The 54,860-nt window shown below is 68.7% G+C and carries 54 protein-coding genes, 3 tRNA genes and 1 pseudogene (1 of these 58 cut by a window edge); 23 read left to right on the top strand and 35 right to left on the bottom strand.

Annotation, left to right across the window (positions count from 1 at the left end):
- The 3 genes in view from mmsB to AC1MED_RS02430 are tightly spaced (each overlapping or abutting the next) and all read right to left on the bottom strand, a layout consistent with a single transcriptional unit that may run on beyond the window.
- Positions 1-532, bottom strand: partial view of a 3-hydroxyisobutyrate dehydrogenase gene (mmsB, locus tag AC1MED_RS02440; protein ID WP_479785273.1) — the 5' portion only. The gene continues 455 nt to the left of window position 1, outside the view; the window shows 532 of its 987 coding nt (coding positions 1-532); the start codon lies at positions 530-532; its stop codon lies off the left edge, out of view.
- A complete protein-coding gene (locus tag AC1MED_RS02435; protein ID WP_479785272.1) occupies positions 525-1,592 on the bottom strand; it encodes an enoyl-CoA hydratase/isomerase family protein in 1,068 nt (355 codons plus the stop codon). The genes mmsB and AC1MED_RS02435 overlap by 8 nt, the downstream gene beginning before the upstream one ends.
- Positions 1,592-3,091, bottom strand: coding sequence for a CoA-acylating methylmalonate-semialdehyde dehydrogenase (locus AC1MED_RS02430; RefSeq protein WP_479785271.1), 1,500 nt, complete (start codon positions 3,089-3,091; stop codon positions 1,592-1,594). Before AC1MED_RS02430 ends, AC1MED_RS02435 begins: the two co-directional genes overlap by 1 nt.
- Positions 3,092-3,247: 156 nt before the next feature.
- Here AC1MED_RS02430 and AC1MED_RS02425 point away from each other — a divergent pair, with 156 nt between their 5' ends.
- Together AC1MED_RS02425 and AC1MED_RS02420 are read left to right on the top strand one after the other, a co-directional pair.
- Complete coding sequence (locus AC1MED_RS02425; RefSeq protein WP_479785270.1) at positions 3,248-4,054, top strand: exodeoxyribonuclease III; 807 nt, start codon at positions 3,248-3,250, stop codon at positions 4,052-4,054.
- Positions 4,055-4,085: 31 nt separating this feature from the next.
- Complete coding sequence (locus AC1MED_RS02420; protein ID WP_479785269.1) at positions 4,086-5,030, top strand: DUF8083 family protein; 945 nt, start codon at positions 4,086-4,088, stop codon at positions 5,028-5,030.
- A gap of 83 nt (positions 5,031-5,113) precedes the next feature.
- Here the strand turns inward: AC1MED_RS02420 and AC1MED_RS02415 are convergent, their stop codons facing one another.
- The 16 genes from AC1MED_RS02415 to AC1MED_RS02340 all read right to left on the bottom strand — a co-directional run bounded on the left by AC1MED_RS02415 (position 5,114) and on the right by AC1MED_RS02340 (position 17,891).
- Positions 5,114-6,193, bottom strand: a complete 1,080-nt coding sequence (locus AC1MED_RS02415) for a LacI family DNA-binding transcriptional regulator (RefSeq protein WP_346958535.1) — start codon at positions 6,191-6,193, stop codon at positions 5,114-5,116.
- Between the two features lie 93 nt (positions 6,194-6,286).
- On the bottom strand, positions 6,287-6,541 hold the full coding sequence (locus tag AC1MED_RS02410; protein ID WP_346958534.1) for a hypothetical protein: 255 nt from the start codon (positions 6,539-6,541) through the stop codon (positions 6,287-6,289).
- 24 nt (positions 6,542-6,565) lie between these two features.
- Positions 6,566-7,456 (bottom strand): carbohydrate ABC transporter permease, encoded by an 891-nt coding sequence (locus AC1MED_RS02405; RefSeq protein ID WP_346958533.1) that lies wholly within the window; start codon positions 7,454-7,456, stop codon positions 6,566-6,568.
- Complete coding sequence (locus AC1MED_RS02400) at positions 7,453-8,490, bottom strand: carbohydrate ABC transporter permease (protein WP_346958532.1); 1,038 nt, start codon at positions 8,488-8,490, stop codon at positions 7,453-7,455. The genes AC1MED_RS02405 and AC1MED_RS02400 overlap by 4 nt, the downstream gene beginning before the upstream one ends.
- Before the next feature lie 6 nt (positions 8,491-8,496).
- Positions 8,497-9,786, bottom strand: coding sequence for an ABC transporter substrate-binding protein (locus tag AC1MED_RS02395; protein WP_346958531.1), 1,290 nt, complete (start codon positions 9,784-9,786; stop codon positions 8,497-8,499).
- A 299-nt stretch (positions 9,787-10,085) separates the two neighbouring features.
- Positions 10,086-10,697 (bottom strand): hypothetical protein, encoded by a 612-nt coding sequence (locus tag AC1MED_RS02390; protein ID WP_479785268.1) that lies wholly within the window; start codon positions 10,695-10,697, stop codon positions 10,086-10,088.
- Complete coding sequence (locus AC1MED_RS02385) at positions 10,694-11,371, bottom strand: hypothetical protein (protein ID WP_479785267.1); 678 nt, start codon at positions 11,369-11,371, stop codon at positions 10,694-10,696. The genes AC1MED_RS02390 and AC1MED_RS02385 overlap by 4 nt, the downstream gene beginning before the upstream one ends.
- Entirely contained in the window at positions 11,368-11,736 is a 369-nt protein-coding gene (locus AC1MED_RS02380) for a hypothetical protein (protein ID WP_479785266.1), read from the bottom strand. The genes AC1MED_RS02385 and AC1MED_RS02380 overlap by 4 nt, the downstream gene beginning before the upstream one ends.
- Entirely contained in the window at positions 11,733-11,924 is a 192-nt protein-coding gene (locus AC1MED_RS02375) for a hypothetical protein (protein WP_346958528.1), read from the bottom strand. The genes AC1MED_RS02380 and AC1MED_RS02375 overlap by 4 nt, the downstream gene beginning before the upstream one ends.
- A complete protein-coding gene (locus AC1MED_RS02370) occupies positions 11,921-12,394 on the bottom strand; it encodes an Asp23/Gls24 family envelope stress response protein (protein WP_346958527.1) in 474 nt (157 codons plus the stop codon). The genes AC1MED_RS02375 and AC1MED_RS02370 overlap by 4 nt, the downstream gene beginning before the upstream one ends.
- Before the next feature lie 199 nt (positions 12,395-12,593).
- Positions 12,594-14,612 carry a glycoside hydrolase family 32 protein gene (locus AC1MED_RS02365; protein ID WP_479785265.1) on the bottom strand — a complete coding sequence of 673 codons (2,019 nt, stop codon included), beginning with the start codon at positions 14,610-14,612 and terminating at the stop codon, positions 12,594-12,596.
- A 118-nt stretch (positions 14,613-14,730) separates the two neighbouring features.
- Complete coding sequence (locus AC1MED_RS02360) at positions 14,731-16,326, bottom strand: glycoside hydrolase family 68 protein (protein ID WP_479785264.1); 1,596 nt, start codon at positions 16,324-16,326, stop codon at positions 14,731-14,733.
- A 450-nt stretch (positions 16,327-16,776) separates the two neighbouring features.
- The gene (locus AC1MED_RS02355; protein ID WP_479785263.1) at positions 16,777-17,244 is read right to left on the bottom strand and encodes a hypothetical protein; all 468 of its coding nucleotides are present in this window, start codon (positions 17,242-17,244) and stop codon (positions 16,777-16,779) included.
- Positions 17,245-17,506: 262 nt separating this feature from the next.
- Positions 17,507-17,582, bottom strand: a tRNA-Phe gene (locus tag AC1MED_RS02350).
- A gap of 48 nt (positions 17,583-17,630) precedes the next feature.
- Positions 17,631-17,704, bottom strand: a tRNA-Asp gene (locus AC1MED_RS02345).
- 114 nt (positions 17,705-17,818) lie between these two features.
- Positions 17,819-17,891 (bottom strand) — tRNA-Glu (locus tag AC1MED_RS02340).
- A 194-nt stretch (positions 17,892-18,085) separates the two neighbouring features.
- On the opposite strand from AC1MED_RS02340, the gene AC1MED_RS02335 reads away from it, so the two are divergent.
- Positions 18,086-19,132 (top strand): PHP domain-containing protein, encoded by a 1,047-nt coding sequence (locus AC1MED_RS02335; RefSeq protein WP_479785262.1) that lies wholly within the window; start codon positions 18,086-18,088, stop codon positions 19,130-19,132.
- A gap of 18 nt (positions 19,133-19,150) precedes the next feature.
- Here AC1MED_RS02335 and AC1MED_RS02330 read toward each other — a convergent pair whose 3' ends face one another.
- Positions 19,151-19,753: a LysE/ArgO family amino acid transporter gene (locus AC1MED_RS02330; RefSeq protein ID WP_346958522.1), complete on the bottom strand. Its 603-nt coding sequence runs from the start codon at positions 19,751-19,753 to the stop codon at positions 19,151-19,153.
- A gap of 68 nt (positions 19,754-19,821) precedes the next feature.
- Here AC1MED_RS02330 and AC1MED_RS02325 point away from each other — a divergent pair, with 68 nt between their 5' ends.
- The 8 genes from AC1MED_RS02325 (at position 19,822) to AC1MED_RS02290 (ending at position 27,965) form a co-directional block, all read left to right on the top strand.
- Complete coding sequence (locus AC1MED_RS02325; RefSeq protein WP_479785261.1) at positions 19,822-20,703, top strand: ArgP/LysG family DNA-binding transcriptional regulator; 882 nt, start codon at positions 19,822-19,824, stop codon at positions 20,701-20,703.
- A 120-nt stretch (positions 20,704-20,823) separates the two neighbouring features.
- Positions 20,824-21,846 carry a DMT family transporter gene (locus tag AC1MED_RS02320; protein ID WP_479785260.1) on the top strand — a complete coding sequence of 341 codons (1,023 nt, stop codon included), beginning with the start codon at positions 20,824-20,826 and terminating at the stop codon, positions 21,844-21,846.
- A gap of 10 nt (positions 21,847-21,856) precedes the next feature.
- A complete protein-coding gene (locus AC1MED_RS02315; protein WP_479785259.1) occupies positions 21,857-22,309 on the top strand; it encodes a metallopeptidase family protein in 453 nt (150 codons plus the stop codon).
- A 29-nt stretch (positions 22,310-22,338) separates the two neighbouring features.
- Complete coding sequence (locus AC1MED_RS02310; RefSeq protein WP_479785258.1) at positions 22,339-23,259, top strand: cation diffusion facilitator family transporter; 921 nt, start codon at positions 22,339-22,341, stop codon at positions 23,257-23,259.
- A gap of 252 nt (positions 23,260-23,511) precedes the next feature.
- Positions 23,512-24,984, top strand: coding sequence for a C40 family peptidase (locus AC1MED_RS02305; protein ID WP_479785257.1), 1,473 nt, complete (start codon positions 23,512-23,514; stop codon positions 24,982-24,984).
- A 141-nt stretch (positions 24,985-25,125) separates the two neighbouring features.
- Positions 25,126-25,506 (top strand): DUF7793 family protein, encoded by a 381-nt coding sequence (locus tag AC1MED_RS02300; RefSeq protein WP_479785256.1) that lies wholly within the window; start codon positions 25,126-25,128, stop codon positions 25,504-25,506.
- A gap of 77 nt (positions 25,507-25,583) precedes the next feature.
- Positions 25,584-27,122 (top strand): putative bifunctional diguanylate cyclase/phosphodiesterase, encoded by a 1,539-nt coding sequence (locus AC1MED_RS02295; protein WP_479785255.1) that lies wholly within the window; start codon positions 25,584-25,586, stop codon positions 27,120-27,122.
- 30 nt (positions 27,123-27,152) lie between these two features.
- A complete protein-coding gene (locus tag AC1MED_RS02290; protein WP_479785254.1) occupies positions 27,153-27,965 on the top strand; it encodes a class I SAM-dependent methyltransferase in 813 nt (270 codons plus the stop codon).
- A 50-nt stretch (positions 27,966-28,015) separates the two neighbouring features.
- Here the strand turns inward: AC1MED_RS02290 and AC1MED_RS02285 are convergent, their stop codons facing one another.
- From AC1MED_RS02285 to AC1MED_RS02265, 5 genes and pseudogenes are all read right to left on the bottom strand, one after another.
- A complete protein-coding gene (locus AC1MED_RS02285; protein ID WP_479786750.1) occupies positions 28,016-28,765 on the bottom strand; it encodes an ABC transporter permease subunit in 750 nt (249 codons plus the stop codon).
- Between the two features lie 193 nt (positions 28,766-28,958).
- Positions 28,959-29,969 carry an ABC transporter ATP-binding protein gene (locus AC1MED_RS02280; RefSeq protein ID WP_479785253.1) on the bottom strand — a complete coding sequence of 337 codons (1,011 nt, stop codon included), beginning with the start codon at positions 29,967-29,969 and terminating at the stop codon, positions 28,959-28,961.
- Positions 29,966-31,093 carry a LolA family protein gene (locus AC1MED_RS02275; protein WP_479785252.1) on the bottom strand — a complete coding sequence of 376 codons (1,128 nt, stop codon included), beginning with the start codon at positions 31,091-31,093 and terminating at the stop codon, positions 29,966-29,968. Before AC1MED_RS02275 ends, AC1MED_RS02280 begins: the two co-directional genes overlap by 4 nt.
- 57 nt (positions 31,094-31,150) lie before the next feature.
- A pseudogene (locus tag AC1MED_RS02270) lies at positions 31,151-33,972 on the bottom strand (PEP/pyruvate-binding domain-containing protein).
- 45 nt (positions 33,973-34,017) lie between these two features.
- The gene (locus AC1MED_RS02265; RefSeq protein ID WP_479785251.1) at positions 34,018-35,055 is read right to left on the bottom strand and encodes a universal stress protein; all 1,038 of its coding nucleotides are present in this window, start codon (positions 35,053-35,055) and stop codon (positions 34,018-34,020) included.
- A gap of 380 nt (positions 35,056-35,435) precedes the next feature.
- Here AC1MED_RS02265 and AC1MED_RS02260 point away from each other — a divergent pair, with 380 nt between their 5' ends.
- Positions 35,436-36,089, top strand: a complete 654-nt coding sequence (locus AC1MED_RS02260) for an FAD-binding protein (RefSeq protein ID WP_479786747.1) — start codon at positions 35,436-35,438, stop codon at positions 36,087-36,089.
- Here AC1MED_RS02260 and AC1MED_RS02255 read toward each other — a convergent pair.
- Complete coding sequence (locus AC1MED_RS02255) at positions 36,086-36,745, bottom strand: copper resistance CopC family protein (protein ID WP_479785250.1); 660 nt, start codon at positions 36,743-36,745, stop codon at positions 36,086-36,088. The two genes, AC1MED_RS02260 and AC1MED_RS02255, sit on opposite strands and share 4 nt — an antisense overlap.
- A gap of 112 nt (positions 36,746-36,857) precedes the next feature.
- Here AC1MED_RS02255 and AC1MED_RS02250 point away from each other — a divergent pair, with 112 nt between their 5' ends.
- Together AC1MED_RS02250 and hutG are read left to right on the top strand one after the other, a co-directional pair.
- The gene (locus AC1MED_RS02250) at positions 36,858-38,300 is read left to right on the top strand and encodes an NCS2 family permease (protein WP_346958509.1); all 1,443 of its coding nucleotides are present in this window, start codon (positions 36,858-36,860) and stop codon (positions 38,298-38,300) included.
- Positions 38,301-38,469: 169 nt separating this feature from the next.
- The gene (hutG, locus tag AC1MED_RS02245; RefSeq protein WP_479785249.1) at positions 38,470-39,441 is read left to right on the top strand and encodes a formimidoylglutamase; all 972 of its coding nucleotides are present in this window, start codon (positions 38,470-38,472) and stop codon (positions 39,439-39,441) included.
- 44 nt (positions 39,442-39,485) lie between these two features.
- On the opposite strand, the gene AC1MED_RS02240 is transcribed toward hutG, so the two are convergent.
- Complete coding sequence (locus AC1MED_RS02240; RefSeq protein WP_346958507.1) at positions 39,486-40,790, bottom strand: cation:proton antiporter; 1,305 nt, start codon at positions 40,788-40,790, stop codon at positions 39,486-39,488.
- A gap of 190 nt (positions 40,791-40,980) precedes the next feature.
- Here AC1MED_RS02240 and AC1MED_RS02235 point away from each other — a divergent pair, with 190 nt between their 5' ends.
- Positions 40,981-41,217 carry a hypothetical protein gene (locus AC1MED_RS02235; RefSeq protein WP_346958506.1) on the top strand — a complete coding sequence of 79 codons (237 nt, stop codon included), beginning with the start codon at positions 40,981-40,983 and terminating at the stop codon, positions 41,215-41,217.
- Between the two features lie 86 nt (positions 41,218-41,303).
- Here the strand turns inward: AC1MED_RS02235 and AC1MED_RS02230 are convergent, their stop codons facing one another.
- The 4 genes from AC1MED_RS02230 to AC1MED_RS02215 form a co-directional block, all read right to left on the bottom strand.
- Positions 41,304-41,540, bottom strand: a complete 237-nt coding sequence (locus AC1MED_RS02230) for a hypothetical protein (protein WP_479785248.1) — start codon at positions 41,538-41,540, stop codon at positions 41,304-41,306.
- Between the two features lie 151 nt (positions 41,541-41,691).
- Positions 41,692-43,284 (bottom strand): histidine ammonia-lyase, encoded by a 1,593-nt coding sequence (gene hutH, locus AC1MED_RS02225; RefSeq protein ID WP_346958504.1) that lies wholly within the window; start codon positions 43,282-43,284, stop codon positions 41,692-41,694.
- Positions 43,285-43,289: 5 nt separating this feature from the next.
- Positions 43,290-45,005 (bottom strand): urocanate hydratase, encoded by a 1,716-nt coding sequence (locus tag AC1MED_RS02220; RefSeq protein WP_479785247.1) that lies wholly within the window; start codon positions 45,003-45,005, stop codon positions 43,290-43,292.
- A 161-nt stretch (positions 45,006-45,166) separates the two neighbouring features.
- Positions 45,167-46,042, bottom strand: coding sequence for an IclR family transcriptional regulator (locus tag AC1MED_RS02215; RefSeq protein WP_479786746.1), 876 nt, complete (start codon positions 46,040-46,042; stop codon positions 45,167-45,169).
- A gap of 217 nt (positions 46,043-46,259) precedes the next feature.
- Between AC1MED_RS02215 and AC1MED_RS02210 the strand changes: the two genes are divergently transcribed.
- The 4 genes from AC1MED_RS02210 (at position 46,260) to AC1MED_RS02195 (ending at position 47,751) form a co-directional block, all read left to right on the top strand.
- On the top strand, positions 46,260-46,598 hold the full coding sequence (locus tag AC1MED_RS02210) for a hypothetical protein (protein ID WP_479785246.1): 339 nt from the start codon (positions 46,260-46,262) through the stop codon (positions 46,596-46,598).
- Positions 46,595-47,074 carry a hypothetical protein gene (locus AC1MED_RS02205; RefSeq protein ID WP_479785245.1) on the top strand — a complete coding sequence of 160 codons (480 nt, stop codon included), beginning with the start codon at positions 46,595-46,597 and terminating at the stop codon, positions 47,072-47,074. Before AC1MED_RS02210 ends, AC1MED_RS02205 begins: the two co-directional genes overlap by 4 nt.
- 102 nt (positions 47,075-47,176) lie before the next feature.
- A complete protein-coding gene (locus AC1MED_RS02200) occupies positions 47,177-47,458 on the top strand; it encodes a hypothetical protein (protein WP_479785244.1) in 282 nt (93 codons plus the stop codon).
- A 98-nt stretch (positions 47,459-47,556) separates the two neighbouring features.
- Positions 47,557-47,751, top strand: coding sequence for a helix-turn-helix domain-containing protein (locus AC1MED_RS02195; RefSeq protein WP_346958498.1), 195 nt, complete (start codon positions 47,557-47,559; stop codon positions 47,749-47,751).
- Positions 47,752-47,796: 45 nt separating this feature from the next.
- Here the strand turns inward: AC1MED_RS02195 and AC1MED_RS02190 are convergent, their stop codons facing one another.
- The 3 genes from AC1MED_RS02190 to AC1MED_RS02180 form a co-directional block, all read right to left on the bottom strand.
- Positions 47,797-48,429 (bottom strand): flavin reductase family protein, encoded by a 633-nt coding sequence (locus AC1MED_RS02190; protein WP_346958497.1) that lies wholly within the window; start codon positions 48,427-48,429, stop codon positions 47,797-47,799.
- A 160-nt stretch (positions 48,430-48,589) separates the two neighbouring features.
- Positions 48,590-49,339, bottom strand: a complete 750-nt coding sequence (locus tag AC1MED_RS02185) for a 3-hydroxybutyrate dehydrogenase (protein WP_346958496.1) — start codon at positions 49,337-49,339, stop codon at positions 48,590-48,592.
- Between the two features lie 62 nt (positions 49,340-49,401).
- Complete coding sequence (locus tag AC1MED_RS02180; RefSeq protein WP_479785243.1) at positions 49,402-50,781, bottom strand: MFS transporter; 1,380 nt, start codon at positions 50,779-50,781, stop codon at positions 49,402-49,404.
- 133 nt (positions 50,782-50,914) lie between these two features.
- On the opposite strand from AC1MED_RS02180, the gene AC1MED_RS02175 reads away from it, so the two are divergent.
- Positions 50,915-51,832 carry a LysR family transcriptional regulator gene (locus AC1MED_RS02175; protein ID WP_346958494.1) on the top strand — a complete coding sequence of 306 codons (918 nt, stop codon included), beginning with the start codon at positions 50,915-50,917 and terminating at the stop codon, positions 51,830-51,832.
- A gap of 27 nt (positions 51,833-51,859) precedes the next feature.
- Here the strand turns inward: AC1MED_RS02175 and AC1MED_RS02170 are convergent, their stop codons facing one another.
- Positions 51,860-52,762, bottom strand: coding sequence for a spermidine synthase (locus AC1MED_RS02170; protein WP_346958651.1), 903 nt, complete (start codon positions 52,760-52,762; stop codon positions 51,860-51,862).
- A gap of 180 nt (positions 52,763-52,942) precedes the next feature.
- Between AC1MED_RS02170 and AC1MED_RS02165 the strand changes: the two genes are divergently transcribed.
- From AC1MED_RS02165 to AC1MED_RS02155, 3 genes are read left to right on the top strand one after another with little or no spacing between them, the layout of a single operon-like run.
- Positions 52,943-53,803 (top strand): ATP synthase subunit B family protein, encoded by an 861-nt coding sequence (locus AC1MED_RS02165; protein WP_479785242.1) that lies wholly within the window; start codon positions 52,943-52,945, stop codon positions 53,801-53,803.
- Complete coding sequence (locus AC1MED_RS02160) at positions 53,800-54,231, top strand: phage holin family protein (RefSeq protein ID WP_346958492.1); 432 nt, start codon at positions 53,800-53,802, stop codon at positions 54,229-54,231. Before AC1MED_RS02165 ends, AC1MED_RS02160 begins: the two co-directional genes overlap by 4 nt.
- 15 nt (positions 54,232-54,246) lie before the next feature.
- On the top strand, positions 54,247-54,843 hold the full coding sequence (locus tag AC1MED_RS02155) for a DUF3618 domain-containing protein (RefSeq protein ID WP_346958491.1): 597 nt from the start codon (positions 54,247-54,249) through the stop codon (positions 54,841-54,843).
- Positions 54,844-54,860 lie beyond the last annotated feature (17 nt).

Genomic DNA, 54,860 nt, shown 5'->3' with positions numbered 1-54,860 from the left:
TCACCTCCAGCATCGGCTTGACCGCTTCGAAGTCCTCCTCCAGCGCGCCGACCATAAACGTCAGGGTGCCGGCTTCGGCTCCGACCACGCCGCCGGAGACCGGTGCGTCGACGGCCCGGTGCCCGGCCGCGACCGCCAGTGCGGAGGCCTCCCGGGCCTCGTCCACGTTGATGGTGGAGCAGTCCAGGAACATGGTCCCCGGCGCCGCGGCAGCCAGCAGGCCCGGCTGCGAGGGCTGGCCTTGCCCCTCCGAAGTCCCGCGGTAGGCGTCCAGCAGGTGCTTGCCGCTGGGCAGCATGGTCAGCACGACGGCGGCGCCCGCCACGGCGTCGGCGGCGGTGTCCGCGGTGGTGATCCCGTGGGCGCGGGCCGCTTCCAGCGCCGCCGGCACCACGTCGTAGCCGGCCACGGTGTATCCGGCCTTGACCAGGTTGACGGCCATCGGGCCGCCCATGTGGCCCAGGCCGAGGAAGGCGATGGTGCCGGCCTGCGCACCGGGCCGGGCCGGTGCGGACGGCGATGCTTCAGACATTGTCGCGCTCCTTCGAAAGTTTCAGTTCACGCGCGCCCAGCGGCGCGAAGTAGGCCTCGACGTCGTCGCGGCTGACCTCCGCCAGCCTGGCGGGCTTCCAGTGCGGGGTGCGGTCCTTGTCCACCACCTGGGCGCGGATGCCCTCGCGGAAATCCGGGCCGGCGAGGAACCGCAGGCCCACCCGGTACTCCTGTTCCAGGGCCTCGGCGAGGTTTAGGCCGTGGGCGCGGCGCAGCGAGGCGAGCGCCACCTTGACGGCAGTCGGGGACTTGGCCGCGATGGTGTCCGCGGCGTCGGTGGCCTCCCCGCCCACGGTCCGCAACCGGTCCAGGATCTCCTCGGCGACGTCGCCGGCGTAGCAGGCGTCAATCCACTCCTGCTGGGCGGCCAGCACCGACGGCGGCGCCGGTTCGGCGAAGCGGGCGACGGCGGCGTCCACCGGTTCGGTTTCCAGGGCCGCCGCCAGCTCCGCGAGCTCTGCAGAGGGCACTAAAGTGTCCGCGAGGCCCAGGAACAACGCGTCCGCGCCGCTCAGATGCGCCCCGGTGAGGGCCGCGTGCGTGCCGGTCTCGCCGGGCGAGCGGGACAGCAGGAGGGTCCCGCCGACGTCGGGCACAAAACCAATGGTGGTTTCCGGCATTCCCATCCGGGTGCGTTCGGTGACGATCCGGACTGAGCCGTGCGCGGAGATTCCCACCCCGCCGCCCAGGACCAGCCCGTCCATGAAGGCGACGTAGGGCTTGGGGTACTCCGAGATCAGCAGGTTCAGCCGGTACTCGACGGCCCAGAAGTCCGCGGTCGCGTCGCCGCCGTCGAGCATGTCCCGGTAGATCGCCACAATGTCCCCGCCGGCGCACAGCCCCCGCTCGCCGGCGCCGCGGACCAGCACGGCGGCGACAGCGTCGTCGTCGGCCCAGAGGGTCAGCTGTTCCAGCATCGCGGCCGCCATGCCGGCGGTCAGCGCGTTGACGGCCCTGGGCCGGTTCAGTGTGACGACGCCGAGCCGGCCGCGGCGCTCGAACAGGACCTCGGCGGGCTCTCCGGCCGTCTGCTCCGCCATCAGCTGCCTTCCGGCATCACGAAGCTGGCGCCCTGGCGGATGCCGGAGGGCCAGCGGGTGGTGACCGTCTTGGTCTTGGTGTAGAACCGGAACGCGTCGGCGCCGTGCTGGTTGAGGTCGCCGAACCCGGAGGCCTTCCAGCCGCCGAAGGTGTAGTACGCGATCGGCACCGGGATCGGGACGTTGATGCCCACCATGCCGACCTGGACGCGGCTGGCGAAGTCGCGGGCGGCGTCGCCGTCGCGGGTGAAGATCGCCACGCCGTTGCCGAACTCGTGCTCGCTGCACAAACGCAGGGCCTCGTCGTAGTCCTGGGCGCGGAGGACGCTGAGGACCGGGCCGAAGATTTCCTCCTGGTAGATCTTCATGTCCTTGGTGACGTTGTCGAACAGGGTGGGACCGACCCAGAAGCCGCCGTCGTAGCCCTCCACCTTGAGCCCGCGCCCGTCCGTGACCAGGCTGGCGCCTTCCTCGACGCCGGAGGCGATGTAGCCCTCGATCCGCTCCTTGGCGGAGGCGGCCACGACGGGGCCGAAGTCCGAGTCCTTGGCCAGGCTGTGGCCCACCTTCAAGTCCGCGATCCGTTCCTGCAGCTTCGCCACCAGCGCGTCGGCGGTCCTTTGGCCCACCGGGACGGCGACCGAAATCGCCATGCAGCGTTCGCCGGCGGAGCCGAACCCGGCACCGATCAGGGCATCCGCGGCCATGTCCAGGTCCGCGTCCGGCATGATCACCATGTGGTTTTTGGCGCCGCCGAAGCACTGGGCGCGTTTGCCGTGCGCGGCGGCGGTGGCGTAGATGTACTGCGCGATCGGGGTGGAACCGACGAAGCCGATGGCCTGGACGCGGGGGTCCTCCAGCAGAGCGTCCACGGCTTCCTTGTCCCCGTTGACCACGTTGAACACGCCGTCCGGCAGCCCGGCCTCGGTGAACAGCTCGGCCAGCCGCAGCGGCACGGAGGGGTCCCGCTCGGAGGGCTTGAGGATGAAGGAGTTGCCGGCGGCCAGGGCGGGGCCGGACTTCCAGAGCGGAATCATGGCCGGGAAGTTGAACGGCGTGATGCCGGCGACGACGCCGAGCGGCTGCCGCATCGAGTGGACGTCGACGCCGGTGCCGGCGCTGTCGGAGAACTCGCCCTTGAGCAGGTGCGGGGCGCCGGCGGCGAACTCGACCACTTCGATGCCGCGCTGGATGTCGCCCTTGGCGTCCAGGAAGGTTTTACCATGCTCGGAGGACAGCAGGGTGGCCAGCTCGTCCATGTTCTGGTTGACCAGGTCCACGAACTTCAACAGGACCCGGCCGCGGCGCTGCGGGTTCATCGCAGCCCATTCCAGCTGGCCCTTCTCGGCGTTGGCGATGACGTTGCGGACCTCCTCCGCGCTGGCCAGCGGGAGCCGGGCCTGCACCTCGCCGGTGCAGGGATCGTAGACGTCGCTGAAGCGCCCCGAGGTGCCCTCCACGTGCTGTCCGCCGACGTAATGGGAAAGCTCACGAACCATGATGGAATGCTCCTTTGCATGTGACCTAGATCATCTCTGCACCCGAATATACTCGGACTTCCTACTAATCTCCAGAGTGCGGGGCGGCCGCGGGTGCCCGGCCCTGTGGGTCCCGGCCGCGCCGCGGCGCTGCCAAGGAAAGGTAAGTTAGGGACTGTGAAGATTGCTACCTGGAATGTGAACTCGCTCCGTGCCCGTGCCGACCGCGTTGAGGCCTGGCTCCAGCGCACCGACTGTGATGTCCTGGCCATCCAGGAAACCAAGTGCAAAGACGACAACTTCCCGTGGGAACTGTTCGAGCGGATGGGCTACGAGGTCGCGCACTTCGGCCTGAGCCAGTGGAACGGCGTGGCCATCGCCTCCCGGGTGGGGCTCGACGACGTCGAACGCACCTTCATGAACCAGCCGGTGTTCGGCAAGGGCGGCAAGGACGAGGTGCAGGAGGCCCGTGCGATCGGCGCCACCTGTGGCGGCATCCGGGTCTGGAGCCTCTATGTCCCCAACGGCCGGGCGCTCGATGATGAGCACATGCCCTACAAGCTCAGCTGGCTGGACACGCTTCGCGCCCACGCCGAGAGGTGGGTCCAGGCCGACCCGGAGGCCCAGATCGCGCTGATGGGTGATTGGAACATCGCCCCGCGGGACGAGGACGTGTGGGACATCGACTACTTCCGCACCGAAGGGCTGACGCACGTCAGTGAACCGGAGCGCGAGGCGTTCCGTGCCTTCGAGGAGGCGGGATTCACCGACGTCGTCCGGCCGCACGCGCCCGGACCGGGCGTGTACACCTACTGGGACTACACCCAGCTGCGCTTCCCGAAAAAGGAGGGGATGCGGATCGACTTCGTCCTCGCCTCCCCCGCGCTGGCGGCCCGCGTGACCGGCGCCTCGATCGACCGCGAGGAGCGCAAGGGCAAGGGCGCCTCGGACCACGCCCCGGTCGTCGTGGAGCTGGCAGGCTGATGGACGCCCGCCAGGGAAGCGCCGGTCTGCGATGACAGGCAACCTCTACCACGGCCAGGCGGGGTTGCCGTTCTCCTCGACGCTGCGGGTCTACGAGCCGCTGGAGGCCTTCCCCGCCGAACAGCAGGAGGCCCTGCGGGCCGCAGGCGCCCGCTCGGAGTCCCGGGCCGCGGTGGAGAATGCCGAACTGCTGGCGTCCCTGGGCCGCATCACCCGCCCCGGCGGGGATCCCTTTCCCACCGGGCAAACCGACCTGGTCCGCGTGCTGGCCGTCAGCAGCTCCGCCGGCAGACCCGCCGGTAGGCCCGCCGGCCCCGCCGACTGCGACGGTGCAGTCGGCGACGGGGCAGACAGTGCAGCCGCCAAGGAGGTCCTGCCGGCGAGGCTGCTGTACTGCCCGAGCCAGCTGGTGCTGCGCGCCGGGCTGGCCGCAAACGCCCTGATGGAGGGGATCCACGGCCCGCTCGCCCAGCTGCTGATCCCGGAGGAACAGCGGGACCGGCACCAGGAACGCATCGACGAGGTGAAGGCGCGCGAGGGAACCGGCCGGGTCCACACCCGGGCCTCGACCTGGGGGATTCCGTTCAGCTGGTTCTGCCTTTTCCAGGAATCAGACCCCACGGATGTGGTGGAGTCCGGCGGCCGGATCATCACGGTGCGCATCCGGGCCACGATCGGCACCGCGCTGGAACGGGTCCGGCACGCCGTGGCCCACCTGGCCCTCGCGGCCCCCGAGCTGGACATGCTCGAGGACCTCACCCAGCTCACCGAGTGGCTGGAGCTCTTTCACGCGGATTCGGTCGTGGAGCTCGATTACGGCGCCGTGGCGGACAAGGTCTACCCGGACGATTCCCCGCTGGACGTGAGGCTGGGCATCGAGTGCCTTGCCGAGGGCGACATGACCGGGGCGGCCGCCGCGTACCGGCGGCTCGCCTCCCGCTGGATCCCGATCCGGCAGCTGGCGCGCGCCTCCTGAAGCCCGCCCCGCCGGAGGTATGCCTGCCGGGGCATATCTCCGCGAGGTCCCGGGTTCCGGGTTCGGTTTTTTCGCCGGACCGCTTAGCCGGGGGCCGGGGCGAGCGGCTGCGCGAGCCGCGGCGCCGCCGTCGTGTCCCGCACGATCAGCCGGTGCGGGGCCACGGTGGAGCGCACCGCCCCCGCGATCCCGTCGAGTTCATCCAGCAGCATCTTGGTGCCAAGCTCGGCCTGTTCGTCGGGGCGCTGGCCGACCGTGGTGAGGCCCATCGAGGCGGAGAATTCGTGGTCGTCGATCCCTACGACGGACAGATCCTCCGGAATCCGGACGCCGGCCCGGCGGGCCTCGAAGATCACCCCCATCGCCATCTCGTCCGAGGCGCAGAAGATTGCAGTGGGTTTCGGTCCGGGACGGTCCCACAGCCGCTGGAACGCGGCCTGGCCGCTGCGGACGGTGAAGTCCCCCCACTCGTCCCACTCCGGCCGGACATCCAGCGCCGCCTGGGTCATGACATCCTGGAACGCCTTGATCCGCACCCGCGGGACGTCGAAGTTCAGGTCTGTTTCGTCGTCGCCGTGCAGCAACGCGATGTCCCGGTGGCCCAGTCCAATCAGGTGGCGCACCGCGGTGGAGGCCGCCTCGTAATCGTCGATCCCGATGTAGGCGCAGCCTTCGACGTGGCCGCCCACGACGACCAGCGGGATGTCGATCTTCTGCAGGTGCTCCAGTTCCTCCCGGCTCAGGGCCATGCAGAGGACCAGGAGGGCGTCGATTTGCTTGTAGACCATGGTCTTGCTGAACAGCCGCTCGCGGTGGCTGCCGTGCCCGCCCAGGTTGAACAGCGAGAGGTTGTACTGGCGGCCGTGCAGTTCGCGGTCCGCGCCCTCGATGGCCTTTGAGAAGAACCAGCGGCTCACGAAGGGTGCCAGTACCCCAATGGTCCGGGTGCGCCCGGTGGCCAGGCCCGAGGCCGAGGAGGAGGCCACGTAGCCGAGGGCCTCCGCAATTTCGAGGATCTTCTGGCGCGTGGCGGGCGAAACCCTGGGCAGGCCGCGGACGGCCCGGGAGACCGTGGCGGTGGAGACGCCCGCGGCGGCCGCCACATCCTCAATGCTGACGCCGGAATGGCCGCCGCGTTGCGCCCTGTCAGTTGTCCTTGCCACCGTGTCCCCTTGTCGGCTATCCGCAAATCGCGTCTAGCGTGCCGCCCCCACGGCCGATCCCTTCCAGTATCCGGCCCGCCCCCGGCGGGCGCCTCAGCGCCGTCGGGCGGCCGTCCGGCCGGGCAAACGCCGCCGTAGCCGGATCATTCCGTACAGTGCGAGCAGCGTGGCGAGCAGCCCGAGTGCCCAGCCGAGGGCCGGCTGGGCGGTCACCTCCATCCAGACGGTGACCGCCAGCAGGACCAGCGCCCAGAAGCCCAGGAACCCGATGATGATGTCGAAGTCCTCGCCCGAGCGCACCCTGCGGTGCGTGGGGTGGATCTCGCCCTGGTTCTGGCCGCGCGCCATCAGGAACCCGCCATCATGAAACCGTCACTTGACGGCGCCGGCCGTCAGGCCGGCGACGATCTTGCGCTGGAACACCAGCACCAGGATCACCAGCGGGATGGTCACGATGGTTCCAGCCGCCATGATCGCCGTGTACGGGATCTGGTTGGGCTGTGCGCCGGCGAAGCTCGCGATGGCGACGGTGACCGGCTGGGTCGCGTCGGACGAGAGCTGGCTGGCGATGAGGAATTCATTCCATGAGGAGATGAACGCCAGGATGGCCGTGGTGAAGATGGCAGGGGCCGCGAGCGGCATGATCACCTTCCGGAAGGCCTGGCCCTGCGTGCAACCGTCCACCCGCGCCGATTCCTCGAGCTCCCACGGCATTTCGCGGAAGAACGACGTCATCGTATAGACGGTCAGCGGCAGCACGAACGAGATGTTCGGGATGATCAGGGCCTGGTACGTGCCCATCCAGCCGATGTTGGTGAACAGCTGGAACAGCGGGGTGATGAGGGCGACGCCGGGGAACATCGAGGCCCCCAGGATGAAGCCCAGCACCAGGAACTTGAACCGGAAGTTCAACCGGGCCAGGGCGTACGCGGCGAACACACCGATCAGCAGCGAGACCACGGTCACCACCACGCCGATGAACACGCTGTTGAGCAACGCCTGGCCAAAGCGGTTCCCGAAGGAGGTGTCGAACGCCGTATTGAAGTTGTCCAGCGTGACGTGCGTGGGCAGGATCGAAGTGTCGTAGGTGAACCCGACGTCGCGGAAGGCGGTCACCACCATCCAGTACGCGGGGGCGAGGCACCAGATGAGGATCACCAGGGCACTGATGTACGTGCGGCCCTGGGCCCACTTTTCCCGGTTCTGGGCGACCTTGCGCCCCCGGTCCTGCTGCGCGCGCAGCTCGGTCGCGGCCGTGGTCATTTCTTCCCCTTACTAGCGCCGGTCTGCTGCTCCACCACATTCGCGCCAAGGAAGCGCACGAAGATGAAGGCGACAAGGAAAATGATGATGAACGTGATGGTCGATAGCGCCGCCGCCGCGTTGAAGCCCTGCCTGATCTGGTTGATCACCAGGATGGACAGCGTGGTGGTGTTGTTCGCCCCGCCGGTCAGGATGTACGGCAGGTCGAACATGCGCAGCGCGTCGAGGGTGCGGAAGAGGATGGCCACCATCAGCGCCGGCTTCACCAGCGGCAGGGTGATCATCCGGAACCGCTGCCAGGCCGTGGCGCCGTCGACCTTGGCCGCCTCGTACACCTCCGCGGGAATCATCTGCAGGCCGGCCAGGATCAGCAGCGCCATGAACGGCGTGGTCTTCCAGACGTCGGCGATGATGACCGCCCATTTGGCCGGCCATTCGCTGCCGGTCCACAGGATGGTGGTGTTGAAGAGCTTGTTGGCAATGCCCTCAAAGGCGAAGATGAACAGCCACAGTTTGGCGGTGACGGCGGTGGGGATGGCCCACGGCACCAGCACGGCGGCGCGGACCAGGCTGCGGCCCTTGAACGTGCGGGCCATGATCATGGCCATCCAGAAGCCGAGCACTGTCTCCAGCGCCACGGTCACGACGGTAAAGAAGAAGGTTGTGGCCGTCGCGGACCAGAACTGGGATCCGAGGGTACCCGGCGGGCAGGCCACCGTGCCGCCGGCGGGTGCGCTGCACTGCTGGGCGAGCCAGTTGACGTAGTTCGAGAACCCGGCCGGGCCGCCCTCGGTGAAGAGGCCGGTGGCCGGATCCAGGCCGGCGTCGGCCTGGAAGGACATCACGATGGCGCTGATGATCGGGTAAACGATGACGACGGCCAGCGCGATGATGGTGGGGGCCAACAGCCATGACGCCCACTTGCCCTGGCTGGCGATGATGTTGTCTTCCCCCACCCCCTTGGGTGCGTGGTGGAGCTCGGTCCCGCCCGACGCCGGCTTCTTAACCGGCGTCGGGCCCAATTCAGTTGCCATGGTGGACTACTTTGACTGGGTTTCGATGGACTTCTGCATGTCCGACAGCGCCTGGTCCACCGGCTTTTCACCCTTGATGGCGGGGTAGGCGTTGTCCTGGATGGCCTTGGTGACGGCCGGGTAGAACGGGGTCACAGGACGCGGGACGGCGTTCTCGATCGAGGTCTTCAGCACCGGCAGGTACGGCAGCTTGGCGACCAGTTCCTTGTCGTCGTAGAGGTTGGTCAGCACCGGAGCGAGGGAACCCTGCGTGGCGAAGAACTTCTGCGTTTCTTCCGTGGTGAGGAACTTCAGGAAGTCCAGGGCGGTGGCCTTGTTCTTGGAGTAGACGCTCATGCCGGCACTGTGGCCACCCAGCGAGGATGCGCCGGGACCGTCCTTGCCCGGAAGTGCCGTCATGCCCAGCACGTTCTTGACCTTTGAGGATCCTTCGGTGGTGGCCAGGTTGTACACGTACGGCCAGTTGCGCAGGAACAGGAGCTTGCCGTCCTGGAACGCCTGCCGGGATTCCTCTTCCTTGAAGGTGATGGCCTCCTTGGGGATGTTGCCGTCCGCGTAGGCCTTGGCGAGGTTGGAGAGGCCGGTCTTGGCTTCTTCCGTGTTCAGGCTCGGCTTGCCGTCCTTGTCCAGCACGGAACCGCCAAAGGAGTTGATCGCCTCGGAGGCGTTGACCGTAAGTCCCTCATACTTGGAGAACTGGCCGGCGTAGCATCCCATGTTCTTGGACTTCGCGATCGAGCACATGCCCATCATCTCGTCCCAGGTCTTGGGCGCCGTGGGAACCAGGTCCTTGCGGTAGTACAGGATGCCGCCGTCGGAAGATTCCGGGGCCGCATACAGGGTGCCCTTGTAGGACGCCGCCTCGACGGTCGGCTTCAGCATCCCGGAGGTGTCCAGCGCCATCTTGTCCTTAAGCGGCTGGAGCCAGCCCTTCGCCGCGAACTCGGCGGTCCACACGACGTCGACGCTGACCACGTCGTAGTTGGCGTTCTTGGACTGGAAGTTCTGTACCAGATCATCGTGCTGCTGGTCGGCCTGGTCGGTCTGCTCTTTGAACGTGACCTTTTCGTCCGGGTGCGCGGCGTTCCACTTGGCGATCAGCGGCCGGACCACGTTGCTGTTGTCCTTGCCCTGTACGTAGGTGATGGGGCCGCGGCCGTCCAGGTTGGCTGCCGCATCGCCGCCGCCGGCCGAGCCGCCGCCACCGCCCGTGCTGCCGCCGCCTCCACAGGCTGTGAGGGAGAGGGCCAGGACACCGGCCGCGGCCGCAGGAAGTAGGTACTTACGGTTTTTCATACAGGTGCTCCTCGCTGAGTACCGGCGTGGACCGGTGGTGCAGTTGGTGTGGTGCCAATCACAGTAGCGAGCAAGTGGTGAGGAATGCAAGCGTTTACATTAAACCTTTACGTAACGGAGACCGCCTGCGGTGGTGGACTTCGCCGCGCAGCCCACGGCCCTGCGGGGGCGGAAACCCCTGGGACCCGCGGTTCGGGTGGGGCGGAAGTTTCTAAAACCTCACCGGGCACAGCACGGACCGGCCGCCCCGCAGGTTGCAGAGGACCGCGTGGGAATGCGTCGGACCATGACGCCCCGCGTCAGCGGACGCGTTCAGCCCGGCCGAACCGGGACCGCGCCCCGGAGCCGACGTGGATCAGCACCGGCGTGCGTTTGCCGACGACGGCGTCCAGGGCCCCCACCAGGGCCGAGACTTCTGCCGCGAGGCTGTGCGGGGCAACCCCCTGGCGCGGCTGCACCCGGATCCGCAGGGCCGGCTCGCCCCTGAATTCGTAGGTTGCCACCGTGGCGCCGGCCAAATCCGGCCGGTCGGCCAGCGCCGCCCGGAGTGCCTGCTCGGCCACGCCGCCGCCGATCCGGACATAGCCCGGCACGTCACCGGCGTCGTCCTCGGCGACAAGCAGGTTCGCCCGGCCTTTGCCCTGCTGCGCCAGCCACGCCACCATCAGCGCGATGACGAGCAGCAGCAACAGCGCCATGACAATCCACAGCCAGCTCATCGTCTGACCGGGGAAGCGGGTGCGGTCGAAGACGCCGCGGACATCGCTCCAGATGTTTGCGGACCACCCCTGCCACCAGCGGCCGACGGCCGGCACGGTGGCCAGCAGGACCAGCAGGCCCCCGATCACCAGGAGCTTGACGCCGAGGATGCCGATCAGGAGCCGGTTAAGGATCCGCGGGGTGCCGTTCATGCGCCGATCACCCCCGAGGAGGCCAGGTTGACCCGGACCTCGGGCATCGGCGAGAGCGCCATCTCCCGGAGCTCGGCCTGGACAGCGGCCTGGACGTCCGCGGCGCGGAGCGGCACGCCGGAGGTTGGCCGGACGTTGACCAGCACCTGCCGCCGGGAGACCACTACCATCACCTGCTCCTGCGTCACGTTGGCGGCGAGCCGCGCCCGCCGCGCCAGGGCCGAGGCGATGACCTCGTCATCGACCACGACGCCGGCACGGGGGTCTGCGAGGACGTGCCGGGCCCGTCGTCCGGGAAGCACGGCGTTAAGGAAGAAGAACAGCCCGGCCGCGAACAGCACCGCGCCGATGACGCCGAGCAGCAGCGGGGGAATCCCGCCGGGGAGGGCCGTGACCCGCTCCGCGGCGGTCTGCGGGTCAATCAGCCACGGCGGCTGTCCCACGGCCCGCACCGCCGTTTCCAGCAGGGCGTAGCCGCACAATCCGATGACCAGGAGGGCTGCGATGACGGCGGCGGCCGCCCGGGACGAAGTGGTCTCGCGGGCCAGGACTTTCTCCATCCCGGGAGCGCCGGAGCCTGCAGCGGATCCGGCAGGCCGGGCCCCGGCGTCGGGTACGGGGACCGCGGGCCCGGTCCCGGCGTCGCTGTAGTGGCGTTCGGCGGCCTCGCTCACCGGACCCGGCCTCCCTCGGTGACGCTGGCCCCGCTGATGCGGATGTCCACCCGGCTCAATTGCGCACCGCTGAGCTCCGTGACGCGGCGCAGGATCTCCGCTTTCGCGGCCACCGCGCGGTCCCAGATAGGGCCGCCGAAGGCGGTGACCCGCGCCGGGTCCTTGAGCACCGCCGTGAGCGACGGGACGGCGATGGGGGCGACGAGCGAGAGCGCCAGGAGCCCGTCGTCGTCGGCCCAGTCGGCCCGGACGTCCTGCGGCGGCACACCGAGCGCCTCCGCAGCAGCGGCGCGCGCCACGCTGGTGAGGGCCTGGGTGCTGATCCGGTTGTGTCCGGCCAGCAGCCGTCCGGCGGCGGCACTCATGAGGAGGAACGCCGGCCCGTGAGGGCGTCGATGACGCTGCGCAGGTCCAGTTTCCCTTCCGCGGCGCGGCCCAGGAGGGCTCCGAGGGCCATGAAGAGCAGGGAACCCAGGAAGCCCCAGACGCCGAACGCGAAGGACATGAACGCCAGGAAGGCGCCGGCCGCTATGCCGACTACGGTCAGGTTCACTGCAGGGCCTCCCTCACGGGCCGTACCTCGCCGGAGGCCGCGGGCTTGGGCGGGCCGGGGACGAAGACGTCATGGATTTCAATGTTTACTTCGATGACCTGGAGCCCGACGAGCTCCTCCACGGCGGCGTAGACGGCGGCGCGGATCTGGTCCGCCAGGGGGTGCAGCGGGGTGCCGTAGAGCGCCACGAGGTCGATGTCCACGGCCACCTGGGTCTCGCCGACTTCGGCGCGTACCCCGGCTGCGTGATCCGAACTGCCCACCGCGTCGCGGATGGCGCCCAGGGCGCGGGACGGCCCGGTGCCGAGGGAATACACGCCGGGGACTGCGCGGGCTGCGATCCCGGCCACCTTGGCGACGGCGGCTTCGGAAATCACGGTGCGGCCGGTCGCGGCGCGGGCCGCACCCGGCAGCCCGGCGTCGGACAGGCCGGCCTCCGGAACCGCGGACTGAGGATTCTGGTATTCCATGTGGCACTCCCCCTTCTCTTTGTCACCACCCTAGTACCTGCCAGCGATATGGTGGCCGGTTGGCCCGGCAGGCCACCCGGATCCCCTGCCCGGACCTGCAGCAGTCGGAGCCGCGGGATATAGTCAGCCGCCCACAGCCGCTGTTTGACCGGGGAACGCACCTCCAACGCATCGCCGCTGCCCATGAGGATCAAGTTGGTCAGTGGATGGGGGCCAGCCGCCTGTAGCTAAAGGACTTGAGCGTCAGCGACCCCTCTGCCGTGACGGCATTGACGGTCGGCGCCCCCGCAGTTGGGAAAACGAGTGACGTCATGGTCTTTTCCCCGCCGTTGATGAAAACCTCCACTGAGGAATAGTCGACGAATATTGTCAGCTCGACTTTCCCTTCACGCGGTGGGCTGACGGTACGTCGCGGTGCCCGATAACTCGGCTGGAGTCCGGCCTCGCCGGCGGCGGCAGCACCGGCAGCGCGGGAAATGAATGCAGATTCACTCGCGAAGTCGTATCCGACCGTTGCGAACGTTCCTTTACCGCCTCCAAGCTCGATCCTCGCCTCGGATCCGTCGTCGCCACCCTTGCGTTCAAGCGTCATATCCAGCCGGTAGGCCCCGCCCTCCGGAGCCGGTAGCTGCCCGGCGCCATCCTGCGTCATTCGACGTTCCCCAACCGTTGCCACCGGTCCTTCAATCGACGTCATGGCAGCGGTGGGGCTGGAGACCAGGGTCGGCTTGCCTGCGATTGTTTTTAGCCTGATGTCGCGCACCATGGAGTCGGCACCGCCGTGCCAGTCCTCGGTGGGAAGCTGCCGTGCGTACGTCCAGTTGTTCATCCACCCGATGGCGTGCCGGGAGGACATCCGCTGGCTTTCGGTGAGCCGGGGATCGTCCCACGTCACGGCGGCGTAAAAGTCGGAGCCGGCATCGAGCCACTGGTGCGCCGCGTCGGTGGCGGTGAAGCGGGTTCCGTCCCATGAGCCAGTCCAGTAGGCGACGCCCGTGGTGAATCCCTCTTCGCTCCCGTTGGCGCTGGCGGCCAGGACCCAGGTCCGCTTGGACGGGTCCCCGTCGAGATCGAGCTGGAAGAGTTCCGGGCATTCCAGGGTGCCCAGACCGGTGCGTTCGATGCCCGAGGAGTAGTGCCAATCCAAGAGGTCTGTCGAGGTGTAGATGCCGATCTTCTCGCCTTCGGCCAGGGCCATCACCCATTGGCCGTGGGCTTCATCGCGGATGATCTTGGGATCCCGCCAGTCCGGTTCGCCCGGGTTCTCCATGATGGGGTTCTTCTTATAGGCGGTAAACGAGTATCCGTTGTCGGTGGAATAGAACAGGGATTGCCGTTGGACGCCCTGGTCCTGTTGCGTCATGACCGCGATGACGGCCCCCTTGCCGAAGCCGGCCGAGTTGTCATAGTCCACCACGGCGCTTCCGGTCTCGATGTCGCCCAGCCCGTCTTTGTACTTGCCGATCGCCACCCCTTCGTCCTTCCAGTGCACCAGGTCCGTGCTTGTCAGGTGGTACCACTCGGTGCCGTTTTCCGTGGGAAAGCCGGCGTTGTAGAGGTAGTAGTAGTGCCACAGCCCGTCCACCAGGATCGGACGCTGCGGATCATTCATCCACTTCGTTCGGGGCGTGATGTGATAGCTGGGCCGGAACCGGGACGCCCCTTCCGGCCGGTCAAACGCCGAAGCCGGGAGCGACGACGCCTGCCGCGGCACGCCCAGATCCGAAACCATGGACGCCACGGCTTCGGAAGATATACACCCCGGACGGACGACTTCACCTGTCCCTGCCCGGACGACCCGGTCTTCCATGCTGGATCTGACCTCGACGTCGTCTCCGCTCCGCGCGGCTGCCACCCACCCGCTGGGGCATTCGATGCTCCGCAGATCCGCCACACCTTCGGCCCGGAGCGGTTGCGTCAGCTTCTCAAGGGTGCGATCCCCGCCCCTGAGCCAGTAGGAGCCGTATCGGCCGTGGGATGTCATGGCTTCGGCCTGGGCGGCGGCGACCCCCTCGAGTGCCTGCTGGGCCTGGCCGCCGGCTGCCGGACGGGGACCGGTCGTCGACGGGACCAGCGCCACCGCGACCAGAACCGCCGCGGCCGCTGCAGCCACAGCAATCCAGATCGTGCGGAGGTTCAGGGTTCCGGGCGGGAAACGTTCTGCGATACGAAGTTGCCTCAGTTTCTGTGGCACCAGCGGGCGTACAAGGTCTCTCACAATTTCAACATTCCTGGCTTTGGTGGGGAGTCGACGCCGTTCTCTGACGCCCGCATAAACGGAGGATGGAGGCGCCCGGTTTTCCGGGCGCCTCCATCCCTGTTACTGCCTCGATGAACTACTTGTAGAGGCCTTCGCCGCCAACCTTGACGTTGGTGGGCAGGTAGCCGAACGGACCCAGGCCGTTCTTGCCGAAGGTGCGGTCAACCTGGGAGACACCGTCACGGAAGTTGATCTTCACGGTGGGCGACAGGGAACCGCCGCGGACGCCGTTCACGTTGTCGATGAAGGACTGCACCAGGCCGCCGGGCTGCACGTAGTGCGAGTAGGCCTGGAACTGGCGGCCGTTCTGGTTCGGGGTGGGCGCCTCGGGGGACTCGGACGGAAGGTTCAAGTCCGTGGGCGAGCCCAGGGCCAGGCCGCTGTTGTTCATCGGCTGGTAGTCCGAACGGACGCCGTTGCCCACGAAGCCGTAGACGCCGTCGGGACCGCGCATGCCGGCCGCGTAGGTGAACTGGTGGCTAATGGTGAACAGGTAGTACTTGTTCTTGCCGCCTTCATTCTGAATGAAGATCTGCGGACGCTCGGTCTGGTCGTTGACGCAGTTGGCCGAGAGGATGGGCGGCAGGAAGGACCACTTGGTCAGGTCCTTGTTGTCCGCCACTGCCAACCCCACGTTGGCGGTCTGGTAATAGGCACCGCTGCTGTTGACCTCGTTGACGCTTTCCGCGTTCGGGTCGCCGGCCTTGTAGCCGAGGTCCTCGGCCTTGCATTCATACTGTCCACGCGTTCCGCCGGTGTTGCCTTCGAACACCATGAAGGTCTTGCCCGGGTGGGCCGGGTCAGCGAACGTGTAGGGGTCGCGGAAGGCGAAGCCGGGGTTCTGGGCCTTGTTCTGGTACATCTTGCCGTCCGGCTCAAGCAGCTTGGTGTGCTTGAAGCCGTCGAAGGTCACGCCGTTCTTGTCGGCGTGGATCTTGCCCAGCGCCTTGGCGATGGCCGCGTCCGGGGCGATGCCGCCGCCGCCTGCGTTGCGCTGGGCAACGTCGTAAAACGTGGTGGCCGTGTAAAAGACGTTGACCTGGTTGCCCTGCATCAGGCGGGTGGAGCCGGACCATTCAGTGTTGCCGATCGAGGCGCCGTCAGCGAAGACATGGCCCCCGTAGTTCCACTTGTCCTTGGCCGGATCGGCGTTGGTCTTGCGGAAGAAGTAGCCAATCCGGGCGTTCCAGTGGCGCTGGTCGAAGCCGTAGCCTGCGTGGCGGTCGGCAACGAGGGAGAAGATGACGTCCCACCCCTTGTAGCTGATCTGGTTGGCGTTCTCGTCCGTCAGGGACCAGGTGTCCCAGACCCAGACGTCATCGTTCATCGCGGGGAAATCCTCAGGGATTTCCGGCATGGTGACATCCGGACTCATCGAGTTCTGGCCGGGCGTCACTGTGGAGTCGCTCTGCGCCATGATCTGCTTGGCATCGGCGCGGGTCCACTTGGAGGTGAAGTCCGCCGCCGGATCGTAGGACGTCTGGCTGTGATCGGTGGGCAGCGGGAAACCGGGGGTGGGCGCCGGCATTTGCTGGGCGGCGGGCGGGTCCGAGGGTTCGTTGGCCTGGGCCGACGGAACGGCCAAAAATGCTGAGGCCACGAGGGCGGCTGCCAGCGCCGCGGCGGCAGGGCGCCACCTCAGCATCATGGGTGTATTGGGGTGCTTGTGCATTCTTGCTTCTCTCACGGAGTTAAGACCAGTCGTGGATGACGGGCGTGTGCCCTCAATCCCCGAACTCCGACGGTCCCGACGACACCGCAGGCGTCATCGAGGACGCCATCGTGTCGAGGGGCGGGGCTTGGGTAGGGCCCCGGCTGGCGATTCGGAAAGGGATCCTTTCCTGTGCCGGTTTCTACGCTATGTAGGCCGAAGCCTGCTTATCAAACCGTGATTCGAGGTCCGAAGAACCGTGTTTTGCTCCACCCATGCAAGCGCTTGCATTGTCCAACCCGCGCGCGTGGCACAGGAGAATAGGTGCGTCAAATACCGCCCCACAAATCAGATTTAGTGTGAAATGTCACCCGGCGGAGGCCAAGGAAGCCAGTCCTTCGGTGCCCGTCGGCGAGCAGTCGGCGGGCATTCCGGGGCCGTCCAAACCTCAGGCGCCACTCGTTCCATGGCCTACTTGCAGTTGGCCGCAATCCAACCGGTCACGGGAGCCATGGCGTCCTGGAACTTGCCGCTGGAGTAGACGGTCTGGTCGTTCAGGCCCGCGACGGCGACGTGGTTGAGTTTGGCGAAGTCGGCCTTGAGGCTGTCCGGAACCCGCTCTGCGGTGCGGCTGAGTTCGGCCTTGAGCTGCTCAAGTTCGGCGGTTTTGCCCTGCGCCGCCGACAGCGGGAACAGCGAGGCGCCCGTGGCCTGCTCCGAGATCGTCCTGCACGCCTCCGCCGCCGTCGGGAAGTCGCCATACGGGCCGGACGTCCTGGTGGGGCTGGCCGTCGCGGAGGCGGTGGCGGACGCTGCCGGGGACGACGACGACGACGACGGGGCCGCGGCTTCCGGCGCGGCGCAGCCGGTCAGGGCCGCGGCGGCGAGGAGGGCGGTGACGGTCAACGGGCGGCGGGTCTTGTGCATAATGCTGTTCAAAATCACTCTTCCTGGTCGGGCTTGCGCCGCGGACCTGTCAGGGACGGTTCGCGGCAATGGCGTTCTTCCCCAGCGTGCGAGTCTAGCCGGGCCCGTCGCCGGGTCCGCAACCGCGCGCGACGTCGTCGAACTCCCATCGATTGCTCCCTAACCGCCGTTTTGAGGCTTCAAAAGGGCGGCTACCCAGCAGTCGATGGGATTCGGGGCACTCGATAGGGTTAAAGAAGAAAAGCACCAGTTCCGAAGAACTGATGCTTCCCAGTGGTGGCTCCGACCGGCGTCGATCCGGTGACCTTTCGATTTTCAGTCGAACGCTCTACCAACTGAGCTACAGAGCCTAGGTGACGTGTCACCATGACGGCCGGAATTTCTTCTGGCAATCAGAGCGACCCTGACGGGACTTGAACCCGCGACCTCCGCCGTGACAGGGCGGCGCGCTAACCAACTGCGCTACAGGGCCTTGCTTTTGCTGCTTGTTTACTGCTGTTTCTTGCTGTCTGCAGTATCGCTACTGCAATTTTTCAAGGCCTTTAGCCTACCAGACTTTTTCATCCGGCTTGACCAGTTCCTTGCGTACCCCCAACGGGATTCGAACCCGTGCCGCCGCCGTGAAAGGGCGGTGTCCTAGGCCGCTAGACGATGGGGGCCAGGACGCCATCCGGAAAAACACTGAACCAAGGGCAAAAATTAAGGGCCGAAGCCTTCGTTTTTGTTCCCTTCGGGTTCCTCCGAACTGGACCTATAAAACTATAGGGCCAACTTCCGGAATCTCCAAAATCCGCTCCACCAAACGGTAATAAGCTCTGGACAGGGCCCGTAGGGCTGTGCGGATGATGGACGGATGGACGCCCTTGCTGCCCTCAATGAGATCGCCTTCTGGCTGGAACGCGAACGCGCCACCACCTACAAGGTGCAGGCCTTCCGCAAGGCGGCCGGACTGATTGGCGGATTCTCCCCCGCGGAACTGGCGGCACGACGGGCGGATGGCCGGCTGAAGCGGATGAAGGGGATCGGCGACCGGACCTTCGAGGTGATCGCCCAAGCGGTCGACGGCGGCGTTCCCGACTACCTTGCGGCCCTGCGCGAACGAGGCGCCGAACCGCTCGCCACCGGCGGGCAGGAGTTGCTGGCAAGCCTCCGCGGCGACCTGCACACGCACAGCGACTGGTCCGACGGCGGTTCGCCGATCGAGGCCATGCTGGACGCGGCCCGGACGCTGGGCCGTGAGTACCTGGCCCTGACCGACCACTCCCCCACGCTCAGGATCGCGAACGGCCTGAGCGCCGAGCGCCTCACCGAACAGCTGGAGGTGATCGCCGGGATCGGCGCCGGGACCGGATCGGCAGGAAACGGCACAGACCACCCCCAGGTCCGGCTGCTCTCCGGCATCGAAGTCGACATTCTGGAGGACGGGACGCTGGACCAGGCTCCGGAACTGCTGGACCGCCTCGACATCGTGGTGGCCAGCGTGCACTCGAAGCTCCGCTCCGACCGCCGGACCATGACCCGGCGAATGCTGGCCGGCATCGAGGACCCGCACACCCGGGTGCTTGGCCATTGCACCGGCCGACTCCTGAACGGCTCCCGCGGGACGCGGCCGCCGTCGGAGTTTGACGCGAAACGGGTGTTCGCGGCGTGCGCGGAAGGCGGCGTCGCCGTCGAGATCAACGCCCGCCCGGAACGCCAGGACCCGCCGGACGAACTGATCCAAGTGGCCCTCGACGCCGGGTGCCTGTTCAGCATCGACAGCGACGCGCACGCGCCTGGCCAGCTGGATTTCCTGCAATACGGTGCGGAACGGGCCGCCCGGAACGGCGTTCCTGCGGAGCGGATCATCACCACCTGGCCGGTGGACCGGCTCCTCGAGTGGTCCCGACGCGGCACGTAGCGACTGCCGGCACGGCACTCAGGCGAGCAGCAACACGGCGAGGGTGACCATCACGACGGCGATTCCGGCGTCGAGCACCCGCCAGGCCGCCCGGCGCCGGAACACCGGCGACAGGAACCGCGCCCCCGCACCGAGGGCAGTGAACCAGGCGATACTCCCAAGTCCGGCCCCGGCGGCAAACCACCAGCGGCCGGTCTCGCCCTGGGCGGCCGCGAGTGAGCCGAGCAGCAGGACGGTGTCCAGGTAGACGTGCGGGTTCAGCCAAGTGAAGGCCAGGCAGGTGGCCAGCACGGCCGCCCTGCTTCCCGGGGGCTTGTCTCCGGGCAGGTCCAGCTGTTCCCCGCGGACCGCGCGCCGGGCCGCAAGCGCCCCGTAGACCAGCAGGAAGGCGGCCCCCGCCCATCTGATCACCACCAGGGCGGCGGGCGCCTGGTCCAACAGCACGCCGATGCCCGCGACGCCCAGCAGGATCAGCACCAGATCCGAGACTGCGCAGACGGCCACCACCATGGCCACATGCGAGCGCTGGATACCCTGGCGAAGGACGAACGCATTCTGGGCACCGATGGCAACAATGAGGGACAGGCCGGCGGAGAGGCCGGCAAACACGGGGAGGATCACCCTTCGACGGTAAGCGCCGAATAGAGATGAAGACAGCTAATCTTTCTGTTCCTACATAAGATGAGCTAATGATCGACATTTCCCCGGAGCAGGCACGGACACTGGCGGCGATCGTCGCTCACGGAAGTTTTGATGCCGCCGCCGCCCACTTATCCGTGACGCCCTCGGCCATCAGCCAGCGGATCCGCGCCCTCGAGACGGCCGTCGGCCGCCCGGTGCTGACCCGGGCGCGGCCGGCGGAACTCACGGAGTCCGGCCAGGCCGTGGTGCGCTTCGCCCGGCAGCTGGAGCTGCTCTCCGCGGACCTCACCGGGGAGCTGCAGCCGGAGGAACCCCAAGGGCGGACTCGACTGACGCTGGTGATCAACAGTGATTCCCTGCACACCTGGGCGCTGGCCGGCCTGGCCGCGGTGGCGGGAAGGGTCCAGCTCGAAGTCCTCCGCGAGGACCAGGATTATTCGCTGGAGCTCCTGCGCAGCGGCGCCGCGGCCGCCGCCATCACCACCACGGCCAAGGCGGCGCCCGGGTGCTCCTCCCGGCGGCTGGGCGTGATGCGCTACCTCCCGGTCTGTACGCCCGGCTTTGCCGCCCGGTGGTTTCCCGACGGCGCCACGGCAGAAACGCTCGCCGCCGCACCAGTCATCGTTTTCGACCGCAAGGATGATTTGCAGGACCGGTACCTTCGGTCGGTGAGCCGCGCGGCACTGGAACCGCCACGGCACTACATACCGGCCGCCAACGAGTTTGGCGAGGCCATCCGCTGGGGAATGGGGTGGGGGCTGCTCCCCGAAATTGAAATAGCGGAGGAGCTGAAACACGGCACGGTGGTGGCCCTGGATCCAGCGGGGCACGTGGATGTTCCGCTCCACTGGCAGCAATGGCGGCATGGATCGGCCGCACTTGACGAGGTCGCCGCGGCAATCCAGGCCGCCGCCCGTCCGCTCCGGTAACTCCGGGCCGGTGACGGGGCCGGGTACGGAGCTGGGCTTGGCTACAGGTTGGCAGGATCTCGACTAGACCTGGCCGATTTCCGCCAGCTGCCGGGCCGCCGCACCGGCTAGATTGGCAGCATGGCAACAACAGCCGAGACCGGCTCCCCCTCCCCGGACAGCACGCACCCGGACACTACCCACCCCGGCAGCGCCCACGAAGCAGCCCCGCAGGCCGCAGCACGCGCGGCCCTCCGGCCCGGGCAGATCAGCGGGCTGGGAATCGCCGCCGTCATTATCACCGTGGTGCTCTGGGCGTCGGCCTTCGTGGGCATCCGCGCCGTCGGCCCCAGCTTCTCCCCCGGGCCGCTAACCTTGGGGCGGCTTGCCGTGGCCGCCGTCGTGCTGGGCCTGGTGGTCCTGCCCAAGTTCCGCAGGGCCGCCGTGCTCCCGCGGGGCCGCGAGTGGTGGCCCATCCTGGCCTACGGCGTGATGTGGTTCGGCGGCTACAACGTCGCCCTGAACGCCGCCGAACACCTGCTTGACGCCGGCACCGCCGCCCTGCTGATCAACGTCAACCCCATCCTGGTCGCCGTGATGGCCGGGATCATCCTGAAGGAAGGCTTCCCGCGCTGGCTGATCATCGGCAGCCTGGTCGCGTTCGGCGGAGTTGCGGTAATCGCCCTCGGCTCCGGCCAGCGGTCGACGGCGGACCTAGCCGGCGTGCTGCTCTGCCTGCTCGCGGCCGCCCTCGCGGCGGTGAGCGTGATCGTGCAGAAGCCGGTGCTCCGGAAATTCCCCGCGGCCCAGGCAACCTGGTTCGGCATCATGGTCGGCGCAGTGTGCTGCCTGCCGTTCAGCGGCCAGCTCGTCGCCGAACTGCAGGCCGCTCCGCTGCCCGCAACGCTGGGGCTGGTCTACCTCGGCGTCTTCCCCACCGCAATCGCATTCACCACCTGGGCGTACGCGCTCTCGCTGATCGACGCCGGCAGGCTTGCCGCCACCACCTACCTGGTGCCCGGCACCACCATCCTGATCTCCTGGCTGGTGCTGGGCGAAATTCCCACCGTCTGGGGCCTGGTGGGCGGCATGATCTGCCTCGCCGGCGTGGCCCTGACCCGGCGCCGTTCCCGGGCCCTGCCCGGCACTCCGGCCAGGTCCTAGGGGCAGGGAGATGTCCGCCTCCCTTCCGCCCGGCCTGCCGATCATTCCCGGCGGAAACAACAACGACGGTACCGTCCACGACGGCGGACCCGGTCCGTTCCCGATGTCCGAGGACGAGTTCGAAGCCGCGGTGGGCGACGCCCTGGACCGCATCCCGCCGGAACTGGCGAAGACCATGGACAACGTGGCCGTCTTCATCGAAGACGACTACACCCCGCAACCCGGCGAGGACCCGGACACGGTGCTGCTGGGTCTCTACGAGGGCGTGCCGCTGACCGAGCGGGACTCCTGGTGGGACGCCGGCTCGCTGCCGGACCGGATCACCATCTACCGCCGGCCGATCCTGGAGCTCTGCGCCTCCCGGGAGGACGTGGTCGAGGAAGTGACGGTCACCGTGGTCCACGAGGTCGCGCACCACTTCGGCATCAGCGACGAGCGGCTGCACGAACTCGGCTGGGGCTAGCCGCCTCCAGTACGACTAGCCTTGGAGGCATGGGACACGACCACAGCCACTCGCACGGGATGACGGCGACCGGGAGGCACCGCAAGCGCCTGATCGCCGTGCTGGGCATCACCCTATCCGTGGTCCTAATCCAGGTTGTGGGCGCCCTGGTCTCCGGCTCGCTGGCGCTGCTCGCCGACGCCGGGCATATGCTCTCCGACGCCGCCGGCGTCTTCATCGCGCTGCTCGCCGCCTGGATCGCCGCGCGTCCGGCGAATGATGCGCGGACCTACGGCTACCAGCGGGCCGAGGTCCTCGCCGCGCTGGCCAACGCGCTGGTCCTGATCGTCATTTCCGTGGTCATCTTTACCGAGGCCATCCGGCGCCTCGGCTCGGCCCCCGAGGTCCAGACCGACGTCATGCTTTCCGCCGCCGTCCTGGGTGCGGTGGCCAACCTGGTCTCGCTGTTGATCCTGCGCGGCGCCCAGAAGGAAAGCCTCAACGTCCGCGGCGCGTACCTGGAGGTCCTGGGCGACCTGTTGGGCTCCTTCGCCGTCATTGTCGCCGCGATCGTCATCATGGCTACCGGCTACCAGGCCGCGGACACCATTGCCTCGATCCTGATCGCGCTGATGATCCTGCCCCGGGCCTGGCACCTGCTCCGCGACGTCGTGGACGTGCTGCTCGAAGCCACTCCCAAGGGAGTGGATGTCCAGATGATCCGCGAGCACATCCTGGCCGTGGACGGCGTGGTGTCCGTTCACGACATCCACATCTGGACCATCACCTCCGGGGTGCCGGTGTTCTCCGCCCACGTGGTGGTGGAGGATGCGGCGCTCGGAGCCCGCGGGGCGGACCGGGTGCTGGACAAGCTGGTCAGCTGCCTGGGCTCACACTTCGACACCGAGCACTGCACTTTCCAGCTCGAACCGGTCACCCACGCGGAACACGAGGCCCACCAGCACGCCTGACGGCCCGTCGCCTGTACGGCCGGCACTGCCCGGAACTGCTTTCGGCGGCCCGGAACCACCGTCGAACGGCACGACACGCCCCGTAGGGTGTGCCCAAATCACATGCTTGTTGTTTATGTTACTGATGTGCCCTTTGTTGCCAAAGTGGCGTATGGCACGTAGCCTCGTCCCTGCTGGGCGATCCGCAGAGGGGCCATTCACGTGCCACATTCCTACCTCGCTCGCGCCAGCCTAACTGCAACGAGGTTTTCCATGGCTTGGACCGGATCCGGCGGCAAGGCTGCGGCACTCTGCACCGCCGTCGTACTGCTCGGCGCACTTGCTGTCCCGGCCCAGGCCTCCCCCGGGGCCGCACGGCCCGCTCCGTCCCTGGGGGTGCCGGCCGCGCCGGAGCTGCCCACGCCCGGGGAAATCGCCGCGGCCAAGTCCAGTGAACGCGCGACGGCGGACCAGGTGACCCGGATCGACCGGATCCTGGCGGACGCCTCTGCGGCCAAGGAAGCTGGCCTGGCCACCTCACTCGCCGCCAACAACGCCTATGCGGACGCCCTGGTGGAACTGCAGATCAGGCGGGACGCCGCCGCCCTGGCGGAGGCCAAGGCCGCGGCCGCCGAGGCCGAGCAGAAGAAAGCCCGCCGGCTGATCGGCCAACTCGCCGGCGACCTTTACCGCAATGGCGGCATGACACCGGCGCTCAGCCTGGTAAGCGGGAACGGCGAGGCGCTCCAGCAGGCCGCCACGCTCGAGGCGGTGGCTGCCGGCCGGAACCGCGCCTTCCAGGCCGCGGAGAATGCTGCCGCCGCCGCGCGGTCATCGAAGGACGCCGCTGCGGACGCGGACCGCGCCGCCGACGACGCTGCCCGCACCGCGGAGTCCCGCAAGACCGACGCCGAACGCGCCGACAAGGACCGGCAAAAAGCGGTGTCCGATGCCGCCGCCCAGCGGAAAATCCTGGTAGGCCAGCTGGCCTCGCTGCGGAACACCACCGTGGCACTGGAGTCCGCCCGGGTGGATGCTTTGGACCGGCAACGCCAGCAGGCACGGCTCGCGGCACTTACCGCGGCGGCTGCCGCCGGCCCGGAGCCTGCCCGGGCAGCGGAGCCTGGGCCGGTTTCGCCGGCGCGCCCGGCCGGTACAACGCCGACGCCGCCCGCGGCGCCCCGGTCACCGGCCGTGCCGGAGCCGGTTCCCACCGTCCCGGTGCCCGTCCAGCCAGCACCGGTCCAGCCCGCACCCATCCGGCCCGCTCCCGCGCCGGCACCCCGTCCGGCACCGGCACCCGCGCCGCGTCCCGCCCCTCCGGCGCCCGTACTTGCTCCTGCTCCTGCTCCTGCTCCTGCTCCCGCGCCGGGCGGTTCCAACCAGGTGGCAATTTCCGCGGCCCTGAACAAGGTCGGTTCGCCGTACTTCTATCAGTACGGCGGCACCGGCGCCTACGGCTTCGACTGCTCCGGCCTGGTCCAGAACGCGTTCGCCGCAGCCGGCAAGCAGCTGCCGCGCACGGCTGCCCAGCAGTACGCGCAGGCTCCGGTGCACGTGCCCCTCTCCGCGGCGCAGCCCGGCGACCTGCTGGTCTGGGGCTCCGCCCCGGGCTTCTACCACGTGGCCATCTACCTGGGTGGCGGCCGCGTGGTCCAGGCGCTGAACCCGGAGAGCGGGCTTACCGTGACGGACCTTGCATCCATGTCCGGGATGCAGTTGTACCCGTACGCCGCCCGGTACTGAGTCGGCGCATTCGGGGCGGCTGCTCAGGAACGGGCCGAAAAATGCGCTCATCAATTCGTGTCCGCTGCAACAGGGCACCCGGAACTCCGGAGTACCTTTGAGACACTGTCGAAAAGCTCGGCGGTCCATTCAGGAGGTGACGTGGTCGTAGCACCGGAGACCGTGGACGGCGGCAAGGGCAGCGTCGTACTGCGCGACGACGGCCTCGTTCACCTGCTGTGGTCGCCTGGGATCAACATTGAGGTAGAGGACGCCAGGGCCGCAATGGCGAAAGTCAATGAAATATGCCGCGGCGTGCCTCACCCGATGCTTGTCGACATGGCTACCGTCGCCTCGGTGAGCCGGGAAGCCAGAAGCATCTGGTCGATTCCCTGCGACGCCGCCCGGATCGCTTTGTTGGGGCGTTCACCGGTGGACCGGGTCCTGGCGAACTTTTTTCTCGGCGTGCATATACCTCCCTGCCCTACGCGCTTCTTCACCTCCCGCGACGAGGCGACGGACTGGCTCTATGCCGAGCCGTAGAGGTCGGGATCTGGCGACTCAGCAGCAGCACCAGCGGCGCGCCGGACTTCACCGTATTTTTCCTCGGTCCGGGACACATGAGCCCTGAGGAGGGCATCGAGGACCCGCGCCTGCAGCAGTTGGTTGACGGCATTGTCCGGCTGGCCGCCGGAGAGCTGAGCGCGCGTATCGAGCCCTCAGAACAAAGAGATGCCATCGACGCCGTCATTACCGGCGTCAATCTCCTGGCCGAAGAGCTCGGGTATATCTACTCGGACCTTGAGGATCGCGTGGCGGCCCGAACGGCCATGTTGCGTCGAACGCAGGTGGAACTGGAGCATATGGCCAAGACCGATGCTCTGACCGGTCTGGCCAACAGGACTTTACTCAACGAGCGGATCCACGAGGCAATCCAGACCGGCCCGGTCGGCGAAGATGCCCCCGCCGTGCTCATACTGGATCTGGATTCATTCAAGGCTGTCAACGACACCTTGGGCCATAGCGCCGGCGACGCCGTTTTGGTCGAGGTCTCCCGCCGACTGCGTTCCGTCGTGCGGGCTGGCGACACCGTGGCGCGGCTCGGCGGCGATGAATTCGCGGTCCTCATCGTCGGAGCCAGCACCGAAGAAATCATGCTCATCGCGCACCGGGCCTGGGAAGCCCTACAGGAAAGCGTGGATATTGGCACAGAAACGGTCTGGAGCACGGGCAGCATCGGCATCTGTATCCGCGGCGCCGGGTACTCGGCAGAGGAACTGGTGCGTGGTGCCGACATTGCGATGTATCAAGCCAAAGCCCAGGGCAGGAACAAGGTCCAGCTCTTCCACCCGGATATGCTCAATGCCGTTCAGGAAAGATCGCGGATCACCGCCGAACTACGAACGGCAGCTGATAGTGGCCAGCTGGCGTTGCTTTACCAGCCGGTAGTCGAACTAGCGTCCGGCAGAGTCGCCGGTGTCGAGGCCCTCGTCCGGTGGCACCACCCCGTACACGGCACAATCATGCCGGACAGCTTCATTGGGATCGCCGAAGAAACCGGCCTGATCCAGGAACTTGGACGGTGGGTGCTCCACGAAGGAATCTCCCAACTGGGCCGCTGGAAACGAGCCGCACCCGAGCTATCGGATTTCTGCCTGCACATCAACCTCTCGGCCGCCGAACTCCTTCGAAACGATCTGCTCGAAGACGTCAGCGGGACCCTGGCGAAAAATGACATCGAACCGTCCCGCCTGGTCCTCGAGATTACCGAGAGCGTACTTATGTCCCGGGGTACGGGAGAAGAACAGGTACTGGAAAAACTCCGCGCCCTCGGCGTCGGGCTGCAGATCGATGACTTCGGCACCGGCTATTCATCCATCAGCTACCTTCGGACCCTTCCCGCCGACACAGTGAAGGTTGACCACTCCCTCATCAAAAACCTCGAATCCGACCTCCAGCAACAGAAATTCGTTGCTGCCATCCTGCAATTGATATCGGCAGCCGAACTGGAAGCGATCGTCGAGGGCATCGAAACCGCCGAACAGGCCGCTCAGCTGCAAGCAATGGGCTGCCTCTACGGGCAGGGCTATTACTTGGGACGCCCCGGCCCCGCCGCGGCGATACTCGAACGGATCAGCGGCTCCGAGCCCCGGCGGTAATGTTTGTCTATGCCGAAGTTTTGGGACCGAATGCTGCTAGTCCCGACCGTATCGCGCCTGGTGTCCGGTGCGCCGAAAGACCCGCATGCAGCCTGGGAACAATACTGGACCGGCATACGTGCCACGGGTGACAAAGGAGACGTTCTCTGGGACGCCGGCTCCGCGGCCGAGCGCAAACAGTACACAGAGATAGTTCTCGCGCATTTTGATCCGGACCTGCCCGTCATCGACATCGGATGCGGCAACGGGACGTACAGCAGATGGCTTGGCTCCCTTTTCCCCAAGGTCCTCGGGGTTGATGTCTCCGCCAGCGCCGTTGCGAGGGCCACTGGGGAAACCAGCGACAGCCAGAACCCCGCTTACGCAGTCCTGGACGCCACGGAGGCGGGCGCCGGAGAACTCCTCTTGGAGCGACTAGGGCCCGCGAACGTTTTCATCCGCGGAGTGTTTCACGTCCTCAAACCAGCCAAACAAGCCGCGCTGGCGGACAACCTGAGCACCATCGTCGGGGGAGCCGGACGCGTGTTTTTAGCCGAAACAAATTTCCCCGGAAACAGCCTCGACTACCTGGCCGAACTGGGTGCAACAAGAGGACACGTACCCGCACCCTTGCAGCGGGCCCTGCAAAACCTGCCCCGCCCGGGGCGTTTCGGCGCCGCGGAGCGACGCAGCGTCTTCCCCGACACAAGGTGGGGCACCCTCGCGGACGGACCGATCGACATCGAGGTCATCCCCATGAACCCCGCCGGCCGGCCGCAACGGGTTCCGGGTTACTTTGCCCTCATGGCCGGCGCGCAATCCCCGATGCCCGAGGGCACATCACTCGGCGCTCCGCGCGGTTAGGCCGTTCTGGCAGTCGGCACCGTTCACGGGTCCCCGGGATCTCGTCGGTCCTAGGAGAGCACGTCCTTCGTGGTGAAGCAGGCGTAGGCGAGGGCGCCGAAGAAGGCCAGGTAGCCGCCCTGCAGCAGCGCGTTGGCGGCGAACGATTCCCAGGCGACGGGCTGGCGCAACAGGTCGGCGAAGTCGAGCCACCGGTGCGTGAAGAGCCACGGGTGCAGCCACTCCAGCTGCGGCAGCGCGTCGGCAACCTGGGCGACGACGGCCAGCACCACCGTGGCCGCCATCGCACCGACGGGCACGTCCGTCAGGGACGACATGAACAGGCCAATGGCGGACAGTCCCACAAGTGAAACCGCCAGATAGGCGGCAATCAGCAGCAGCCGCCCGAACGCCTCGCCGGCGCCGATCGAGTCGCCGGAAAGCAGGGTCACCGGCCCCACCGGGAACAGCGCCGCTCCGATGCCTGCCCCGACCAGGGCCACCGTGAACGGAGCTGCGACGGCGAACACGGCGGCCCCGGCGTACTTGACCACCAGCAGCCGACCCCGCCCCGCCGGGGCAGCCAGGAGGTAGCGGAGCGTCCCCAGCCCGGCCTCGCCGGCCAAGGTGTCGCCTGCGACCACCCCGATCGTGAGGGGCAGGAATAACGGGACGGCGACCAGCATGGCCGTAACGCCGACGAACAGGCCGTTTTGGCTGATCCGGTCCAGGAACGCGGGCCCGCGGCCGGCCGGCACCGCCGAGGAGAGCCGCACGGCCACGGCGATCAGCACCGGGATGGCGGCCAGGGCGAGCAACATGGCCCAGGTCCGGCGGCGGCGGAAGAGCACACTCAGCTCGGAGCCGAGCAGCCGCAGGCCCGGTGCCCTGGCCACCCCCGGCGCCGAAGCGGCCGGCGCTGAAGCGGCAGCGGCCGGCGCCGAAGCGGCCGGCGGGGCAGCCGTCAGCTGAGGCTCCCCGGGGGCGGGGTCGCCTGGACTCGGGGCGGGCGGATCATTGCGCAACGTCGAACCCCTCCCCGGTCAATTCGACGAAGCGGTCCTCGAGGCTGCCCTGTTCGACGGCGAAGCCGCGGACCCTGACGCCGGCCGCCACGAGCTCCGCCACCAGCTTCTCCGGCGAGGGGGCGCCGGCGCCGGGACCGGCGGGCAGCGGAGCATACAGCACCTCGCCCCAGGTCCCGGCGGTCCCGCCGACGGAAGCACCGCCGTCGGGCCTCCCGCCGTCGACCTGCAGTCCCAGGCCGGCCATCACCTGGGTGGCGGCGCCGGGGTCCGGGGTCAGCAGCCGGACCCTGGCCTGCCCGGCCTGCCGCAGTTCGGGCAGGGGGCCCTGGGCCACCAGGCGGCCGGCGCTCATGATGGCGGCGTGCGTACAGATCTGTTCCACTTCGGCCAGCAGGTGGCTGGAGACGAACACGGTGGCGCCGTCCGCGGCGAGGGACCGGACGAGGTGCCGCACCTCGCGGGTACCCTGCGGGTCCAGGCCGTTGGTCGGCTCATCCAGCACCAGGAGCTCCCGGGGTGCCAGCAGCGCGTTGGCGATCCCCAGCCGTTGCTTCATGCCCAGCGAATAGGCCCGGACCTTTTTGTCCGCGGCGTGCGCCAGGCCCACCCGTTCCAGCGCTGCGTGCACCCGGGCGCGCCGGGTCCCGGCGGGGGCTTCCGGATCCGCGGCGTCAAAGCGCAGCAGGTTCGCGGCGCCGGAGAGGAAGGGGTAAAACGCCGGCCCTTCCACCAGGGCGCCCACCCGGGGCAGCACCGCGCGCAGCTGCCGCGGCATCTCCTCGCCCAGGACACGGACCGAGCCGCTCGACGCCGCCGCGAGGCCCAGCATGATCCGGATCGTGGTGGTCTTGCCCGAGCCGTTGGGGCCCAGGAAACCAAAGACCGAGCCTTTGGGTACCGCCAGGTCGACGCCGTCGACCGCCAGCTGCCGGCCGAAGCGCTTGCTCAGGCCCCGGGTCTCGATGCTCAGTTCGGCGGAAGGCGCGACGGCGGTCACCGGGCGGCAGCTGCGGCCTGGAGCCGCTCGAGCGGGACCGACCCGGCGAGGATGCGGCCGTCGTCCAGGATCAGCACGTTCAGCAGGGCGCTGGAGAGGAGCCTGCCACCGGCCACGGGGACCGCGGCCTGGGCCAGCAGCGACGCCGCGCTTCCGGGTTTGCCCTGTTGCTGCGGGGTGCCGTTGCCCAGCGCTGCCTGGGGCACGGTGCCGGCGGGCAGTTCGACGATGGACTCCCAGCCGGTCCCGCTGATTTTGGCTTTGTCCTGCGCAGCCGCGGCGGGGGCCTTCGTGGCCGGACCGGGCCGTTCCTTGGCGCCGGCTGCCTTGTGGTCCGGAACCGGGAGCTCCTTGACGGTGGCGCCGGGCGGCGGGCTGAACTGGAAGATGGCGGCGTCCGGGGCCTCCAGCGAAAGCTTGGTGAAGGCGACGCTGAACGCCGGTTCGGCCTGGCCGCGCGCCCTCAGCTCGACGCCGAGCGGCATGCCGCTTTGGCCGTCGACCGAAACGGCCACCGAGGCCAGCAGCGTGGTCGAGGAGCGGGGCGTGAGCACCAGGCGGTAGGCGGCGCGCCCGGCGACCTCCACGTCCGCGCCGACGCTCACATCGCTGCTGCGGTCCAGCGTGGCGAGGAGCTTCGCGGCCAGCACGTCCGGGGTGGGCACGGACTCCTGGCCGGACGGGTGGCGGTCTCCGGACCGGGCCGGGAGCACCGCGTGCGCGGCGGTGTTGTCCTTGGAGTTGTAGAACCAAAGCTCGTTGCCGTGCCGGATGACGTCGCGCTCGGCGAGCCGGTCCATCACCTGGACGCGGGCGTTCTGCGCCCCGTCGCGGTAAACCCTGGCCGTATGCGGTCCGGTCAGGAGTTCCAGCCAGGCGGTGTCGGCCGAGGCCGTTCCCGGACCGGTCTGCGGAAGTTCCGGCAGGCCCAGCTCGGAGGTCTGTTCCAGGGTCCCGGAGAAGGATGTCTGGCGGTGCTGGGCTACCAGCTCCAGCACTTGCTGGGGGGATTTGGCCGGCAGCGGATCCTGCGCGCTGGCCGGCAGGGATCCCGTCAGCACGCCGGCGGCGATCACGGCAGGGACGGTTGCGGCCGGCAGCCAGCGCAACCAGGTACGGGTCATTATGACCGCGCTCCAATATGGCTCATCATTCAAGGTTACGCCCGGAATCGGCAGGGATCACCGGGCGCCGGCAGATTCTTCCGCACCGCCGTCCGGAGCCTGCAGCGGGACCGCCGGCAGCACGGTGCCGGCGCCGCCGTCAACCGTAATGTCCTGCCCGGTGGCGATCAGCGAGGTGGCCTCCGGAACCCCGACGACGGCGGGAATCCCGTATTCCCGGGCGACGACGGCGCCGTGCGAGTTGGGGCCGCCCATTTCCATCACCAGTCCGCCGGCGGTCAGGAACAGCGGCGTCCAGCCCGGGTCCGTCGAGGGCGCCACGAGGATCTCGCCGGGCTCCAGCTGCGCCCCTTGTGGCTCCAGGATGACACGGGCCCTGGCGGTGACGGTGCCGGCCGAGGCCGGGCTGCCGGTCAGGAGCCCCGGGTTTCCCGCTGCTGTCCGGCCGGCACCGCCCGGCCGCGCCTCCGGTTCCGTCCCGTCCGAGAGCAGCACCCGCGGGATGTGCCGGCGGCCAAGTTCCCGGACGTAGGCTTCCCGGCGCTGCGCCACCAGGTCCTGCAGCGGCGCCCCGGCGAGGGCCTGCCGGACGTCGACCAGGTCCAGGAAAAAGACATCGTCCGGATCCGTGATGCGGGCGGCCGCCGCCAGCTCCGTCCCGATGGCCTGAAGTTGGACCCGGACCGCGGCCAGGGCCTCCACGATGTGGTACTTCGGCAGTTCCCGCAGCCCGGCGAACATCCTGGTGCGTCTCAGCGCCGCCCGCACCACCGCGCCACGCAGCCTGCCTCGCTCCCCCGCGGCCGCGGCGAGCCGCTCCACCTGGGCCTCGGCGTCCCGGGCGGCCCTGCTGAACTGACGGTCCGGGGCCTGGCCGGGGTCCTCCAGGCGCAGATAGTTGGCCAGGACTCCGAAGATGTAGGCAGGGTCATCGGACCAGCGCGGCATCCCGACGTCGATTTCCGCCACGGCCCGGTGGCCGTAGCGGCCCAGGAAAGCGGTGAGCCCTGACTGCACGCCGGAGGGCAGCGTTCCCGCCCGGTAGCGGCGGACCCGGTCCGGGACCGCCGCACCGTCGCGGGAGCCGTCGTCGGTGACCGCCGCGCCGTCGAACACCGCTGCGGACTCGGCGTCGGCCCGGATGGCTGCGGCGAGCTGCCAGAGCGCCAGGTCCATTTCCGTGGTGACGTTGCGGGGCAGTCCCCGCAGCACCTGTTGCAGCGCCCCCGGTCCGGGTTTTGGGCCCAGCAGCCTGCCGGCGGCCGCCAGCAGGGCGAAGCCCAGGGCCGGCAGGGGCAGGATGTTGGGCACCACCGGAAAGAGCTCCCGGCCAAGGATCCGCTCCACGTGGTCCAGCCGCTGCTCCGCGGTGGCACCGGCCGGGACTACCAGGGCGGCCCGGAACCGTTTACCGAACTGCTCCGCCCGGCGCAGCGCCGCCTCCGGCCGGAACAGTGCCCGGAGCAGCGAGCCGGGGACCCGGGCCCGCACCGCCACCGGGCCGATGTGCCGCAGCACCCGCCACGGGGACCGGCTGGTAACCGAAAAGCGGGGGTCCTGGAACAGCTGCCGCAACACGGCCGCGGAGCGGGCCTCCATCACGTCGAACACCCGGGGAACGATCGCCCGTCCGACGGCGCTGCGCACCACCGGGGTCAGGTCAAAGAAGAGCCGCTGCCCGGCCTGGACGTACGGCGCCGGCCCGTCATGCGGGGCGGGGACCTCGAACTGCGCCGCACGGGCCACGGACGAGGCGATCAGCCGGAAGGCCGCCAGCCCCATTGGGGTCAGCGGGCGGGTCAGGCCCTGGGCCAGGCTGAAACACAGGTAGACGCGGGTCCCGTCCCGGACCGTCGCACGCTCGGGCAAGGGGTAGAGCGTGGTGATGGCCCGGGACTGCGTCAACCATGCCGCGCCGCGCCGTCGATCGCCCATTCGAGGTCCTGCGGCGCGCCGAAGTGCACTTCCGCGCGGCGGCCCAGCAGCTCCAGCGCCAGCAGCCGGGCGTCGTCGACGCAGGGCGCCGTGCCGGCGTCGGGCTGGACGATCCGTTCGGTTCCGCCGCCCGGCAGCGGCCGGATGACCAGTTTTTTGCTGCCGATCCGGCGCTCCAGAATCCGCCGGGTGGCGCTGTCGACGACGAAGTGGTCCGGGTTGACCGCCCCGGACACCACCGCCTCGCCGAGGCCCGGGCTGGCGTCGATGACCGCTTCGTGCCGCCGGCCGGTGACCGGATTCGCGGTGAACAGGACTCCGGCCACCGCTGCGTCCACCATCCGCTGGACCACCACCGCAAGCGCCACCGACCCGGGGCCGATCGCGTGGGCGGCGCGGTAGCTCACGGCGCGGTCCGTCCAGAGCGAGGCCCAGCACTGCCGGACCGCGGCCAGGACCGCGTCGACGCCCACGACGTTGAGGAAGCTGTCCTGCTGGCCGGCGAAGCTGGCAAAGGGCAGGTCCTCGGCGGTGGCGGAGGAGCGCACCGCCACCGGGACGTCCGGGCCCAGCGCCGCGTAGGCGTCCTGCACGGCCGCGTTAATCTCCGCTGGAACTTCTGCGGCCAGGACCAGCCGGCGGGCGGCGGCGGCCAGTCCGGCGAGCCTGGCGAGGTCCCGGGGCGCGGCCGCGGCCAGCTCTGCGTGGACGGCGTCGAGCGCGGCAGTGGACGTGGCCTGCCGGTAGGCCCGGGTGGTCAGGCAGACACCCGGCGGAACCGGCAGCCCTGCGCGCAGCAGTTCGCCGAGGTTGGCCGCCTTGCCGCCCACGGCGGGCAGCAGCTCCGCGCCGGCCTGCTCCAGGGCGACCACCAGCCCCGGCGTCGGTTCCGGCGGTTGCGGTGGGCGCCGCCGCGGCGCTCCTGGATCGGGTAGCTGCCCCATCTGCCGGCCCCCTTCAACGACGAAGCATGCGGTCCCGGCGGTGGGCTAGGAGTCGCCGAGCATCGGGCCGAAGCTGGCCCGGTCGGCCAGCCGCGGGTCCTCACGGTCCGGGACCACCATCACCGGGCCCTTGGCGTGGTGCAGGATCCCGTCGGACGTGGATCCCAGCAGCATCCCGGTGAAGCCGCCGCGGCCGCGGGTGCCCACCACTACGAGTTCCACGTGCCGGCTGGCCTCGACGAGGATGTCGATCGGGGAGCCGTCCACAAGCTGGGTTTCAACCTCGAGCCGCGGGAAGTGGCCCTTGAGCCACGCCACGCCGGCGTCGAGCTGGACGCGGATATCCGCGAAGAGGGCTTCGCGGTCCATCGGGGCCGGGACCCAGGCGAGGGAGCCGCTGTATTGCGGGACCGCGCAGACCAGGCGCAGCGGCGCGGAGAGCCGTTCGGCTTGGGCCGCCGCCTCCAGGACCGCCACCCGGGCCTGCTCGGAGCCGTCCACGCCCACCACCACGACGTTTTCGACCGGCTGGTGGCCGGATTTTTCCCGTTCGGCCCGGACGTGTTTGTCCTGCGTGGTTTCGCCCAGCCGGTCGCCGCAGATGAGCGGCACCGTGACCGTGGGGCACTTGGCGTGCGCGGGAAGCGCGCTGCTGACCGATCCGAGGAGCCGGCCTACGAAGCCGCCCCGGCCGCGGGTGCCGAAAACCAGCAGTTCGGCGGTTTCGGTCATGTCCAGCAGGACCCCGGAGGCGTCCCCGTTCTCCACCGACGCATCGACGTCGATGTTGTAGCCGGCTACCTTGTCCATTGCCTGCTTCAGGATGGCTTCGGCGCCCTCCCGGATGACTGAATCGTCGACCGTGGCGTACCCGCCATCCAGCCCGGAGGCGGCGAAGACGGGCACCGAGTAGGCGGTCACGATGTGCAGCGGGCTGCCCCGTCGCGCCGCTTCGCGGGCGGCCCAGACCAGGGCACAGTGGCTGTGCTCCGAGCCGTCCACGCCGACGACGATCCCCCGAGGAGCGGACCGCTCGCCGGCGTCGTCCCCCGCCGGATCCGGGTACACCTGTTCTCGGGCCATGGGGTCCGCCTCCTCGCGTTACGTGGCTGTGTTGCGGCTATTCTGCCAGAAGTGTCAGGGTGCGGCGTCCACTGGAGGCGCAGGCAGGATTTACCAGGTGTTTACATACTTTGTGCCCGGGCCCGAAACCCGCGCAGCGGCGGCGGCCGGGCCTGCCGGAGCCTGGTTAAAACGCCGTAAAGCCGCGCAAATAGCAAAGCCGGACAGGCCCTGTTCACAGCCCGCAATCTTGGGTATCCTCTGAGGCATTGCTGAACCGAGACTCGTCTTTCAGATCGCCGGCTCCCTTGCGGGGCGCGTCAGGACGGATCGCCGGACCAGCGTTCCGGGCATCGGCCCGGAATCCGCACCATTCGAGGAGGGACCCCGCAGTGTCGAGCATGCCTGTGTACGGCGGTATCGAACGGACCAGCACTGTGGTCATCGGCACGGGCCTGTCCGGACTGGCGGTCGCCAGCGAACTGCAGCGCCGGGGTGTCGGAGCCATCGTGGTTGACGGACTGGACCTGCTCGGTGCCGGAAACCCGGCCAATACCTCCTCGCTGCAGCGCTGCGACGCGGCGGACGCTGCCACCCTCAGGGAGCGCAACGAAATCCTGCGCCACCTGCGGAACTACGCCGCCAGCCACAGCCTCGACATCCGCAACAACGTGCGGGCTCTGCAGCTGGACCACCTGGAGGCGGACGGCCGGGCGGTCGAGGGCCTTGACTTCCAAGAAGCCGGACACCCGGCGCAGCAGTGGGCCGTCAGCACGCCCAATGGCATCCTGTACGCCGACCATCTGGTGCTGACCCGCTGCGCGCACAGCCAACTGCGCCGCATGCTTGCCGACATGGGGGTGGCCGCAGGCCAGAACCTGATGGCGGCCATGCACGCGCTCGGCATGTACCTCGTCGGTGTCGGCGAGCTGATCACTCCCACGCCGAAGGAAGTCCTGCGCCAGGCCAAGCTGGTGGGCCAGGCGATTTCCGCCAAGGTCCACCCGGAGGGTATGCCGTCGCTGCTGCCAGCGGGCCTGGCGTTGCCGGCCTAGGAGCCGGCTTCGCCGTCGGTTCCGGCGCTCTCGTCTCCGTTGGGGCCGGCGCCGTCTTTAAGCCGCCGCTTCGCCATCAGGCCCAAGGCAACCAGGATGCCCACCGCCACCGCCACGAAGATCACGATGCTCCACGGGAAGGGCTGCGAGGCGTCCGGGGCCGGGGACGAGGGCGCGACCGTGGTTCCCGGCTGGGCGGTACCCAGCGTCGGTACCGATCCCGACGCCGGGGCCGTGCCGACCGCCGTCGAACCTGCGCCCGCCGCCGCCGCGGCGGTGAAGGTGAAGGTGCCCTCGATCGGGTGACCGTCCGCGCTGGCCACCCGCCACTGCACGGTGAAGGACCCTGCCGGTGCGCCCGTCTTGAGCTTCTGCGACGCCACGTTGTCCACGATCTCCACCGCGCCGTCGGCCCAGTTGGTCCCTGCGGCGTCGCTGACCTTGATCTGCGTGCCGATCGCCAGCGGTTTGTTGGTGAGCGTGAGTGACACCGAGGCCGGCGGGGTGGGCAGCGTCGCGCCGGCGGCCGGGCTGGTGGACTCCACGGCGTCGTGGGCCAACGCCGGAGCGGCACCCAGGAGCGCGATGCCCAGCAGGACCGCCACGGCGGTGATCAGGCCCAGCAAGGCGCCCGGAAGTTCTCGGATTGAACGCATGGAAGAACTGCTCCTTGTGTTGGCTTCCTTACAGACTAGGCGAATTTGGCAGGTGGGCGCCGTCACGCCTAATAGGATTTAGCTAACACCCCCTTTCCCTCCCGGAGGACCAATGCTTAAGCAGGGCTCTGCACTCGACCGGTATTTCAAGATTTCCGAGCGGGGGTCGAACTTCTCGCGCGAGATCCGTGGCGGGTTCGCCACGTTCTTTGCCATGAGCTACATCGTGGTGCTGAATCCGCTGATCCTTTCCGGCCCGGATTCGTCCGGCGGGACGCTCGGCTTCCCGGCTGTCGCCGCCGTGACCGCCTTCGCGGCGGGCATCCTGACGATCCTGATGGGGGCCTGGGCCAAGCACCCCTTCGCGCTGGCTACCGGCCTGGGCGTCAACGCGTTCGTGGCCGTCACCGTCGCCACCAACCCGGGCCTGACCTGGCCGGACATGATGGGCCTGGTGGTCCTCTCCGGCGTCACCATGCTGATCCTGGTGCTGACCGGTTTCCGGACCGCCGTGTTCAAGGCCGTCCCGGAAGGGCTCAAGACCGCGATCGTGGTCGGCATCGGCCTCTTTATCGCCCTGATCGGCCTGGTCAACGCCGGCTTCGTCCGCCGCATCCCTGACGTCGCCGGCACCACCGTGCCCGTCGGCCTCGGCTTCGACGGCAAGCTGCTGGGCTGGCCCACGCTGGTGTTTGTGGTCGGCCTGATCCTGACCATCGCCCTGGTGGTCCGCAAGGTCAAGGGCGCGATCCTGATCGGCATCATCACCTCCACCATCCTGTCCGTGATCCTGGAATTCACCCTGCACATCGGGCCCAGCTTTGACGGCAAGAACTTCAACCCGCAGGGCTGGTCCCTGGTGGCGCCCAAGTTCACCGAATGGGCCGCCCCGGACCTGTCCCTGATCGGCAAGGCCAACCCGTTCGGCGCGTTCGAGCACCTCGGCTTCGTCGCCGCGACCCTGCTGGCGTTCGTGATCCTGCTGAGCATCTTCTTCGACGCGATGGGCACCATGGTGGGCCTGGCCACCGAGGCCGGCACCATCGACAAGGACGGCAACATCCCCAACGTGGACCGCGTGCTGCAGATTGACGCCCTGGGCGCGATCGTGGGCGGCGGCGCGTCCGTCTCCTCCAACCAGATCTACGTTGAATCCGGCGCCGGCATCGGCGAAGGCGCCCGCACCGGCCTGGCCTCGATCGTCACCGGCCTGTTGTTCCTGGTCGCCATGTTCTTCACCCCGCTGATCAACCTGGTCCCGTTCGAAGCCGTGGCCCCGGCGCTCGTCGTCGTCGGTTTCATGATGGTCTCCCAGGTCGGCAAGATCGACTGGCAGGACTGGGGCATCGCGATCCCCGCGTTCCTGACCTTCACGCTGATGCCGTTCACCTACTCGATCGCCAACGGCCTCGGCGCCGGCTTCATCTCCTTTGTGCTGATCCGCCTGGTCCAGGGCCGCGCCCGCGAAGTGCACCCGCTGATGTGGGTTGTGGCCGCCGCGTTCCTGCTGTTCTTCGGGATCGGCCCGATCGAGGCCGCGCTCGGCCTGCACTAAGGATCCCGGCCCTCCCCCTCCGCCGAGATGGCATTTGGCGGCAGTGTTTTTGGAAAACATTGCCGCCAAATGTCATCTCGGCGGCGTTTAAGCCGGGGTTTCCGGGATTTCGGACACCCCGACGGCGGCGCTGCTGGTTTTCCGCCCCGGGCTGCGGTGAGCTAGGGACATGCCTTCCGCCAACCCCGCCGTTGATGTCCCGCCGCAGCCCTGGACCGGAAGGTTCGACGGCGACGGCGCCGACCACCGCCGCTGGTGGCAGGCGGTAACGCCCCACACTGGGCACCCGGCTGCGCACCCGCAGCCGGCCCGCTCCCCCGCCGCCCGGCCCGCCGTCATCCTCGGCTTCGGCAGCGACGCCGGCGTGCGGCGCAACAAGGGCCGGGTCGGGGCGGCTGCCGCACCCGCCGCCATCCGCGCCGCGCTCGGCCCGCTCGCCTTCCACCTGGACCGGGAAATCCACGACGCCGGCGATGTCACCGTGGCCGGGGACACGCTCGAGGCCGGGCAGGCGCGGGCCGGACTGGCCATCACCGGGCTGCTCGACGCCGGCGCCCTGCCCGTGGTCCTGGGCGGCGGCCATGAAACCGCGTTCGCCAGCTACCTGGGCGTCGCCGGGTCCGCCGCGGTCCGCGAAGGCCTGAGCCTGGGGGTGCTGAACCTGGATGCCCACTTCGACCTCCGCGACGAGCCCGTGCCCAGTTCCGGCACCCCGTTCCTGCAGATGGCCCGGGCGGAAGCCGCCGCGGGCCGCGAACTGAAGTACGCCGTCGTCGGGATCTCCGAACCGAACAACACCCGTGCGCTGTTCCGGACCGCGGCGGATCTGGGCGTGGACTACCTGCTGGACGAGGACTGCTCCGCGGACGCCGCGCAGGCGTTCGTGGCCGCGTTCCTGGCCCAGGTGGACGCGCTGTACCTGACGATCGACCTGGACGTGCTGCCGGCGTCGGTGGCACCCGGGGTGAGCGCCCCTGCCGCCTACGGCGTCCCGCTGCCGGTGATCGCAGCGGTCTGCCGGCAGGTGGCCGCGAGCGGGAAACTGCTGCACCTTGATGTCGCGGAGCTGAACCCGGAGTTCGACGTCGACGGCCGCACCGCCACGGTCGCCGCGCGGCTGATCAATACGCTGCTGCGGTAGCCGGCCGGCGGGGTTAGGGCGGGGCGGAGTTGAAGCCGGGCCGCTCAGATGGCGGTGTGCGGGGCCTGGCCCTCGTCGCCGTGCTCTTCCACCGCGCGGCGCTCGCGCAGCCGATCCAGCCGGTTCATCACCGGCGCCGTCGTTGCGCCGTGCAGCACGATCGACATGGCCACGACCAGCCCCACAAAGGCCCAGAGTTCCTGCGCCTGTGCGCCGAAGTTTCCGTGGCCCAGGGCGTAAGCGAGGTAGTAGAGCGAGCCGATGCCGCGGATGCCGAAGAAGGAGATGGCGATCCGTTCCCGCGGGCCGGTCTTGCCCCGCGCCAGCCCGAGCCAGCCCGCCAGCGGACGCACCAGCAGCAGGAAGGCCAGCGCCACCAGCACCTCGGTCCAGCCGATCCCGGCGAGGAGGCCGCGGGCGATCGCGCCGCCCAGCAGGACCAGGATGACCACGGTCAGGAGCCGCTCCAACTGCTCCACGTAGGAGTGCATCACCCGGTGGAAACCGTGGGTGCGTTCCGCGGCCCGGATGGTGACGGCGCAGACGAACACCGCGACGAAGCCGTAGCCCTCGATCAGCTCGGTCACCCCGTAGGCCAGGAACGTCGCCGCCAGTGCCACGAACCCCTCGGAGTGGTTGGAGAGCCGGATGCTCTCGTGCCGGGCCGTGAAGAAGAGCCGGCCCAGCAGCTTGCCCGTCCCGACGCCCAGCAAGACGCCGATGCCGATCCGCCAGAGCACGTCCACCGCGAGAAAGTTACCGAGCCAGCCGGACGGCGAGGCCCCGACAAAGCTGATGGCAATGGCGAGGTAGACGAACGGGAACGCCAGGCCGTCGTTCAGGCCGGCTTCGGAGGTCAGCCCGAAGCGGATCTCGTCCTCGCGTTCGGTTTCCTCTTCCTCGTCGGCGGGCTCCCCCACCTGCACCTCGGAGGCCAGGACCGGGTCGGTCGGTGCCAGCGCGGCCGCTACGAGGAGGGCGGCGCCCAGGCCGAGGCCCAGGAACCACAGCCCCAGCAGGGTCAGGCCGATGATGCACAGCGGCATGGCCAGTCCCAGCATCCGCCAGGTCGTGGACCACCGCCGGAGCCCCAGCGGCCGGTCCAGCGCCAGCCCGGCTCCCATCAGCGAGATGATGACGCAGACTTCGGTCAGGTGGGTGACGAACTCCCCGTGCTGCAGCGGATCAGGGTCCGGCAGCGCCGGCATCAGCGTGAACGCCAGCATGCCGGCGCCCAGGAAGACCATCGGCATCGAGAGCGGCGCGTTGCGCAGCAGCTTGGGCAGCACCGCCGCGATGAAGACGGCGATTCCGGCCGCGACGAAGACAATACTGGAACCCTCAAACATCTGCACGCCCTCCTGCCGCGACCGGGGAGCAGGCCCGGAATGGGTCGGGGCGCCGTTCCCAAAAGAACGGCGCCCCTCGCCTAAAAGATATACCGCCACCTGCACACTATCGGCTCCGGGCCGGGACGCCACGCCGGACAGACTAGAATGGAGGGCGGCCAACCGGCCGGATTCTAGGAAAGACCAGTTAATGAACACACACACCATGCGGACCCAGGCCTCTGACGCAACGTCCATCAAGCTCTCGTTCGCCAGTGCCCACGAGGTCCACTACGGCCTCGAAAACGCCGTCAACACCCTGATCGCCTCGGCCGTCCAGGACCGCCGCTGCGGGATCCGGGTTACCCGCCACGAGCCGGGCGCCTACACCGTGGCACTGGATGACACCGTGCCGTTCGGCGAGACCCACGAGGACGTCGCCGCCTAGCCTGCGCGGGCCGGGACAGGCCAAGGGCCGGTGAGGGATGCACCCCTCACCGGCCCTTTTTCCTTGCCCCTGGCGGGGCGGGGCGCCTAGCTCCGCCGCACCTGGACGCCGTCGGACTTCAGGAACAGCTGCGTCTCCGACGGCCCTGCCGGCACCAGCCAGAGCACGTTGCCGCTGGAGGAAACCTCTTCGACTTCGCCGGCTGCCAGAAGCTGCGCGTGCTTCAGGATTTCCACCCGGTCCCCCGTCTTGAGGCTCCTCCAGTCGGAAACCGTGGCGGCGAATGCCGTGCGCCTGGACATAACCGTCCCGCGTGCTTTCATGAACTTCTACCCCTTTGTAGGTTCTTGCCACAACATCGTTGGTGTGGGCTTGATCATATTTTTACTACAATTCCTCCGGGCCCGCCCGCCGTGTTGCCGAACATTTCGGAGGCCCTCAGGAAATCCCGGGTACCGCGTATTTTGTTTGCCGTCAGGCCAGATTTCCGACGGCGGATTCGGCGGCGGCGCGCACCTTGCCCGACGCCACCAGCCGGTCCGCGGCTTCCAGTTCTGGCGAGAGGAACCGGTCGGCGCCCGGGCCGTCGACGACGTCGCGCAACACCGCGATGACCGCGGCGCCGGCCGGTCCCGGCGTCAGTTCACCGCCGGAGAGCTGCGTGCGGATGTCCAGGGCGCGGGCGGAAGTCACCAGCTCGATCGCCAGGACGCGGCGCAGGTTCTCCACCGCGCGGCGCAGCTTGCGGGCCGCGTGCCAGCCCATCGACACGTGGTCCTCCTGCATGGCCGAGCTGGGGATCGAGTCCACCGACGCCGGCACGGCCAGCCGTTTGTTGTCCGAGACCAGCCCGGCCTGGGTGTACTGCGCGATCATCAGGCCGGAGTCGACGCCGGGGTCCGCGGCGAGGAAGGCGGGAAGCCCGTGCGAGCGGGCCGGGTCCAGCATCCGGTCGGTGCGACGCTCGGCAATGGAACTCAGATCCGCGACGGCGATGGCCAGGAAGTCCAGCACGTAGGCCACCGGGGCGCCGTGGAAGTTGCCGTTGGAGCTGACCCGGCCGTCTGGCAGGACCACCGGGTTGTCGATCGCGGCCGCCAGTTCGCGGGAGGCCACCAGTGCCGCGTGGTCCACGGTGTCGCGGACGGCGCCGGCCACCTGGGGGGCGCAGCGCAGCGAGTAGGCGTCCTGGACCTTGGTGTCGTTGATCCGGTGCGAGGCCACGATCGGGGAGTTGGACAGCACCCGGAGCATGTTGTCCGCGGAGGCGGCCTGGCCCGGGTGTGGCCGGAGCGCGGCGTGCAGTTCGGGGAGGAACACCTGGTCGGTGCCGAGCAGCGCCTCGACGCTGAGCGCGGCGGTGATGTCCGCCGTCGTGAGCAGCTGGCGGAGGTCCGCGATGGCCATCAGCAGCATCCCCAGCATGCCCTCGGTGCCGTTGACCAGGGCCAGGCCTTCCTTTTCTGCCAGGGTGACGGGTTCAATGCCGTGCGCGGCGAGGAGCTCCGCGACCGGACGGCCGTCCTTGGCGCCGTACAGCTCGCCGTCGGGACCCAACGCTTCGCCCTCGCCCATCAGGACCAGGGCGCAGTGGGACAGCGGCGCGAGGTCGCCCGAGCAGCCCAGCGAGCCGAATTCGCGTACCACCGGGGTGATGCCGGCGTTGAGGACATCCACCATGGTCTGCAGCACCACGGGGCGGACGCCGGTGCGGCCGGAGGCGAGAGTCTTGGCGCGCAGGAACATGATGCCGCGGACCACCTCGCGTTCCACGGCCGGGCCCATGCCGGCGGCGTGGCTGCGGATCAGCGACTTCTGCAGCTGGGTGCGCAGCTGGTTGGGGATGTGCCGGTTGGCCAGCGCCCCGAAGCCGGTGGAGATTCCGTAGGCCGGGGTCTCGCTGTGCGCGAGGTCGTCGATGTGGGCGCGCACCGTGGCGACGGCGTCGAGGGCGTCCTGGGCGATGGTCACCTTGGCGTCGTGGCGGGCGACGGCGACGACGTCCTCCGGGGTGACGCCGCTGGCGCCGAGGGTGACGGTGAGCGGAGCTTGCGTTGTCAGGGTCATGATTCCTACTTCTTTGCTTCTGCGGAGTCCGTGGGGAGCATCGGGATGCGGACGCCGCGTTCTTTCGCGACCTCGACGGCGCGCTCGTAGCCGGCGTCGGCGTGGCGGATGACGCCCATGCCGGGGTCATTGGTGAGCAGGCGTTCGAGCTTCTCCGCAGCGAGGTCCGTGCCGTCGGCCACGGAGACCTGGCCGGCGTGGATGGAGCGGCCGATCCCGACGCCGCCGCCGTGGTGGATGGAGACCCAGGTGGCGCCGGACGCCGTGTTGAGCAGCGCGTTCAGCAGCGGCCAGTCGGCGATCGCGTCGGAGCCGTCCGCCATCGCCTCGGTCTCACGGTACGGGGAGGCGACTGAGCCCGAGTCCAGGTGGTCGCGGCCGATCACGATGGGCGCCTTGACCTTGCCCTCCCTGACCAGCTGGTTGAACAGCAGTCCGGCCTTGGCGCGGTCGCCGTAGCCCAGCCAGCAGATCCGGGCCGGCAGGCCCTCGAACTCCACGCGCTCGGCGGCGGCGTCGATCCAGCGGTGCAGGTGCTTGTTCTCCGGGAAGAGTTCCTTGATGGCCTTGTCCGTGACCGCGATGTCCTCCGGGTCACCGGAGAGTGCCACCCAGCGGAACGGGCCCAGGCCCTCGCAGAACAGCGGCCGGATGTACGCCGGGACGAAGCCGGGGAATTCGAAGGCGCGCGTGTAGCCGCCCTTGCGGGCCTCGTCGCGGATGGAGTTGCCATAGTCGAATACCTCGGCGCCGGCGTCCTGGAACTCGACCATGGCCGCCACGTGCCTGGCCATCGAGGCCTGGGCCTTCTTGGTGAAGCCCTCGGGATCGGCTGCGGCCTCGCTGTGCCATTCCTCGACCGTGATGCCCTCGGGCAGGTAGCTCAGCGGGTCGTGCGCGGAAGTCTGGTCAGTGACGATGTCCACGGTGAGCTCGCCGGCGTTGTGGCGGCGCAGGATCTCGGGGAACACCTCGGCGGCGTTGCCGACATAGCCGACGGACCAGCCGCGGCGCTCTTCCTTGGCTTTGAGCACCTTGGCGATGGCGGCGTCGAGGTCGGTCTCCACCTCGTCGAGGTAGCGCTTGCCGGCGCGTCGGCGCAGGTGGCTCTCGTCGACGTCGACAATCAGGCAGGCGCCCTCGTTCAGGGTGACGGCGAGCGGCTGCGCGCCGCCCATGCCGCCGCAGCCGCCGGTGAGGGTCAAGGTGCCGGCGAGGGTGCCGTTTTCGTCCCCGGTGAGCTTGCGGGCGATCGCGGCGAAGGTCTCGAAGGTGCCCTGCAGGATGCCCTGGGTGCCGATGTAGATCCAGGACCCGGCGGTCATCTGGCCGTACATCATCAGCCCCTCGGCCTCGAGCCGGCGGAATTCGGGCCAGTTCGCCCAGTCGCCGACGAGGTTGGAGTTCGCCAGCAGCACCCGGGGCGCCCATTCGTTGGTGCGGAAAACGCCGACCGGCTTGCCGGACTGGACCAGCAGGGTTTCGTCCTTTTCCATGGTTTCCAGGGTGCGGGTGATCGCGTCGAACGCCGCCCAGCTGCGGACGGCGCGGCCGGTGCCGCCGTAGACCACCAGGTCATCAGGGCGTTCGGCCACCTCGGGGTCCAGGTTGTTCATCAGCATGCGCAGCGGGGCTTCGGTCTGCCAGCTCTTGGCGGTGAGCTCGGTGCCGCGGGCTGCTTTGACCGGGCGGGCACCGGTGGTGAAGTCGGCGGGTGCCATGAGGGGCTCCTTTGTTGTCTCGGGTGGTTCCTGGCAAGAGGTTCTGTATCAACTAAAGCCTGTCCGCAGCCCCGGAAACAGGGGCTTCCGGCGGGTGCTGTCCGGGATTCCAGACCCGACCGGCTCGCGGTTGGCGTCGATTTGAGCGCCCGGAACGGCAACTAGAGCGAGCTGGTTAGGCTGGGGCGCCCATGGATCCGGACCGAGAGATCGTCCGCCACCTTCTTGACCCGCGCGGCCAGCACCGGCCACTGGTCCGCCGGCAGCTTGTCCTCCAGAAACGTCACGGCTACGGCGGCCGTCGGCCAGCCCGCGTGGTCCGTGACGGCGGCCGCGATCGAACCAAAGCCCGGCGTCACCTCGCCGTGTTCCGTGGCGTAGCCCCGCTGCCGGACCTGGTCCAGGTGGGAGGACAAGGCCGAGTACTTGGTGATCGGTGATTCGGTCTCGTGCCGGGCACTGAAAGCCGCGGCGTTCGGGTACAGCGCGCGGACCTGGGACTTCGGCAGCGCGGCCAGGATCGCGCGTCCGCTCGCGGTGAGGTGGCTGGGCAGCCGGACGCCGACGTCGGTCACGAGGGAGGGGCGGTTCTTGGCCCGCTCCTCGACGATGTAGAGCACGTCCCGGCCGTGCAGCACGGCCAGGTGCGCGCTCTCCCCGATCACGTCCACGAGCGATGCGAGCATGGGCCGGCCCAGCCGGGAAAGCGGCTCCTGGCGTGAATAGGCGGAGCTGAGCTCGAAGGCGCTGATGCCGAGGCCGTAGCGCTGTTCTTCGTGCAGGTGGAGCACGAATCCGTTCGCCTCCATCACCCCCAGCAGGTGGTAGACGCTGGAGCGGGGCAGGCCCAGGGACGTGGCAATGTTCGACGCCGCCATCGGCCCGCGCTTGGAGGCCAGCAGTTTCAGGATGCGCAGCGTATTTTCGGCAGCAGGTACCTTGGACGCCGCCCTGGCGGCGGCCGGCTTCGGTACGGCCGCGTTCGGTACGGGGCTGGTGGCTTCCCCGGGCTGGGCAGTGCGGCTGGCGGCAGGCATGTGTTCCTCTTCGACGTCGGGCGGTGTCCGGTATCCCGTACTCAAGCATGCACCCGGCCCGCTGCCGCCGGGATCGCATCGCCGCACCCTCCTGTCTGGGATACCGGACTTTCGCCGGGTACGTGACGGGGCCCGGCCCGCGGGACTTCCGCCCCTAGCCCGGCCGCGGGGGCGGCGCTTCACTGAAAGGAGCCGCCGGAACACCAGGAGGACCGCCGTGCGCTGGATCGCAGGACTGTTCTTAATCGCCCACGGCCTCGTTCACCTCGCCATCTGGCTGCCGCGGCCGGACGCGAAGGCGCCGTTCAACGTCGGCCGGTCTCCCTTCGCTGGGGAGGTGCGCCGGCTCGCTGTTGCCCTGGCCGTCGCCGCCGCGGCGGTGCTGGGGCTGGCCGGCCTGGGCGTCCTGGTGGCGGCGCCGTGGTGGATCCCGGTCACGGTCGCCGGGGCAGCAATCTCAGCCGCGCTGCTGCTGCTCACCTTCAACCCGTGGTGGCTGATCGGGCTGGGCATCAACACAGCCATCATCGTGCTCGCCATGCAGCAGGCCGGGTGACGGGCGTGAAAAGCGTGCGGCCAGGGCTGCAGGGGGCGGGGCTGAGAGCGGTGAAGACGGTCCACACCCTTGCGTGGTTCACGATCGAATCGGCGATGGTCTATGTCCTGTACGCCGGGTTCCGGGGACATTCCGACCGGAGGGCGGGCCTTGCTGGCGCCATCGTCCTCGCCGAAACTGCGGTCTTTGCGGGCAACGGCTTCCATTGCCCGCTGACGGCGGTGGCTAAGCGACTGGGCGATGCCACCGGATCCGTCACCGACATCTATTTGCCGAAGTGGTTTGCCCGGAACCTCCCGGCGATCCACGTCCCGCTGATCGTGCTGGCAGTATCTTTCCACTGGCGCAACCTCCGCCGTCTGCCACCGCTCGGCCGGCGCGGCGCTGCCACGCGAGTATCAGCTGCGACCGTCCAAGTAGTCCGTGGTGAAGATGAGGTAAATGTTACTCGTGTTACTGGAGGGAGTAATCCCTAGAGTGGCGTGACGGGGGCACCGGAGCAGGGATGGCCGGGCTGGGGGCCCGGCCCCGCCGGTTCCCCCGCGAAGGGGTTCGGTTCGCAGGCAAGGAGCACTCCGATGAGCATTTCCCCAGCACAGCCAATCAGCCCAGCACAACCAGCACGTCCGCGGCCGGCCGGGCGTATTGGCCGGACACTCAGGCAGGCCGTCCACCGCCTGCGCGAGGGCCGCGTCCCGTTCCGGATCGGCGAGGTGGTGGTGGGTGACGACCCTTTCAACGGCCGCAGGGAGGGGAGGGTGGAGGTCATCCGGGCCCCGTACGTCGGGCTGCGCATCCCCGGCACACCGGCCGGAAGCCTGGTTTTCTTCGACCACCGGAACGTACGGCGCCCCGAGTAGATCCCGTCCACGGTCACACCACACCGCGCACCTGCCCGTGCCGGGCAAAGGGGCGGCCGGGGGCAAGGTATGCCGTTCGCATTAAGGAGATCATGTCCATGTTCGCTGCAGATGCCGTGCCCGTTTACCTGACCGCCGCCGAGGTGGCGGTGATGATGCGGGTGTCCAAGATGACCGTCTACAGACTGGTCAAATCCCAGGCCCTGGCGGCAGTCCGCTTCGGAAAGTCCTACCGCATCCCGGAAGCGGCGGTCCGGGATTACATCCGGCAGACCGCCACACCTGCCTCCTGACAGCATCAGGCCGGCGGTCGACGGCGGCCCGCGCCGGTGCGGGCGTTACGCCTCCCGTTCGCCCCTCCGCCGGAAGTCGCCCGGCCAGTCGGACTTCCGGATCCGGCCGAGTTCCTGAACCGGCCCCAGGTGCCCCCACTCGTCGCGCCCCAGCCGGGCCAGCGGCCCGAGCAGGTCGATCCGCGGGTGGTTGCCCTCCAGGACATCGGCAGAGACCGCGGCGTGGGTAACTTCGCCGAACACCAGGACGCAGTCGCCCATGGGCAGGATCGAATGCAGCCGGCACTCCAGTGCCGCCGGCGACTCCGCCACCCGCGGCACGCTGACGGTCAGGCTGGCCTCCCGGGTGACGTGGGCGGCGTCGAACTCGCTGACTTCCGGCGGGAAGTTGGTGCCGGTCGCGTTGACCTCGGCGATGAAATCAGCCGGCGCAAGATTGACCACAAATTCGCCGCGCGCGGAGATGTTCCGCAGCGTGTCCTTCCGGCCCACCGAGGTGAACTGGACGATTGGCGGTGTCACCGACGCAACAGTGAAGAAGGAATGCGGAGCGAGATTGTCCACCCCGTCGGCGGAGGTGCTGGACACCCAGGCAATGGGACGGGGAACGACGACGGCGGTCAGCAGCCGGTAAAACTCTGCGGAGGGCAGGTCGGCGGGGCTGAAATCCTTGCGCATGCCCCCAGCCTAGCGGCACGCCCCCGCCGGCAATCCCGCCCCGGCCAGCATGCCCGGCCGCCAAGCCGGGCGGGACTGACAGACAACGGACCCGCCCGGGCAGTTGCGCCCGGGCGGGTCAGAGCCAGCGCGTCAGAGCCGGCAGGTCAGAGTTAGCGGCCTAACGCGCGGACCAGCCGCCGTCCATCGTGTAGCTCGCACCGGTGACCATGCCGGCGTCGTTCGAGGCCAGCCAGGCCACCAGCGAGGCGACCTCCTCCGGTTCGACCAGCCGCTTCACGGCGGCCTCGGTGAGCATGATCTTGCTCAGCACCTCGGACTCCGGAATGCCGTGCACCTTGGCCTGGTCCGCAATCTGCGATTCGACCAGCGGAGTCCGGACATACCCGGGGTTGATGCAGTTGGACGTGACGCCGTGGGCGCCGCCCTCCAGCGCCGTGACCTTGCTCAGCCCTTCCAGCCCATGCTTGGCCGAGACGTAGGCGCTCTTGAACGGCGAGGCCCGGAGTCCGTGCACCGAGGACAGGTTGATGATCCGGCCGAAGCCGTTGGCGTACATGTGCGGCAGCGCGGCCCGGATCAGCAGGAACGGGGCCTCCAGCATGAGCGTGACGATGCGCCGGAAGTCGGCCGGATCAAAGTCCTCGATCGGGCTGATGCGCTGGATCCCGGCGTTGTTGACCAGGATGTCGCAATCCAGGCTGAGCGTCTGCAGCGCTTCGACGTCGAGCAGGTTGACCGCCCACGCGGTCCCCCCGACCTCGTCGGCCAGGGCGGTGGCGGCGGCTTCGTCGACGTCGGCAACCACCACCTTCGCGCCCCGCGCGGCGAGGGCACGGACGCTGGCCGCGCCGATCCCGCCCGCGCCGCCGGTGACCAGTGCCTTGCGGCCGTTGAGCGTATTTTCCATTTCCCAGCCCTCCAGTTCAGAAATTCACGGTGATCAGATTCAAGCAGGTCAGAGTCGAGCAGTCAGCGGGTGCCCGCGACGGCGAGGCTTTCACGTTCCGCGTCGGCCCGGTCCACGTCCTCGAGGGCGATGCCCTTGGTCTCCTTGAGGCTGAGCACCGCCGCCGTGGTGATGGCACAGGCCACGACAAGGTAGATGGCGGTGGGCAGCCAGGAGCCGGTGTCCTTGAGCCAGGCGGTGGCCAGCAGCGGCGCCAGCGAGCCGGCGAAGATCGAGGTGACCTGCGAGCCCAGCGAGACGCCGGCGTAGCGCATCCGGGTGGGGAACAGTTCCGACATCAGGGCCGGCTGGCCGGCGTACATGAACGCGTGGAGGCACAGGCCGATCGTCACGGCCAGCACAATGACCACCGGGTTGCGGGTGTCGAACATCGGGAAGGCGAAAAACGGCCAGGTGGCACCGGTGATGGCGCCGACCAGGTAGACCGGCTTGCGGCCCCAGCTGTCCACGAGCCTGCCGACCTGCGGGATGACCAGGAAGTGGATGAGGTGCGCGATCAGCAGTGCCAGCAGCAGCGAGGACGTGTCGTACTTGTGCACGCTCTTGAGGTACACGATCGCGAAGCTCACCACGAGGTAGTACATGATGTTTTCCGCGAACCGGAGGCCCATGGCCTGCAGGATGCCCTTGGGGTACTTGCGGATCACCTCGCGGACGCCGTAGCTGGCGGCCTGTTCCTGCTCCAGCTGCGCCTTGGCCTCAAGGAAAATCGGGGCTTCGGAGACGTTGGTGCGGATGTAGTAGCCGACGAACACGATCACCGCGGAGAGCCAGAATGCCACGCGCCAGCCCCAGCCAAGGAAATCGGCGGCGCTGAGGACATTGGACATGATGAACAGGACGAGGGTGGCCAGCAGGTTGCCGACCGGGACGGCGGCCTGGGGCCAGCTGGACCAGAAGCCGCGGGACTCGTTCGGGCTGTGTTCGGCGACGAGCAGCACGGCGCCGCCCCATTCGCCGCCCAGCGCGAAGCCCTGGATGAAGCGCAGCGCGACCAGCAGGGCCGGCGCGAGGTAGCCGATCTCGGCGAAGCCCGGCAGGCAGCCCATCAGGAACGTGGACACACCGATGATCACGATGGTCAGCTGCAGGGTGGGCTTGCGGCCCAGCTTGTCGCCGATCTGGCCGAAGACGATGCCGCCGAGCGGGCGGGCGACGAAGCCGACAGCGTAGGTCAGGAATGCCTGGATGATGCCGTCCAGCTCATTGCCGGTGGCGGGGAAGAAGTACTTGCCGAACACCAGGGTGGCGGCGGTGGCGTAGAGGAAGAATTCGTACCATTCCACGACGGTGCCGACCATCGATGCGGCGACGATCTTCTTGAGGCCTGCGCCCTTGGCGGGTGCGGCGGGGGGTGTTGCGGAGCGTTGATCTACGCTCATCTGGTTCTCCTTAGTGTCCACGATGACACGCGCTGTGATGCACGGCACTGAAAATGGGCCTCATCGAGTATCGCCGCACATTCTGGGCTGCTCAATGGCCAAAGCGGCACGATGTGTGTGCAGAATTGCAGATATGAATGCGAATCCTGATGACCTGCTGGTGCTGCTGGCGGTCTCCCGCTCGGCGAAATTTACGACGGCGGCCCAGGTCCTCGGCCTGAACCACACCACGGTTTCGCGCCGGATCGCGGCCCTGGAGAAGGCCCTCGGCGGACGCGTGCTCTCTCGCGCCTCGGGCGGCTGGGAACTGACCGAACTCGGCGCCGCGGCGGTCGCCGTCGCCGAACAGGTCGAAGGCGCGGTGCGCTCGCTCGAAAAGCCGGGATCGACGCCGGACCCGGTCACCGGCGTCGTCCGGATGACCGCAACCGACGGGTTCAGCGCCTATATCGCCGCCCCTGCGGTGGCCCGGCTGCGCCGCGACCATCCCGGGCTCAGCGTGGAGATCATCACGGTGACCCGGCGGGCGCTGCAGCAGCGCTCCGGGCTGGATATCGAGGTGGTGGTCGGCGAGCCGCAGGTGCACCGGGCCGAGGCGGCCCGGCTCGGCGAATACATGCTGGGCATGTACGCCTCACGGAGCTACCTGGCCGAGTACGGGACGCCGCGGTCGGTGGACGAACTGAAGGCCCATCCCCTGGTCTACTTCGTCGATTCCATGCTGCAGGTGGACGACCTGGACGCCCCGCGGCGGCTGGTGCCGACCATGCGGGACGGGCTGAGCTCCACCAACGTTTTTGTCCACGTCGAGGCGACGCGGGCCGGGGCCGGCATCGGCTTCCTGCCCTGCTTCGCCGCGGACCTGCACCCGGACCTGGTCAGGCTGCTGCCGGACGAGTTCGCGGAACTGCTCCCCTACTGGATGGTCCTGCGGCCCGACTCGATGCGCCGCCCCGCCGTCGCCGCGCTCGTCCAGGCCCTGCGCGAGCAGACCGACGCGCACCGCGAGGCGCTGATGGGCCGGGCCGGGTACGCAGCCATTGCTCCGTAGGCGCCGTTTTGGGGCCGCAAAAGGGCGCTACGGAGCAGCCGACGCAGGGTCGTGACGGACGGCGGCGCCGGCGGCGAACGCCCGCACCCTGTCGTCGTGCCAGATGTGGGCCGGGACCGCGCCGCCCAGCAGCCGGCGCGCGAGGCCGGGGTCGTCGTCGAACGGCGAGTCGCTGCCGGCGATGATCATGTTGCCGTAGCGCCGGCCCTTGAGCATGGCCGGGTCGGCGATGATCACGGTGTGTTCGAAGGCGGCTGCGATCGTTGCGGCGTCCTCCCGCGCGTTGGCCAGGGCGGGGGCGTCGCCGGAGTTCACCAAATAAATTCCGCCGGGTGCCAGGACGCGCTGGGCGTGCTCGGTGAACTCGCTGGTGGTGAGCGGCCGGGGGGTGAGTGAACCGGCGAAGACGTCGCGGATGATGAGGTCCCGCGTCTGCGGCGTGAGGCTCTCGGTGACCTCGCGGGCCTCCCCCACGCGCAGCCGCAGCAGCGGCGCCTTGGGCAGGTCGAACCAGCCGCGGACGTACTCGGCGAGTTTGCCGTCCAGTTCCACCACCACCTGGCGGGCGTCCGGATAGGCGGCATGGAAGTAGCGTGCCAGTGAGCAGGCTCCCCCGCCAAGGTGCAGGGCACGCAGCTTGGGACGGGCCGCCGGCGGCCAGCGGGATTCCACCAGCGCGGCGATCCAGCGCATGTATTCAAAGTCGAGGAACAGCGGGTCGGCCAGGTCGATGTGCGAGCTCATAACGCCGTTGATCCGCAGCAGCCAGCCGGTTGAATTGTCCTGGTCCGGGATCAGCTCGCAATCGCCGGTGTCGATGTAATAGACGCCCGCGACGGGGCCGTCCGGGCGCGAGCCTTTCGGCACTTCCACCACTCCCGGCGTCCCGGTTCCGGAGTTGCGGCTGGCCGCTCTGCCCCGTTTGGCCATTAGCCGTGCGCCGTTTCGCTCATGGTCCAACCCTAGCGGCTGGGATTCCCCGAATTTCAGGATCTTCTTGTAATCGGATGCAAAGCGTGCTTACTATTCATTAGTAATCATGCTTACTATTCGCGTTCGGCGCTGCTGGTCTTTCCACCGGCAGCAGATCTACAAGGAAAGAGAGCGACGATGACAGAGAACCAATGGCCCCAGGACACCACCTACGGCACCCCCGGTGTGGCGCAGGGAGAGTCGGACCTGCGGCAGAGCTCGACGTTCCCGCCCGCTTCCACCGGGACTTCAACCGGGACGTCTTCAAAGACCGAGGCCGCCAAGGGCGAAGCCAGCGAAGTGAAGCAGCAGGCCGCGGAATCGGCCCAGAACGTCACCGAAACGGCGAAGGCCGAAGCGGCGAACGTGGCCGGTGAGGTCAAGAGCAACGCAAAGGACCTCATCAACCAGGCGCGCACGGACCTCACCGCCCAGGCCGGCACGCAGCAGCAGAAGGCTGCCCAGGGCCTGCGCTCTATCTCCAGCGAACTGCACACGATGGCTGATGCTTCCGACCAGCCCGGCGTCGCGACCGACCTGATCCGGCAGGCCGCCGAACGGTCACAGTCCGTGGCTACCTGGCTGGACAACCGCGACCCGGGTTCGCTGCTCAGCGAAGTGAAGTCCTTTGCCCGCCAGCGCCCCGGCACCTTCCTGCTGGCCGCTGCCGGTGCCGGCATCCTGGCCGGACGCCTGAGCCGCAGCCTCAGCGCGGGCGCCCCTGACACGGCAACCACGGGCACCACCGGCACCCCGGCGCAGTACAGCGCACCGGTCACCCGGGTCCCGGACACCGGCGTCGCGGTCCCCCCGCCGCCGGTAACCTACCCGGAAGCCACGACCGCCGGCGTCGCCGATACCTACCCGCCCAGCCCGCTTGAGGGCACCGGTGCGCACGCCGACCAGTGGGCAAACGACCCGCTGGCCGCCGATCCGTACCGGATCGATCCCACCGTCGATCCCGACCGTAAGGATCCGTTCGACGGAGGCCGTCGATGAGCAGCGAGATGCCCACGGGCGCCCCGATGCCTCCCTCGGAGGCCCACGTGAAAGCGGAGACCAGTTCCCTGGGCGATCTGCTCGGTGACGTCACACGGGACATGTCCACCCTGATGCGTCAGGAAGTGGAACTTGCCAAGGCCGAACTGAAGCAGACCACCAGCCGGGCCGGCAAAGGCAGCGGTATGCTTGCCGGCGCCGGAGTCGCTGGCCACTTCGTCCTGCTGTTCCTCTCCCTTGCCCTCTGGTGGGGCCTGGGAACGCTGATGGGGCTGGGATGGTCCGGCGTCGTCGTCGCGATCATCTGGGGCGTCATCGGCGCCGTACTGGCCTCGATGGGCCGCAAGGAACTCAAAGCGATCAAGGGCATGCCCCAGACCGCCGAGACGATCCAGGAAATTCCCCCCACCCTCAAGCCCAGCCACTAGAGCGAGGAAAACACAATGAGTGAAAACCCGGATGCCATCCGCGCCGACATTGAAGCAACCCGCGCCCGGCTCGGCACGAACGTCGACGCCGTGGCCGACAAGGTCACCCCGTCGCACATCGTCCAGCGCCAGACTGACAAGGTCAAGGACGCCGTCTTCGGAGTGAAGGAGAAAGTCATGGGAGCAGCCGACCACACCGCCGGCAACGTGCATTCCGCGGGCGGCAGCGCCGCCTCGCACCTGAACGACGCCGGCTCCGCCGTCGCCGACGCACCGCACCTTGCCAAGACCAAGACCCAGGGCAATCCGCTTGCTGCCGGGCTGATCGCCTTCGGCGCCGGCCTGCTGGTGTCCTCGCTGATTCCGGCGAGCCAGAAGGAACGCGAGGCGGCGGACGCCTTGAAGACTGCCGCCGAGCCGCTCACCACCGAGCTGACCGAGGCTGCCCAGCACGTGGCCGAGGGGCTCAAGGAGCCCGCCCAGGCGGCTATGGAGAACGTCAAGGCAACCGCCACGGACGCCGCCCAGAACGTCAAGGGTGAAGGCCAGAGCGCCGTCTCCGACGTGAAGGACCGCGCGGCCGACGCCAAGGACAACGTCCAGCAGGCCTAGCCCGACCCGGAAGACGG

It is taken from the genome of Arthrobacter sp. BI5 (assembly GCF_056680065.1).
The sequence above is the reverse complement of the archived record's forward strand: the minus strand, read 5'-3'. Positions and strand labels throughout refer to the sequence as shown.

What these genes read in the sequence shown, in the direction of transcription:
- AC1MED_RS02170 (WP_346958651.1), bottom strand. Translation starts at nt 52,762, where the DNA reads ATGGCCAAACGGGGCAGAGCGGCCAGCCGCAACTCCGGAACCGGGACG.
- AC1MED_RS02310 (WP_479785258.1), top strand. Translation starts at nt 22,339, where the DNA reads ATGGGACACGACCACAGCCACTCGCACGGGATGACGGCGACCGGGAGG.
- AC1MED_RS02410 (WP_346958534.1), bottom strand. Translation starts at nt 6,541, where the DNA reads ATGGCGCGCGGCCAGAACCAGGGCGAGATCCACCCCACGCACCGCAGG.
- AC1MED_RS02240 (WP_346958507.1), bottom strand. Translation starts at nt 40,790, where the DNA reads ATGTTTGAGGGTTCCAGTATTGTCTTCGTCGCGGCCGGAATCGCCGTC.
- AC1MED_RS02320 (WP_479785260.1), top strand. Translation starts at nt 20,824, where the DNA reads ATGGCAACAACAGCCGAGACCGGCTCCCCCTCCCCGGACAGCACGCAC.
- AC1MED_RS02155 (WP_346958491.1), top strand. Translation starts at nt 54,247, where the DNA reads ATGAGTGAAAACCCGGATGCCATCCGCGCCGACATTGAAGCAACCCGC.
- AC1MED_RS02325 (WP_479785261.1), top strand. Translation starts at nt 19,822, where the DNA reads ATGATCGACATTTCCCCGGAGCAGGCACGGACACTGGCGGCGATCGTC.
- AC1MED_RS02265 (WP_479785251.1), bottom strand. Translation starts at nt 35,055, where the DNA reads ATGGCCCGAGAACAGGTGTACCCGGATCCGGCGGGGGACGACGCCGGC.
- AC1MED_RS02400 (WP_346958532.1), bottom strand. Translation starts at nt 8,490, where the DNA reads ATGGCAACTGAATTGGGCCCGACGCCGGTTAAGAAGCCGGCGTCGGGC.
- AC1MED_RS02395 (WP_346958531.1), bottom strand. Translation starts at nt 9,786, where the DNA reads ATGAAAAACCGTAAGTACCTACTTCCTGCGGCCGCGGCCGGTGTCCTG.
- AC1MED_RS02380 (WP_479785266.1), bottom strand. Translation starts at nt 11,736, where the DNA reads ATGAGTGCCGCCGCCGGACGGCTGCTGGCCGGACACAACCGGATCAGC.
- AC1MED_RS02260 (WP_479786747.1), top strand. Translation starts at nt 35,436, where the DNA reads ATGCCTGTGTACGGCGGTATCGAACGGACCAGCACTGTGGTCATCGGC.
- AC1MED_RS02430 (WP_479785271.1), bottom strand. Translation starts at nt 3,091, where the DNA reads ATGGTTCGTGAGCTTTCCCATTACGTCGGCGGACAGCACGTGGAGGGC.
- hutH (WP_346958504.1), bottom strand. Translation starts at nt 43,284, where the DNA reads ATGACCCTGACAACGCAAGCTCCGCTCACCGTCACCCTCGGCGCCAGC.
- AC1MED_RS02295 (WP_479785255.1), top strand. Translation starts at nt 25,584, where the DNA reads ATGAGCCCTGAGGAGGGCATCGAGGACCCGCGCCTGCAGCAGTTGGTT.
- AC1MED_RS02420 (WP_479785269.1), top strand. Translation starts at nt 4,086, where the DNA reads ATGACAGGCAACCTCTACCACGGCCAGGCGGGGTTGCCGTTCTCCTCG.
- AC1MED_RS02360 (WP_479785264.1), bottom strand. Translation starts at nt 16,326, where the DNA reads ATGCACAAGCACCCCAATACACCCATGATGCTGAGGTGGCGCCCTGCC.
- hutG (WP_479785249.1), top strand. Translation starts at nt 38,470, where the DNA reads ATGCCTTCCGCCAACCCCGCCGTTGATGTCCCGCCGCAGCCCTGGACC.
- AC1MED_RS02165 (WP_479785242.1), top strand. Translation starts at nt 52,943, where the DNA reads ATGACAGAGAACCAATGGCCCCAGGACACCACCTACGGCACCCCCGGT.
- AC1MED_RS02255 (WP_479785250.1), bottom strand. Translation starts at nt 36,745, where the DNA reads ATGCGTTCAATCCGAGAACTTCCGGGCGCCTTGCTGGGCCTGATCACC.
- AC1MED_RS02180 (WP_479785243.1), bottom strand. Translation starts at nt 50,781, where the DNA reads ATGAGCGTAGATCAACGCTCCGCAACACCCCCCGCCGCACCCGCCAAG.
- AC1MED_RS02220 (WP_479785247.1), bottom strand. Translation starts at nt 45,005, where the DNA reads ATGGCACCCGCCGACTTCACCACCGGTGCCCGCCCGGTCAAAGCAGCC.
- AC1MED_RS02275 (WP_479785252.1), bottom strand. Translation starts at nt 31,093, where the DNA reads ATGACCCGTACCTGGTTGCGCTGGCTGCCGGCCGCAACCGTCCCTGCC.
- AC1MED_RS02335 (WP_479785262.1), top strand. Translation starts at nt 18,086, where the DNA reads ATGGACGCCCTTGCTGCCCTCAATGAGATCGCCTTCTGGCTGGAACGC.
- AC1MED_RS02215 (WP_479786746.1), bottom strand. Translation starts at nt 46,042, where the DNA reads ATGCCTGCCGCCAGCCGCACTGCCCAGCCCGGGGAAGCCACCAGCCCC.
- AC1MED_RS02190 (WP_346958497.1), bottom strand. Translation starts at nt 48,429, where the DNA reads ATGCGCAAGGATTTCAGCCCCGCCGACCTGCCCTCCGCAGAGTTTTAC.
- AC1MED_RS02405 (WP_346958533.1), bottom strand. Translation starts at nt 7,456, where the DNA reads ATGACCACGGCCGCGACCGAGCTGCGCGCGCAGCAGGACCGGGGGCGC.
- AC1MED_RS02250 (WP_346958509.1), top strand. Translation starts at nt 36,858, where the DNA reads ATGCTTAAGCAGGGCTCTGCACTCGACCGGTATTTCAAGATTTCCGAG.
- AC1MED_RS02370 (WP_346958527.1), bottom strand. Translation starts at nt 12,394, where the DNA reads ATGGAATACCAGAATCCTCAGTCCGCGGTTCCGGAGGCCGGCCTGTCC.
- AC1MED_RS02195 (WP_346958498.1), top strand. Translation starts at nt 47,557, where the DNA reads ATGTTCGCTGCAGATGCCGTGCCCGTTTACCTGACCGCCGCCGAGGTG.
- AC1MED_RS02175 (WP_346958494.1), top strand. Translation starts at nt 50,915, where the DNA reads ATGAATGCGAATCCTGATGACCTGCTGGTGCTGCTGGCGGTCTCCCGC.
- AC1MED_RS02285 (WP_479786750.1), bottom strand. Translation starts at nt 28,765, where the DNA reads ATGTTGCTCGCCCTGGCCGCCATCCCGGTGCTGATCGCCGTGGCCGTG.
- AC1MED_RS02390 (WP_479785268.1), bottom strand. Translation starts at nt 10,697, where the DNA reads ATGAACGGCACCCCGCGGATCCTTAACCGGCTCCTGATCGGCATCCTC.
- AC1MED_RS02435 (WP_479785272.1), bottom strand. Translation starts at nt 1,592, where the DNA reads ATGGCGGAGCAGACGGCCGGAGAGCCCGCCGAGGTCCTGTTCGAGCGC.
- AC1MED_RS02290 (WP_479785254.1), top strand. Translation starts at nt 27,153, where the DNA reads ATGCTGCTAGTCCCGACCGTATCGCGCCTGGTGTCCGGTGCGCCGAAA.
- AC1MED_RS02305 (WP_479785257.1), top strand. Translation starts at nt 23,512, where the DNA reads ATGGCTTGGACCGGATCCGGCGGCAAGGCTGCGGCACTCTGCACCGCC.
- AC1MED_RS02185 (WP_346958496.1), bottom strand. Translation starts at nt 49,339, where the DNA reads ATGGAAAATACGCTCAACGGCCGCAAGGCACTGGTCACCGGCGGCGCG.
- AC1MED_RS02235 (WP_346958506.1), top strand. Translation starts at nt 40,981, where the DNA reads ATGAACACACACACCATGCGGACCCAGGCCTCTGACGCAACGTCCATC.
- AC1MED_RS02315 (WP_479785259.1), top strand. Translation starts at nt 21,857, where the DNA reads ATGTCCGCCTCCCTTCCGCCCGGCCTGCCGATCATTCCCGGCGGAAAC.
- AC1MED_RS02200 (WP_479785244.1), top strand. Translation starts at nt 47,177, where the DNA reads ATGAGCATTTCCCCAGCACAGCCAATCAGCCCAGCACAACCAGCACGT.
- AC1MED_RS02230 (WP_479785248.1), bottom strand. Translation starts at nt 41,540, where the DNA reads ATGAAAGCACGCGGGACGGTTATGTCCAGGCGCACGGCATTCGCCGCC.
- AC1MED_RS02160 (WP_346958492.1), top strand. Translation starts at nt 53,800, where the DNA reads ATGAGCAGCGAGATGCCCACGGGCGCCCCGATGCCTCCCTCGGAGGCC.